This window comes from Ancylobacter sp., from assembly GCF_965249975.1.
Lineage (GTDB): Bacteria > Pseudomonadota > Alphaproteobacteria > Rhizobiales > Xanthobacteraceae > Ancylobacter.
The window spans coordinates 344,929-399,166 of sequence record NZ_CBDFNE010000020.1; the positions used below are offsets into that span (position 1 = coordinate 344,929).

General features: G+C 67.9%; 60 protein-coding genes, 1 tRNA gene, 1 pseudogene and 1 riboswitch (2 of these 63 running past the window's edge). Of the genes and pseudogenes, 45 read left to right on the forward strand and 17 right to left on the reverse strand.

All coding sequences use genetic code 11. The annotated features are described in order from the left end of the window. Positions 1–243, reverse strand: the 5' end (the start) of a protein-coding gene (gene putA, locus ACP2AH_RS19555; RefSeq protein ID WP_425107332.1) for a trifunctional transcriptional regulator/proline dehydrogenase/L-glutamate gamma-semialdehyde dehydrogenase. 3,597 nt of this gene lie to the left of the window's left edge; 243 of the gene's 3,840 nt are visible here — the first part of the coding sequence; its start codon is at positions 241–243; its stop codon lies beyond the left edge, outside the window. 210 nt (positions 244–453) lie between these two features. On the opposite strand from putA, the gene ACP2AH_RS19560 reads away from it, so the two are divergent. Then, on the forward strand, positions 454–1,482 hold the full coding sequence (locus ACP2AH_RS19560) for an LLM class flavin-dependent oxidoreductase (RefSeq protein ID WP_425107503.1): 1,029 nt from the start codon (positions 454–456) through the stop codon (positions 1,480–1,482). A gap of 113 nt (positions 1,483–1,595) precedes the next feature. Here the strand turns inward: ACP2AH_RS19560 and ACP2AH_RS19565 are convergent, their stop codons facing one another. The 3 genes from ACP2AH_RS19565 to ACP2AH_RS19575 form a co-directional block, all read right to left on the reverse strand. Then, complete coding sequence (locus ACP2AH_RS19565; RefSeq protein ID WP_425107333.1) at positions 1,596–2,543, reverse strand: DMT family transporter; 948 nt, start codon at positions 2,541–2,543, stop codon at positions 1,596–1,598. 109 nt (positions 2,544–2,652) lie between these two features. Continuing rightward, the gene (locus ACP2AH_RS19570) at positions 2,653–3,831 is read right to left on the reverse strand and encodes an FAD-dependent monooxygenase (RefSeq protein WP_425107334.1); all 1,179 of its coding nucleotides are present in this window, start codon (positions 3,829–3,831) and stop codon (positions 2,653–2,655) included. A gap of 9 nt (positions 3,832–3,840) precedes the next feature. Next, positions 3,841–4,089: a zinc-finger domain-containing protein gene (locus ACP2AH_RS19575; protein ID WP_307018313.1), complete on the reverse strand. Its 249-nt coding sequence runs from the start codon at positions 4,087–4,089 to the stop codon at positions 3,841–3,843. A gap of 115 nt (positions 4,090–4,204) precedes the next feature. Between ACP2AH_RS19575 and ACP2AH_RS19580 the strand changes: the two genes are divergently transcribed. From ACP2AH_RS19580 to ACP2AH_RS19635, 12 genes and pseudogenes are all read left to right on the forward strand, one after another. Further along, complete coding sequence (locus ACP2AH_RS19580) at positions 4,205–5,242, forward strand: hypothetical protein (protein ID WP_425107335.1); 1,038 nt, start codon at positions 4,205–4,207, stop codon at positions 5,240–5,242. 20 nt (positions 5,243–5,262) lie between these two features. Further along, positions 5,263–5,631: a DUF4087 domain-containing protein gene (locus tag ACP2AH_RS19585; protein WP_425107336.1), complete on the forward strand. Its 369-nt coding sequence runs from the start codon at positions 5,263–5,265 to the stop codon at positions 5,629–5,631. A gap of 206 nt (positions 5,632–5,837) precedes the next feature. Further along, a complete protein-coding gene (locus tag ACP2AH_RS19590) occupies positions 5,838–6,362 on the forward strand; it encodes a hypothetical protein (RefSeq protein ID WP_425107337.1) in 525 nt (174 codons plus the stop codon). A 36-nt stretch (positions 6,363–6,398) separates the two neighbouring features. Next, positions 6,399–6,521: pseudogene (locus tag ACP2AH_RS19595) on the forward strand (IS5/IS1182 family transposase); the annotation flags it as partial. A gap of 22 nt (positions 6,522–6,543) precedes the next feature. Then, positions 6,544–7,059 (forward strand): O-acetyl-ADP-ribose deacetylase, encoded by a 516-nt coding sequence (locus ACP2AH_RS19600; protein ID WP_425107338.1) that lies wholly within the window; start codon positions 6,544–6,546, stop codon positions 7,057–7,059. Positions 7,060–7,130: 71 nt separating this feature from the next. Next, positions 7,131–7,883 (forward strand): alpha/beta fold hydrolase, encoded by a 753-nt coding sequence (locus ACP2AH_RS19605; protein ID WP_425107339.1) that lies wholly within the window; start codon positions 7,131–7,133, stop codon positions 7,881–7,883. Between the two features lie 44 nt (positions 7,884–7,927). Beyond that, the gene (locus ACP2AH_RS19610) at positions 7,928–8,224 is read left to right on the forward strand and encodes a type II toxin-antitoxin system RelE/ParE family toxin (protein WP_425107340.1); all 297 of its coding nucleotides are present in this window, start codon (positions 7,928–7,930) and stop codon (positions 8,222–8,224) included. A gap of 3 nt (positions 8,225–8,227) precedes the next feature. After that, positions 8,228–8,521 (forward strand): addiction module antidote protein, encoded by a 294-nt coding sequence (locus tag ACP2AH_RS19615; RefSeq protein ID WP_425107341.1) that lies wholly within the window; start codon positions 8,228–8,230, stop codon positions 8,519–8,521. A gap of 427 nt (positions 8,522–8,948) precedes the next feature. Continuing rightward, positions 8,949–9,809, forward strand: coding sequence for a serine O-acetyltransferase (gene cysE, locus ACP2AH_RS19620; protein WP_425107342.1), 861 nt, complete (start codon positions 8,949–8,951; stop codon positions 9,807–9,809). 113 nt (positions 9,810–9,922) lie between these two features. Continuing rightward, positions 9,923–10,135 carry a DUF3126 family protein gene (locus ACP2AH_RS19625; RefSeq protein WP_018391302.1) on the forward strand — a complete coding sequence of 71 codons (213 nt, stop codon included), beginning with the start codon at positions 9,923–9,925 and terminating at the stop codon, positions 10,133–10,135. 4 nt (positions 10,136–10,139) lie between these two features. Further along, the gene (locus ACP2AH_RS19630) at positions 10,140–10,670 is read left to right on the forward strand and encodes a gamma carbonic anhydrase family protein (RefSeq protein ID WP_425107343.1); all 531 of its coding nucleotides are present in this window, start codon (positions 10,140–10,142) and stop codon (positions 10,668–10,670) included. Between the two features lie 27 nt (positions 10,671–10,697). Beyond that, complete coding sequence (locus tag ACP2AH_RS19635; RefSeq protein WP_425107344.1) at positions 10,698–11,234, forward strand: GNAT family N-acetyltransferase; 537 nt, start codon at positions 10,698–10,700, stop codon at positions 11,232–11,234. On the opposite strand, the gene ACP2AH_RS19640 is transcribed toward ACP2AH_RS19635, so the two are convergent. Continuing rightward, on the reverse strand, positions 11,231–11,887 hold the full coding sequence (locus tag ACP2AH_RS19640) for a transglutaminase-like cysteine peptidase (protein ID WP_425107345.1): 657 nt from the start codon (positions 11,885–11,887) through the stop codon (positions 11,231–11,233). The genes ACP2AH_RS19635 and ACP2AH_RS19640 overlap by 4 nt on opposite strands. Before the next feature lie 231 nt (positions 11,888–12,118). On the opposite strand from ACP2AH_RS19640, the gene ACP2AH_RS19645 reads away from it, so the two are divergent. Then, the gene (locus ACP2AH_RS19645) at positions 12,119–12,901 is read left to right on the forward strand and encodes a rhomboid family intramembrane serine protease (RefSeq protein WP_425107346.1); all 783 of its coding nucleotides are present in this window, start codon (positions 12,119–12,121) and stop codon (positions 12,899–12,901) included. A 154-nt stretch (positions 12,902–13,055) separates the two neighbouring features. Then, positions 13,056–13,487 (forward strand): CBS domain-containing protein, encoded by a 432-nt coding sequence (locus ACP2AH_RS19650; protein ID WP_425107347.1) that lies wholly within the window; start codon positions 13,056–13,058, stop codon positions 13,485–13,487. Positions 13,488–13,667: 180 nt separating this feature from the next. Here the strand turns inward: ACP2AH_RS19650 and hisI are convergent, their stop codons facing one another. Together hisI and folE are read right to left on the reverse strand one after the other, a co-directional pair. Further along, a complete protein-coding gene (gene hisI / locus ACP2AH_RS19655; protein ID WP_425107348.1) occupies positions 13,668–14,168 on the reverse strand; it encodes a phosphoribosyl-AMP cyclohydrolase in 501 nt (166 codons plus the stop codon). A gap of 25 nt (positions 14,169–14,193) precedes the next feature. After that, positions 14,194–14,832 carry a GTP cyclohydrolase I FolE gene (folE, locus tag ACP2AH_RS19660; RefSeq protein WP_421700560.1) on the reverse strand — a complete coding sequence of 213 codons (639 nt, stop codon included), beginning with the start codon at positions 14,830–14,832 and terminating at the stop codon, positions 14,194–14,196. 254 nt (positions 14,833–15,086) lie between these two features. Here folE and ACP2AH_RS19665 point away from each other — a divergent pair, with 254 nt between their 5' ends. Beyond that, entirely contained in the window at positions 15,087–15,533 is a 447-nt protein-coding gene (locus tag ACP2AH_RS19665; RefSeq protein WP_425107349.1) for an iron-sulfur cluster assembly scaffold protein, read from the forward strand. 7 nt (positions 15,534–15,540) lie between these two features. Here ACP2AH_RS19665 and ACP2AH_RS19670 read toward each other — a convergent pair whose 3' ends face one another. Next, on the reverse strand, positions 15,541–15,987 hold the full coding sequence (locus ACP2AH_RS19670) for a hypothetical protein (RefSeq protein WP_425107350.1): 447 nt from the start codon (positions 15,985–15,987) through the stop codon (positions 15,541–15,543). Between the two features lie 95 nt (positions 15,988–16,082). On the opposite strand from ACP2AH_RS19670, the gene yidD reads away from it, so the two are divergent. Together yidD and thrS are read left to right on the forward strand one after the other, a co-directional pair. Next, the gene (gene yidD / locus ACP2AH_RS19675) at positions 16,083–16,424 is read left to right on the forward strand and encodes a membrane protein insertion efficiency factor YidD (protein ID WP_425107351.1); all 342 of its coding nucleotides are present in this window, start codon (positions 16,083–16,085) and stop codon (positions 16,422–16,424) included. Positions 16,425–16,476: 52 nt separating this feature from the next. Next, positions 16,477–18,438 carry a threonine--tRNA ligase gene (gene thrS, locus ACP2AH_RS19680; protein WP_425107352.1) on the forward strand — a complete coding sequence of 654 codons (1,962 nt, stop codon included), beginning with the start codon at positions 16,477–16,479 and terminating at the stop codon, positions 18,436–18,438. A gap of 283 nt (positions 18,439–18,721) precedes the next feature. On the opposite strand, the gene ACP2AH_RS19685 is transcribed toward thrS, so the two are convergent. Then, positions 18,722–18,916 (reverse strand): hypothetical protein, encoded by a 195-nt coding sequence (locus ACP2AH_RS19685; protein ID WP_244376281.1) that lies wholly within the window; start codon positions 18,914–18,916, stop codon positions 18,722–18,724. Positions 18,917–19,266: 350 nt separating this feature from the next. On the opposite strand from ACP2AH_RS19685, the gene ACP2AH_RS19690 reads away from it, so the two are divergent. The 4 genes from ACP2AH_RS19690 (at position 19,267) to ACP2AH_RS19705 (ending at position 24,866) form a co-directional block, all read left to right on the forward strand. After that, the gene (locus tag ACP2AH_RS19690; RefSeq protein ID WP_425107353.1) at positions 19,267–20,445 is read left to right on the forward strand and encodes a PP2C family protein-serine/threonine phosphatase; all 1,179 of its coding nucleotides are present in this window, start codon (positions 19,267–19,269) and stop codon (positions 20,443–20,445) included. 17 nt (positions 20,446–20,462) lie between these two features. Next, the gene (locus tag ACP2AH_RS19695) at positions 20,463–22,754 is read left to right on the forward strand and encodes a response regulator (protein WP_425107354.1); all 2,292 of its coding nucleotides are present in this window, start codon (positions 20,463–20,465) and stop codon (positions 22,752–22,754) included. Between the two features lie 9 nt (positions 22,755–22,763). Then, entirely contained in the window at positions 22,764–23,135 is a 372-nt protein-coding gene (locus ACP2AH_RS19700; RefSeq protein WP_244376287.1) for a response regulator, read from the forward strand. Between the two features lie 138 nt (positions 23,136–23,273). Beyond that, the gene (locus ACP2AH_RS19705) at positions 23,274–24,866 is read left to right on the forward strand and encodes a Na+/Picotransporter (RefSeq protein WP_425107355.1); all 1,593 of its coding nucleotides are present in this window, start codon (positions 23,274–23,276) and stop codon (positions 24,864–24,866) included. A 78-nt stretch (positions 24,867–24,944) separates the two neighbouring features. On the opposite strand, the gene ACP2AH_RS19710 is transcribed toward ACP2AH_RS19705, so the two are convergent. From ACP2AH_RS19710 to ACP2AH_RS19720, 3 genes are all read right to left on the reverse strand, one after another. Next, the gene (locus ACP2AH_RS19710; protein ID WP_425107356.1) at positions 24,945–25,361 is read right to left on the reverse strand and encodes an ATP-binding protein; all 417 of its coding nucleotides are present in this window, start codon (positions 25,359–25,361) and stop codon (positions 24,945–24,947) included. Between the two features lie 32 nt (positions 25,362–25,393). Further along, on the reverse strand, positions 25,394–25,726 hold the full coding sequence (locus ACP2AH_RS19715) for an STAS domain-containing protein (RefSeq protein WP_425107357.1): 333 nt from the start codon (positions 25,724–25,726) through the stop codon (positions 25,394–25,396). Between the two features lie 145 nt (positions 25,727–25,871). Beyond that, the gene (locus tag ACP2AH_RS19720; RefSeq protein WP_425107358.1) at positions 25,872–27,578 is read right to left on the reverse strand and encodes a uracil-xanthine permease family protein; all 1,707 of its coding nucleotides are present in this window, start codon (positions 27,576–27,578) and stop codon (positions 25,872–25,874) included. Between the two features lie 352 nt (positions 27,579–27,930). Further along, positions 27,931–28,152, forward strand: a riboswitch (cobalamin riboswitch). Between the two features lie 107 nt (positions 28,153–28,259). Between ACP2AH_RS19720 and ACP2AH_RS19725 the strand changes: the two genes are divergently transcribed. The 23 genes from ACP2AH_RS19725 to ACP2AH_RS19835 all read left to right on the forward strand — a co-directional run bounded on the left by ACP2AH_RS19725 (position 28,260) and on the right by ACP2AH_RS19835 (position 51,144). Then, positions 28,260–29,306, forward strand: a complete 1,047-nt coding sequence (locus ACP2AH_RS19725; RefSeq protein ID WP_425107359.1) for an ABC transporter substrate-binding protein — start codon at positions 28,260–28,262, stop codon at positions 29,304–29,306. Next, complete coding sequence (locus tag ACP2AH_RS19730; RefSeq protein WP_425107360.1) at positions 29,303–30,340, forward strand: FecCD family ABC transporter permease; 1,038 nt, start codon at positions 29,303–29,305, stop codon at positions 30,338–30,340. The genes ACP2AH_RS19725 and ACP2AH_RS19730 overlap by 4 nt, the downstream gene beginning before the upstream one ends. Continuing rightward, positions 30,337–31,119, forward strand: a complete 783-nt coding sequence (locus tag ACP2AH_RS19735) for an ABC transporter ATP-binding protein (protein ID WP_425107361.1) — start codon at positions 30,337–30,339, stop codon at positions 31,117–31,119. Before ACP2AH_RS19730 ends, ACP2AH_RS19735 begins: the two co-directional genes overlap by 4 nt. A gap of 98 nt (positions 31,120–31,217) precedes the next feature. Next, entirely contained in the window at positions 31,218–32,591 is a 1,374-nt protein-coding gene (locus ACP2AH_RS19740; protein WP_425107362.1) for a sensor histidine kinase, read from the forward strand. Between the two features lie 4 nt (positions 32,592–32,595). Then, on the forward strand, positions 32,596–33,618 hold the full coding sequence (locus ACP2AH_RS19745; protein WP_425107363.1) for a HupU protein: 1,023 nt from the start codon (positions 32,596–32,598) through the stop codon (positions 33,616–33,618). Next, complete coding sequence (locus ACP2AH_RS19750) at positions 33,615–35,087, forward strand: nickel-dependent hydrogenase large subunit (protein ID WP_425107364.1); 1,473 nt, start codon at positions 33,615–33,617, stop codon at positions 35,085–35,087. Before ACP2AH_RS19745 ends, ACP2AH_RS19750 begins: the two co-directional genes overlap by 4 nt. Before the next feature lie 8 nt (positions 35,088–35,095). After that, on the forward strand, positions 35,096–37,393 hold the full coding sequence (gene hypF / locus ACP2AH_RS19755; protein ID WP_425107365.1) for a carbamoyltransferase HypF: 2,298 nt from the start codon (positions 35,096–35,098) through the stop codon (positions 37,391–37,393). A gap of 173 nt (positions 37,394–37,566) precedes the next feature. Then, positions 37,567–38,682 (forward strand): hydrogenase small subunit, encoded by a 1,116-nt coding sequence (locus tag ACP2AH_RS19760; protein ID WP_244376311.1) that lies wholly within the window; start codon positions 37,567–37,569, stop codon positions 38,680–38,682. Beyond that, on the forward strand, positions 38,679–40,496 hold the full coding sequence (locus tag ACP2AH_RS19765) for a nickel-dependent hydrogenase large subunit (RefSeq protein ID WP_421700630.1): 1,818 nt from the start codon (positions 38,679–38,681) through the stop codon (positions 40,494–40,496). Before ACP2AH_RS19760 ends, ACP2AH_RS19765 begins: the two co-directional genes overlap by 4 nt. Positions 40,497–40,508: 12 nt before the next feature. Next, on the forward strand, positions 40,509–41,255 hold the full coding sequence (gene cybH, locus ACP2AH_RS19770; protein WP_425107366.1) for a Ni/Fe-hydrogenase, b-type cytochrome subunit: 747 nt from the start codon (positions 40,509–40,511) through the stop codon (positions 41,253–41,255). A gap of 299 nt (positions 41,256–41,554) precedes the next feature. After that, a complete protein-coding gene (locus ACP2AH_RS19775) occupies positions 41,555–42,166 on the forward strand; it encodes a HyaD/HybD family hydrogenase maturation endopeptidase (RefSeq protein ID WP_425107367.1) in 612 nt (203 codons plus the stop codon). A gap of 10 nt (positions 42,167–42,176) precedes the next feature. Further along, the gene (locus ACP2AH_RS19780) at positions 42,177–42,506 is read left to right on the forward strand and encodes a HypC/HybG/HupF family hydrogenase formation chaperone (RefSeq protein ID WP_425107368.1); all 330 of its coding nucleotides are present in this window, start codon (positions 42,177–42,179) and stop codon (positions 42,504–42,506) included. Beyond that, positions 42,503–42,901, forward strand: a complete 399-nt coding sequence (locus tag ACP2AH_RS19785; RefSeq protein WP_425107369.1) for a hydrogenase — start codon at positions 42,503–42,505, stop codon at positions 42,899–42,901. The genes ACP2AH_RS19780 and ACP2AH_RS19785 overlap by 4 nt, the downstream gene beginning before the upstream one ends. An 8-nt stretch (positions 42,902–42,909) precedes the next feature. Continuing rightward, positions 42,910–43,782 (forward strand): hydrogenase expression/formation protein, encoded by an 873-nt coding sequence (locus ACP2AH_RS19790; protein ID WP_425107370.1) that lies wholly within the window; start codon positions 42,910–42,912, stop codon positions 43,780–43,782. Between the two features lie 10 nt (positions 43,783–43,792). Beyond that, positions 43,793–44,686, forward strand: a complete 894-nt coding sequence (gene hybE, locus ACP2AH_RS19795) for a [NiFe]-hydrogenase assembly chaperone HybE (RefSeq protein ID WP_425107371.1) — start codon at positions 43,793–43,795, stop codon at positions 44,684–44,686. Beyond that, the gene (locus ACP2AH_RS19800; protein WP_425107372.1) at positions 44,683–45,660 is read left to right on the forward strand and encodes a hypothetical protein; all 978 of its coding nucleotides are present in this window, start codon (positions 44,683–44,685) and stop codon (positions 45,658–45,660) included. Before hybE ends, ACP2AH_RS19800 begins: the two co-directional genes overlap by 4 nt. Then, a complete protein-coding gene (gene hypA / locus ACP2AH_RS19805; protein ID WP_425107373.1) occupies positions 45,653–45,994 on the forward strand; it encodes a hydrogenase maturation nickel metallochaperone HypA in 342 nt (113 codons plus the stop codon). Before ACP2AH_RS19800 ends, hypA begins: the two co-directional genes overlap by 8 nt. Then, the gene (gene hypB / locus ACP2AH_RS19810; protein WP_425107374.1) at positions 45,994–46,875 is read left to right on the forward strand and encodes a hydrogenase nickel incorporation protein HypB; all 882 of its coding nucleotides are present in this window, start codon (positions 45,994–45,996) and stop codon (positions 46,873–46,875) included. Before hypA ends, hypB begins: the two co-directional genes overlap by 1 nt. Then, positions 46,872–48,344 carry a sigma-54-dependent transcriptional regulator gene (locus ACP2AH_RS19815; RefSeq protein ID WP_425107375.1) on the forward strand — a complete coding sequence of 491 codons (1,473 nt, stop codon included), beginning with the start codon at positions 46,872–46,874 and terminating at the stop codon, positions 48,342–48,344. The genes hypB and ACP2AH_RS19815 overlap by 4 nt, the downstream gene beginning before the upstream one ends. A 12-nt stretch (positions 48,345–48,356) precedes the next feature. Then, on the forward strand, positions 48,357–48,671 hold the full coding sequence (hypC, locus tag ACP2AH_RS19820; protein WP_425107376.1) for a HypC/HybG/HupF family hydrogenase formation chaperone: 315 nt from the start codon (positions 48,357–48,359) through the stop codon (positions 48,669–48,671). Positions 48,672–48,684: 13 nt separating this feature from the next. Next, positions 48,685–49,821 (forward strand): hydrogenase formation protein HypD, encoded by a 1,137-nt coding sequence (hypD, locus tag ACP2AH_RS19825; protein WP_425107377.1) that lies wholly within the window; start codon positions 48,685–48,687, stop codon positions 49,819–49,821. Further along, a complete protein-coding gene (hypE, locus tag ACP2AH_RS19830) occupies positions 49,818–50,879 on the forward strand; it encodes a hydrogenase expression/formation protein HypE (protein ID WP_425107378.1) in 1,062 nt (353 codons plus the stop codon). Before hypD ends, hypE begins: the two co-directional genes overlap by 4 nt. 88 nt (positions 50,880–50,967) lie before the next feature. Next, a complete protein-coding gene (locus ACP2AH_RS19835; protein WP_425107379.1) occupies positions 50,968–51,144 on the forward strand; it encodes a hypothetical protein in 177 nt (58 codons plus the stop codon). A 105-nt stretch (positions 51,145–51,249) separates the two neighbouring features. Here ACP2AH_RS19835 and ACP2AH_RS19840 read toward each other — a convergent pair whose 3' ends face one another. The 5 genes from ACP2AH_RS19840 to ACP2AH_RS19860 form a co-directional block, all read right to left on the reverse strand. After that, positions 51,250–51,657 (reverse strand): hypothetical protein, encoded by a 408-nt coding sequence (locus ACP2AH_RS19840; RefSeq protein WP_425107380.1) that lies wholly within the window; start codon positions 51,655–51,657, stop codon positions 51,250–51,252. A 223-nt stretch (positions 51,658–51,880) separates the two neighbouring features. Further along, entirely contained in the window at positions 51,881–52,210 is a 330-nt protein-coding gene (locus ACP2AH_RS19845; protein ID WP_425107381.1) for a hypothetical protein, read from the reverse strand. A 54-nt stretch (positions 52,211–52,264) separates the two neighbouring features. Next, entirely contained in the window at positions 52,265–52,483 is a 219-nt protein-coding gene (locus tag ACP2AH_RS19850) for a hypothetical protein (protein ID WP_425107382.1), read from the reverse strand. A 265-nt stretch (positions 52,484–52,748) separates the two neighbouring features. After that, a tRNA-Asn gene (locus ACP2AH_RS19855) sits at positions 52,749–52,824 on the reverse strand. A 90-nt stretch (positions 52,825–52,914) separates the two neighbouring features. Beyond that, positions 52,915–54,238, reverse strand: partial view of an ABC transporter ATP-binding protein gene (locus ACP2AH_RS19860; protein WP_425107383.1) — the 3' portion only. The gene runs 476 nt beyond the window's last position; the window shows 1,324 of its 1,800 coding nt (coding positions 477–1,800); its start codon lies off the right edge, out of view; its stop codon occupies positions 52,915–52,917.

Sequence of the window (54,238 nt, forward strand, 5' to 3'; positions counted from 1 at the left end):
CCGGATACCACGGGCGAAGGGGAGAAAGGGGCTGTCCCCCGACACGCCACTGATGCTGGGCGCGGGCTCCGGCGTGGCATCCACCTGCGGAACCGCTTCCAGCCCACGCTCCGTGCGCTCGATGGCGGCGGTGAGCGCGCCCTTGACCAGCGCGTGCGGGGTGCAACCCTCCCGCTCGGCAGCGGCCCTCAGCCGGGCGCGCAGATCCTCGTCGATCTTGACGCCGATCGTCGTGGTGGACATCGCGGTTCCCCAAATCTATCCGGTAAGATGATGAGGTGTAACCAAAGGCAGAAAAAGGTGCAACTCAAAAGGCGCTGCCTCACGACCGGCCAACATGTCGCGGCGTGGGCGCCGTCCGCTCAGGGCGGGGGGCGCTGCATGGAAGGCTCCTTCGCGGTCACATCGAGGATACTCCTTGGCAGGCGGGCGACCGATCCCCACCTCATCGCCATGACCCGTCTCTCCCACACCCCCCTTTCCGTCCTCGACCTCTCCTTCGTCGCTTCCGGCTCCAGCGGGCCGGAGGCGCTGCGCGGCACGCTGGAACTGGCGCGCCATGTCGATGGCCTCGGCTTCACCCGCTTCTGGGTCGCCGAGCATCATAACCTCGCCTCCGTCGCGTCAGGCGCGCCCGATGTTATGGCGGGGCAGATCCTGGCGGCGACCGAGCGCATCCGCGTCGGCTCCGGCGGGGTGATGCTGCCCAATCACGCTCCGCTGATGGTGGCGGAGCGCTTCAAGGTACTGGAGGCGCTTTATCCCGGCCGGGTCGATCTCGGCCTCGGCCGGGCGCCCGGCACGGACCATCTCACCTCGCACGCGCTGCGGCGCCGGCAGGATGTCGATCCCGGCGACGATTTCCTTGACCGGCTGAAAGAGCTGATGCTGTGGGATACGGGCGCCTGGCCGGCGGACCATCCCTACCGCAACATCCAGGTGATGCCGGTGGATGTGAAATTGCCGCCGATCTGGCTGCTGGGCTCCTCCGGCTACAGCGCCCGGCTCTCGGCGCAGATCGGGGTGGGCTATGCCTATGCGCACCATTTCGCCCAGCATGATGTGCTGGACGCGATGCTGAGCTACCGCGCCGGCTTCCAACCCTCGGAGCGATTGGCGGCGCCGCATGCCATCCTCGCTCTGGCTGTCGTATGCGCCCCGACCGACGAGGAGGCGGAATATCTCGCCGGCAGCGTCGATCTCGCCCATCTGCGCCGCGCGCGCGGGCATTACGGCCCGATCCCGACCGCCGAGGAGGCGGCCGCCTATCCCTATAGCGAGGCGGATCTTGTCTTCATCCGCCGCAACCGCGACAAGGTGCTCGTCGGCGGGCCGGAGAAGGTGGCGGAGGGGCTGGAGCGCTTCCTCGCTACCACGCAGGCGGATGAGCTGATGATCACCACCGCCATTCCCGACATGGCGGCAAAGAAGCGTTCCTACACGCTGGTGAAGGCGCTGCAGGCCGTGTCGGCGGTGGCCTGACGCGGCATCCATGAAACAGCGTCATCCCGGACGGCCTGAGGCCGATCCGGGATCGCGTGCCACTGCTGGCTGACGATCCCGGCGCTTCGGCCGGGACGACATCCACGCGGGGCTCACCCCGCCACTTTTGCCGGCCGCGTCACCAGCCAGATGCCTAGCGCGATGGGGACGATGCCGAGGAAATCGAGCGGCGGCACGGCCTCCCCCAGCAGCAGCCAGCCGAAGAAGAGGCCGAGCGGCGGCATGAGAAAGTGCAGGCTGGAGGCCGCCGTCGCCGAGGCGCGGGTGAGCAGGTAGAACCACAGGCCATAGCCGCCGATGGAAACGCCGATCACCAGAAAGGCGAGGCCGCCGATGAGATTGGCGGTGAGGCGGATGTCGCCGGTGCTCTCGGTGGCGAGCGCGACCGGGATCAGCGCCAGCCCGCCGGCGAGACACTGCACGGCATTGCCGCTCCAGATGCCGCCGCGCGGCGCGAGATATTTGAACGCCAGCGTGCCGGCGGCCAGCGCAGTGACACCCCCGGCGATGAGCAGCGTGCCGGCCAGCGTTTCATGCGCGCCGGCAAGGCGCGAGCGCAGCACGATGACGACGCCGATCAGCCCCAGCGCGATGCCTGCCCATTTCGCCGGGCTCATCTTCTCGCCCAACAGCGGCCCGGCACCGAGCGCCACCAGGAGCGGCAGGCAACTCGTCAGCACGGCGGTGTAGGCGGAGGAGGTGAAGGTGAGGGCGGTCCAGTTGAGGCCGAGATAGACCGCATTATTGAGCACGCCGATGCCGATGAGCGCGACGATGTCCCGCCGACGGATCGGCGGCAGGCCCTTTCGGCGCGCCCCGCTGTCCCACAGCGGCGCGAGTGCCAGCATCAGCGAGCCCGCCAGCAGCAGACGCACCGCGAGCAGGATCAGCGGCGGGCAGTCCGCCAGCGCCATCTTGGCGCCGGCAAAGGCCGACGACCACAGCACGCAGAACAGCGCCACCAGAAGCGGCAGCGGCAAGAACGTCGCCGGTGCGGCCGGGACAGCGACGGACGGGTTCGCCTTCGAGGCGGAGGGCATGCGTCGTCTCCACATGGATCGCGGAGAAACTAGGCGTCGCGGCTTGGATCGGAAAACGAGATGTTCTCATGGGTGCCATGAGAAAAGACGATCAGACTGCCGTGCGGCGTCACGCCCGCCAGTCGTAAATCCAGCGGTAGCGTTCCAGCACCGCGCTTTCCGGCTGGACGCGCATGACCAGATCGCGGGCGAGGCGGGCGGGGCCCTTCAGATGATAGATGCGATCCATGCCGCGCGCGGCGCGCTGCACGCGGGCGGTGCGGGGCCGCCGCGCGGCCTCGTAGCGGCGCAGCGCGGCATGGATATCGTCCGCGCCGGCCAATTCGCGGGCGAGCACCGCCGCGTCCTCGATCGCCTGCGCCGCGCCCTGGGCGAGAAAGGGCGGCATGGCGTGGGCGGCGTCGCCCAGCAGAGTCACCGGGCCGTCGCCCCAGTTGGTGAGCGGGTCGAGATCGAACAGCGCCCAGCGCAGCCAGCGCTCCGGCGCGTCGAGCAAGGCGCGGGCTGGCGCGCACCAGCCGCGGTAATGCGCCAGAAGCTCGTCGCGCGCCGCAGCCTCGCTCCAGCCATGCACCTCGCGCTCGTCGGGCGTGACGGCGACCAGATTGATCGCCCGGCCGGCCTGCACGGGATAGGTGACGAGATGGGCACCGGGGCCGATCCATAGCCGCGTGACGGGATCGGTGAGGGTGGCGGGCAGTGCGTCGACCGGCACGGTGGCGCGCCAGGCGGCGCGGTGGCGGAAGGAGGGCGCCGCCTGCGGCTGGAGCGTCCGCCGGACGACGGAGCGCAGGCCGTCGGCGCCGATCAGCGCGTCGGCGCGCAGGGTCTCCGTGCCGCCGGCATGGCGCAGGCTCAAGGTGACGCCGGTAGCTTCGGGCGTGAAGCTTTCCAGCGCATGGCCGAGCTTGAGCGTGATGGACGGCACCTCGCGCACGGCGGCGAGCAGGGCGGCCTGCAAATCGGCGCGGTGGATGACGAGGAAGGGCCCGCCGAACCGGGCCTCGGCCGCCATGCCCATCGGCCCGCCGGCGAGCCGTGTGCCGGTCCGCCCGTCCAGCACGGCGAAGGCGGTGGGGAGCACGGCCTGCGCGGCCACGCGCTCATAGACGCCGAGCGCCTTCAGGCAGCGCGTGGCATTGGCGGCGAGCTGCACGCCAGCGCCGGCTTCCTCCAGAACCTCCGCCCGCTCAACCAACGTGACGGCACAGCCGGCCTGCGCCAGCGCAAGGGCGGCGGTGAGGCCGCCGATGCCGGCACCGACGATAGCGAGGGAGCGGGCGGGCAAGGGCCGCGCTCAGGCGGCGGCCGGAATCTCGAACAGCGCGCCCGGCGGGTTCGATTCGGTGCCGTGCAGGTGGGAATCGAAGGTGTAGAGGGTCGAGCAATAGGGACAGATGATCTCGCTGTCCGACCCCATGTCGAGAAACACATGTGGGTGGTCATAGGGCGGCAGCGCGCCCACGCACATGAATTCCTTGGCGCCAATGGCGATCTTCGCCACGCCGGCCGAATTGTGGAAATGGGGAACGACGTGGCCCGCCATGATGTCCGCCTGTCCGCGCTCGCGTTGAAATCGGCGCGACCATAGCCGCTGGCGCGCCCGGGTCCAAGGGGCCGGATGCCGCGCCTGTGCACGCCGCCCCCATCGCTTCGCCATAATGGCCGGGCAGAAACGTGGCATCGCGCCGCGCCCTCCCCATATCGCTGCCATGTATCGGTTCTTCACCGCTTTCGGCTTCCTGCTCGCCTTCGCGGGTGCCGCCCATTGGGTGGTGCCGGCGGGACGGCACGCCCTGGCGCTGGTGAGCGCGCAGGACGATGCGGCGCGGCTCGCCGATCTGCAGCTCACCGGCGTGCTCACCGAGGCGCGGGTGGCGCAGGAGATCGACGCCGCGCTGGCCGAAGGCGACGGCGAACTGGCGGCGAGCTTTGTCGAACTCGCGGACGAACGCGGGCTGACCGTGACGGCGGAGCGCCGGGCACGTGTCGCCCTCGCCACTGCGCCGGGCGCGCGCTTTGCGCGCGGGGCGGGAAGCTTCGGCCATGGCTTCCTCACCGGGCAGGGCGAGGACATGGCCGGGCTCGCGGGCGCCGCCGCCGGCGATCTCACCGTGTGGGGCGATGTGCGCGATCTCGGCCGCGAGGCGGCGCATTGGGCGCGCGGCGAGCCGGTGGACCATTTCATGGTCAACCTCGCCAGCATCGGCATCGTGGCGACCGGGGCGACCTATGCCGCCTTCGGCGCGCCGCTGACCTTCCGGGCCGGGCTCTCGGTGCTGAAGGGTGCGCGGCGCGCGGGCGTGGTCGGCGGGCGCTTCGCCGGGAATATCGCGGCGGCTGTGCGCGGCGGGTCGAAGGCGCAACTCGCCGCGCTGGTGGGCGATCTCGGCACGGCGGGCTCGAAGGCCGGCACACGCGCCACCTTCGCCGGGCTGCGCCATGTCGACGATGCCGCCGGTGCGGCGCGGCTGAGCGCGCTGGCGCAGGCCAAGGGCGGCAAGACGCTGGCGGTGGTGAAAACGCTTGGGCGCGGGGCGCTGTTCCTTACCGAGGCGATGGCCAAGCTTGCCTACTGGATCATTGCCGCCGCGCTGAACGTGCTCGGCTTCATCGCCTCGTTCAATTCCATGGTGGTGGCGATGCTTCGCCCGATGTGGAAGAAAAAGCGGCGCCGGCCGCTCCCCCTGCCGGCGTGAGGCTTGCCGAGGAGATACCGATGCGCCGTTTCCTGCTGACGCTGAGTTCGCTCGCCGCGCTCGCGCTCGTCACCTTGCCAGCCGGCGCGGCGGAAAACCGCTGCGGCTGGTATGTGAACCCGACGCCGGGCAATTGGTATCTCACCGACCGCGACGGCGACTGGTGGATGCGCTCGCAGGGCGGGCTGGAGGCGGAAGGCTTCGACAACGCCCCCGATTTCGATTCCAAGCAATATGTAAAACTGCAGCCGAACGGCTATGGCTATGGCTGCGCCTGTCTCAGCGTCGATACCGACAAGGCGGAGATGAATATCACCCGCATCTATTCCGGCACGATCCTGCCGCTGTCGCGCTGCCGCAACGACAAGGCCCTTAAGAAGCCGGGCTAAGCCGACCGTCCACGCGGCGCGAAGCTATAGGCCCCAAGACATCGCATGGGGCGGAGCCGGCCGCGACTGTGGCAACGCCGGCCCTCACGTAGAATGGTGCCTCAGCGAGCCGAGGAGCTGAAGCAACTCGCCGATCGGCTGAGGAAAGGTAAATAAATTGTAGAGGCCGATAAATGTAATATTTATATATAAAGCGGAATAAGTGGATGAGCGATCGAAGAGATAAAATATTACATGTAAGTGCGTTAGATTTTATTAAATGTGGATGCTTTGGACCAATACGTATTGGAAGTACGTTAGGCGAAGTGAGGGCGTTCTTTAAAAAACTGAGTGGACTTGAGGAAGAGTATTTAAATCTAGTCTCTAATGATAAGTCTTTAGAAGGTCTTTGTGTTTTTGTAACTGGCGCGATAAAAATATATTTGCATAAAAAATATAATGACGAATTTAAGGTTTCGTCGATATTTGTTGAGGCAGTGAAGAAAAATACGAGATTTATTGACGACGAGAGATACATTCATTTTGATTGCATTAATTTAAGGCGCGGAAATTCGATATCAACGATAAAACGTAAATTGGAAGAATTGGGGATCGAAATCAAAGAACAAAAGACGGTTGCCTATTCGGTCGAATTGCATACAAATCCGTACGGTGTTCTTGTATTCGAATTTTATCCTCCTGAGGGGGTTTTCGAAAGTACAGCTAAATTCGTACTTTTTATGGTTAAATAATTTCAGGGAGGGCGCATCTGCGCCGCCCTGACCGCAATCGAACGCATGTTCTGCCGCCCCAAGGATTTCAGGCGAATCGCCACCCGATACGACAAGCTCGCGAGGAACTATGTCGCCGGCCGCTGCCTAGCAGCTCTCGTCTCGTGTTGGCTGCGTTGAGTCTCGACCCCAGGAGCTTCCGATGATCGCGCTGCGTGCCATCAAGGCCAACATCACCACTCTTGCCGTCGACGCCATCGTCAATGCGGCCAATTCGTCGCTGCTCGGCGGTGGCGGCGTGGACGGCGCGATCCACCGCGCGGCGGGACCGGAGATGCTGCACGAATGCCGGCTGCTCGGCGGTTGCCGGACCGGCGAGGTCAAGATGACGCGCGGCTACAAGCTGCCGGCGCGCTTCGTCCTGCACACGGTCGGTCCGGTCTGGCGTGGGGGCGGGCATGGCGAAGATGCGTTGCTGGCGCAATGCTATGGCGGCAGCATCGAGCTCGCGCGCACGCATGGCCTCGGCAGCATCGCCTTTCCGGGCATCAGCACCGGGCGCTACGGCTATCCCATCGCGCGGGCGGCGGGCATCGCGGTGGCGACAGCGGCGGGATTGCGCGACCGGCCGGGCGTGCCGGCGGACATCATCTTCTGCTGTTTCTCCGATGCCGACCTCCTTGTCTATGAGGATCTCCTGGCCAAGCTGGAGACGTGACGCCCTCGCGCCAGCGCTTGGCAGGGCGGGGCGGGCTCATTAGCGTGCGCGCTCCCTGAACGGAGCACGCCATGCCGACCTTCTCCCATGACGGTATCGAATTCGCCTATCTCGACGAGGGGGAGGGCGCGCCGATCGTGCTGGTGCACGGCTTCGGCTCAACCAAGGAGATCAACTGGGTCGGGCCGGGCTGGGTCTCGACCCTCACCGGGGCGGGACGGCGGGTGGTCGCGCTCGACAATCGCGGCCATGGTGCCTCCGCCAAACTCTACCAGCCCGAGCTTTACGATCCCTGGCTGATGGCGCGCGATGTGCTGGCGCTGATCGACCATCTTGGCCTCCCCCAGGTCGATTTGATGGGCTACTCCATGGGCGGGCGCATCAGCGCCTGCGCCGCGCTGACCGCGCCGGAGCGGGTGCGCGCGCTGGTGCTGGGCGGCATCGGCATTCACCTCATCGCCGGCGCCGGCCTGCCCATCACCATCGCCGACGCGCTGCGCGCCCCCAGCCTCGACGACGTGACCGACCCGATGGGCCGCATGTTCCGCGCCTTCGCCGACCAGACCAGGAGCGACCGCGAGGCGCTCGCCGCCTGCATCGTCGGCTCGCGCCGCACGCTGAGCCGCGAAGAGGTGATGCGGATCGCCGTGCCGACGCTGATCGCGGTCGGCACCCGCGACGAGGTGTCCGGTGCCGCCGCTCCGCTCGCGGCGCTGATATCAGGCGCGCGCGCGGTCGACATTCCCGATCGCGACCACATGCGCGCCGTGGGCGACAAGGTGTTCAAGGAAGCGGTGCTGGCGTTCCTGAGCGAGCAGGCCTGAACGCGCGTTTACAGCGCGCGCCGTGTGAATTATAGTTCACGCTCATGGTCGAGGTGCGGCAGACGGCTGAGTTTGCGCGATGGTTTGCTCGGCTGCGGGATGGGGCCGCCGCAGCACGGATACGTGCCCGCATTCGACGCCTTTCCCTCGGCAATCCGGGCGATGCGAAGCCGGTCGGCGAGGGCGTCCGTGAGCTTCGCATCGATTACGGCCCCGGCTATCGGGTCTACTTCGTGCAACGGGGAAGCGTGCTGGCCATTTTGCTCTGCGGCGGCGATAAGCGCTCGCAGGACAAGGATATAGCCGCAGCCAAAGCGCTCGCCAGTGAATGGAAGGAGTGAGAGATGGCGCTCGAAATCATCCCGTGGGATGCGGCCGACGGCCTCGACACACCGGAGAGCATAGCTGCCTATCTCGAAGCGATCTTCGAGGATGGGGACCCTGCGCTGATCGCTGCCGGCCTAGGCGACATAGCCCGGTCCAAAGGCATGACCAAGATCGCCAGGGATGCCGGGGTGACGCGCGAGGCGCTGTACAAGGCGCTGAGCGCAGAAGGCGATCCGCGCCTGTCCACGCTGCTCGGTGTCGTACGGGCGCTTGGGCTCACCCTCACGGTGGCGCCGAAAAGCGCGGCGTGAGCGGCGTCGGCAGGCCAAAAACGAGAGTCGGATAAGCGGTTTGCCGGGAAGCGCTGACATTCCGATTCCGCCCCGGGCCAACGCCGTTGTGTCCTTCCCGGCGCAGGCGCCGGACCGTGCGGCCGGGCCTCTTTGCGCTACTCGTCGCATCCGTCCGTCGGGGGTGCCGCTCGCGGTCGCGTTAGACGCGGGCGCGAGGCCGCCCGTCAGGCGGAATAAGCGGAGTCGGCGGAATCGCTTGCGCGGGAAAGCTGACATTTCGATTCCGCGCCGTGTCAGCCTTGCTGTCGTGCCTCCCGGCACCGGAACGCGACAATGCAATCCTGCAATCCCGACGGCATAGGCCGGCACCGGGTGCTGTGCTAGGCTCAGACCAACTCGGGACATCTGGCCGACGCCGCAAAGGCGAACGGCGAGGGCAGAAAAAATGGCTGTGAACTCTCTTCAGCGCGTCGAGGCGCCGCGTGCGCTCGACAAGGTCGATCCGGTCTGGGCGCGCATCCGCACGGAAGCCGAGACCATCACCCAGCGCGAGCCGGCGCTGGCCAGCTTCGTCTATTCGACGGTGCTCTACCACACCTCGCTGGAGAAGGCGGTGGCGCACCGCATCGCCCAGCGGCTCGACCATGGCGACGTGCCGGCGGACATCATCCGCCAGGCCTTCGAAGAAGCGGCGGCGGACGATCCGGGGCTTGGCGTCGCCATCCGCGCTGACATCGTCGCCGTGCTCGACCGCGACCCGGCCACCGACCGGGCGATCCAGCCCTTGCTCTATTACAAGGGCTTCCACGCCATCCAGACCCACCGTCTGGCGCATTGGCTGTGGAAGAACGGGCGCACCGATTTCGCGCTCTATCTGCAGAGCCGTTCCTCGGCGGTGAATCAGGTGGACATCAATCCGGCGGCGCCCTTCGGCCGTGGCATTTTCTTCGACCATGCCACCGGCATCGTCGTGGGCGAGACGGCGGTGATCGAGGACAATGTCTCGGTGCTGCAGGGCGTGACGCTGGGCGGTACCGGCAAGGAGCATGGCGACCGGCACCCGAAGATCCGCCAGGGCGTGCTGCTGGGGGCGGGCGCGAAGGTGCTCGGCAATATCGAAGTGGGCCATTGCGCCCGCGTCGCCGCCGGCTCGGTGGTGCTGAAGCCCGTCCCGGCCCGCACCACCGTGGCGGGTGTGCCGGCGAAAGTGGTGGGGGAGGCCGGCTGTGCCGAGCCCTCACGCAGCATGGACCAGATGTTCGACCATTTCGCCGATATGCCGACTTTCTTCGGCGAGGCGATCTGAGACGCGAGCATTCCGGCGCGCCGGTGTGAACAGGCGATTGTGCCGGTGCGGTTGCGCCGGCCGTCGTGGCGTGGCAAGCCTGCCGCCCGATCAACCCCCTTGGGAGCACGGACTTGGAAAAGAAGGACCTGGAACGCGTCCAGACCTACATGCGGCGCCTGTTCACCAACACCCAGCTGCGCGTCGTCGCGCGGCCGAAGAAGAAGGATTCGGCCGAGGTCTATCTCGGCGACGAGTTCATCGGCGTCCTGTTCGAGGACAAGGAAGACGGCGAGCTTTCCTATAACTTCCAGATGGCCATTCTCGACACCGATCTCGAGGACTGAGGCGATGCCGGTCTACGCGCTCGACGGGGTGGCGCCGGAACTCCCGGCGTTCGGCCGCTACTGGATCGCCGCCACCGCCGAGCTGATCGGCAATATCGTGGTGGGCGACGAGGCGAGCGTGTGGTTCGGCTCGGTCATCCGCGGCGACAATGAGCGGATCACGCTCGGCGCCCGGGTGAATATCCAGGAACTGTGCGCGCTGCACACCGATCCCGGCTTCCCCATGAGCATCGGCGAGGACTGCACCATCGGCCACAAGGCGATGCTGCACGGTTGCACGATCGGCGCCAACAGCCTGATCGGCATGGGAGCGACGATCCTCAACGGTGCGAGGATCGGCCGCAACTGCCTGGTGGGCGCGGGCGCGCTCATCACCGAGGGCAAGGAATATCCCGACAATTGCCTGATCGTCGGGGCGCCGGGCAAGGTGATCCGCACCCTCGACGAGGCGATGGAGAAGCGCATCCACGGCACTGCCGCGCATTATGTGCGCAACTGGCGGCGCTTCGCCGAAGGGCTGAAGCGCATCGACTGAGAGCGCTTCGCGCCCGGAGACGCCCACATGGACGCGATCCGCACTGAACGGTTGGTGCTGCGGAATTTCCGCCCCGAGGATGCCCCCGACCTGCTGGCCTATCTGCGCGAACCGGGCGCCAACTGCTTTCACTCGCTCAAGCTGGACGATCTCGCGGCGGCGGAGGCCGAAGCGACGGAGCGCGCCGGCAGCGACGAGAACATCGCCGTCTGTCTGGCCGCGACCGGGCGGGTGATCGGCGACGTGTTCGCCATGCCGGAACCGCCCGACACCTATTCGGTCGGCTGGAACTTCAATGCGGCGTTCTCTGGGGCTGGCTTCGCCACGGAGGCGGCGCGGGCGCTGTTCGACTATCTGTTCACGGTGAAACAGGCGCGGCGGCTCTATGCCTATGTCGAGGAGGACAATGTCTCCTCACGGCACCTGTGCGAACGGCTCGGCATGCGGGTCGAGGGGCTGTTCCGGGAGTTCATCTCCTTCCGCGAGGATGAGCACGGCAAGCCCGTCTATGAGAACACGATGCAATACGCCCTGCTGCGCCGGGAGTGGGAGGCGGCCAGCTAGTTGCGGCCGACCGAGAGCGGCGCCAGCACGTCGCCGAGCGAGACCCAGCTGTCGGTGTTCTGCTGCGCCTGGCGCTTGACGAAGCGATAGCCTGTCTCGTGCCAGAGCAGGATCGCCGCTTCCTGATTGTCGAGCACGAGGTCGCCGCGGTCCGTCACCACGGTGAGGACCGCATGGCCGTCGCCCTTGTGGTCGCGCACCACGGTGACGAGCAGCGTGTCCGCCGGCCAGCCGAGTTCGACCAGCGTGCGGCGCTTGAGCAGAACATAATCCTCGCAATCGCCGAAGCCGTCGTCCGGATAGGTCCAGCGCTCGATCTCGCCGTAATGTTCGAGATCGGTCAGCGGCTGGATGCGGCCGTTGATCTCGTCATTGACCTTGCGCAGCTGGGCGAAATTGGCCTCCGTCAACGCCACCTTACCCCCGGTGCCGGCCGCCGAGCCGCAATCAGCGGGGTGCTCGGTGCAGAACTGGAAATAGCCCATCGGCACGCTGGTCTGCGCGCCGGGCGCCATGTTGGCGGCGAAGCTGGAGAGCATCGCCACCGTCTTCTCCGCCTGTGCGGGCTCGGCGGGTGTCAGCACCGCCGCAAAGGCAGCCGCAAGAACCGCCTGACCCGCCGCGAGAAGGGCCCGTTCGAGCCTCTTTTTCATCGCGTACCTCATCCCTGTCACTGGATGAGAGCTTAGCGCGAAGGATTTTATACGCGTCTAAGCGATGGCGACGATTCATCACTACGACGGATAGAGAACGTTAATAGGTTTTTTATTGGCGTTAACCAAAGCAATAGGCAAACTGTTCATCACGCCGCTTAAGCCGGCGGAAACGGGTTTCGGCCCGGTGCGGCGCGGTGCGACCTTGCCGCCTTGCGGCGGGACGCTTATGTGATCGGTGTGCTTGAACCGCCCCGCCTTGCCGCCCACAGACGCGAACCGCTTCTCAACGTGCCGCCGGTCATTACCGTGCTGGCGGCGGCGATGCTGCTCATCCAGCTGGTGCGTGACTGGGTGGATGTCGAGACGGGCATCGAGATTCTGGCGCTCTTCGCCTTCATTCCCGCCCGCTACGATCCGTCGATTCTCGCTGAGGGTGTGCTGCCCGGTGGCGCGGCGGCGGATGCGTGGACCTTCATTACCTATGCCTTCCTGCATGGCGGCTGGGCCCATGTCGGGCTGAACCTGTTGTGGATGCTTGTGTTCGGCACGCCGGTGGCGCAGCGTTTCGGCGTGCTGCGCTTCCTCTTGTTCTTCGCCTTCACCGCTGCGGCGGGAGCGGGACTGCATCTCGTCACCCATGAGGGCGAACTGGTGCCAATGATTGGCGCTTCTGCGACCGTATACGGCTTCATGGCCGCGGCGGCGCGCTTCATGTTCACCCGTGAAAGGCAGGGCGCGTGGCGTTCCGGCATGATGGACGGGGCTGCTCAGTTTCCGGCTATGCCGCTGACGGAGGTGCTGCGCAGCCGGCGCGTTATCACCTTCATCGGTGTCGTATTAGTCATCAATCTCGCCTTTGGCTTAGGCGTCCCCATGAGCCCCGTCGAGGGTACCTTGGCGTGGCAGGCGCATATGGGCGGCTTCCTCGCCGGCCTGCTGGCCTTTCCGCTGTTCGACCCCATCCGCCGCCGTCCCGGCAGCGACAGCTATTCCCGCACCTCCCGCTTCTAAGTCGCCGAACTGTTTGCTGCCGCGCCCCTTGCCTGCCGGAAGGTTAAGGCGGATCATTCCTCCGTGGCTCGCCCCGATGGGGGAAGAAGCCGAACAAGGCGGGCGGTGGATGGAGCGCGTTCCAGCCGTCCCGCATTCCGGGAAGGAGGCTTGCATGACGGTTCGGACGATTCTTGAGGAAAAGGGCTTCGATGTTCAGACGATCGCTCCCGAGGCGACGCTGCGCGAGGCGACGGAGCTTCTGGCGGCCAAGCGCATCGGCGCCATTGTGGTGACGGACCCCGAGCGGCGGGTGGTCGGCATTCTTTCGGAGCGCGACGTGGTGCGCGTGATCGGCCTCGACGGGCCCGGCCGGCTCGACGATACGGTCGGCTCAGTGATGACCTCGCGCGTCGTCACCTGCGATGGCAATGAGACGGTTCACCAGATCATGGAGCACATGACCGCCGGCCGCTTCCGCCACCTTCCGGTGGTGCAGGGCGGCAAGCTGGTCGGCATCATCTCCATCGGCGACGTGGTCAAGCACCGCCTGGCCGAAATGGAGCGCGAGAGCCACGCCATGCGGGAATACATTCTCTCGGCGTGAGCCGCCCCGCCAGAAGTCGTCATCCCGGACGGCCGGCAGGCCGATCCGGGATCGCGGTCCGTATGGCGGAGCGATGCCGGCTCGCGCTGTACACGTGGGACGGGACGGCGAACCCGGCTCTGCGGCTTCGCTCCGGCCGGGAGGACGGCTCAAGGGGCGGAGCCGGAGCGGGCGGCGCCGCTAAAAACGCGGCGTGTCGGTCTTCTTCGTCAGCCCGTAGACTTTGGCCGGATCGAACAGCGGGCCGTCATCATTGACGGCGAGCGCCAGTTCGGGCGTCGGCGCCGCGCCCAGCGGCACGGAACGGAAGAAGCAGGAGCGGTGCCCGGTGTGACAGGCCGCGCCGGGCACGCCTGGGCCGAGCGCGGGCATGCGCACGCGCAGAACCACCGCGTCCTGGTCGCAATCGACCCGCAGGTCCACCACCTGCTGGAGGTGGCCGCTTTCCTCGCCCTTCTTCCACAGCCGCCCGCGCGAGCGGCTGAAATAATGCGCCACGCCGGTCTCGATGGTCAGGGCGAGCGCCTGCGCGTTCATGTGCGCAACCATCAGCACGGTGCCGTCGTCGGCATCGACGGTCACGGCGGTGAGGAGGCCATCGGCGTCGAATTTCGGGGAGAGGCGTTCGCCCTCCTCGATCTCGGCCTTGCTGCCGCGGGGGGCGAAGGAAATCTCGGTCATCGAAGCCTGTGCGGAGGCGGCGTCCTTACGGCCGCAGGCCGCGCAGCAGGCTCATGAAGCGAACCTGCTCCTGCGGATCGTCGCGGAAAACGCCGGTGAACTGGGTGGTGACGGTGGACGCGCCCTGCTTGCGCACGCCGCGCATGGCCATGCACATATGCTCGGCCTCGACCAGCACGGCGACGCCACGCGGCTTCAGGATCTCGTCCATCGCGGTGATGATCTGCGAGGTCAGGTGCTCCTGCGTCTGCAGGCGACGCGCGTAGATATCGACGATGCGGGCGATCTTGGAGAGGCCCACCACACGCTCGACCGGGAAATAGGCGATGTGCGCCTTGCCGACGAACGGCACCATGTGGTGCTCGCAATGGGAATGGAACTCGATATCGCGCACCATCACCATGTCGTCGAAATTGCCGATCTCGCCGAAGGTACGGTCGAGAATGGTTTCCGGCCCGACACGGTAGCCGCTGTAGAGTTCCTCATAGGCGCGCACGACGCGCTTGGGGGTGTCCAGCAGACCCTCGCGAGTCGGGTCGTCGCCGGCCCAGGCGATGAGGGTGCGAACGGCGGCCTCGGCCTCTTCACGGGAGGGGCGGCGCTCGGTGGAGGCCTCCTTCTCGCTCTGGGCGCTGCGCATCAGTGTTTCAAGCACGGCATCCATGACGAACTCCGTTCGACGACGCATTATGATCCGCAGCCCGACTGCTTCGGTCAAATCCGTCCTACGTGCCAATACCCGCCACGGATCAGCATCATACCGACCATAGCCGCCCGGCGCGCCTGCCGAAAGACAGATCGCTTCCGCTGCTTTCGCAGGGGGGCGACCGCTCCTATATAAGCCACGCAGGGCTGGCCGCAATCGGGCGGACGCGGCCTGTGCGGGGATCACCGCCCGTCGTGCAGGGATCGAGCCTTATGCTGAACGACGTCTATAACCGCCGGATACTGGAACTCGCCGCCGATATACCACGCCTGGGCCGCCTCGCGGCTCCCGATGCGACGGCAACGGCGCATTCCAAGCTTTGCGGTTCCACCGTCACCATAGATCTCGCGCTGCGCGACGGCGTGGTGGCGGATTTCGCCCATGAGGTGCGCGCCTGCGCGCTCGGGCAGGCCTCGTCCTCCGTCATGGGGGCGCTGGTCGTCGGCTCCACCGCGGACGAGCTGCGCGCGGTGCGCGAGGCGATGCGGCGGATGCTGAAAGAGAACGGCGCGCCGCCGGAAGGCCGCTGGGCCGAACTGAAGGTGCTGGAGCCGGTGCGCGACTACAAGGCGCGCCACGCCTCGACGCTGCTCACCTTCGACGCGGTGGTCGACGCGCTCGACCAGATCGACGCACGGAAGGCCCAAGCGGCGGAGTAGGGCGCGCCTAGCGCTCGGTGAAGAAGGTGAACAATACCTCGTCATTCTCGCCGGTGAGGCAGAGGAAGCGGTTGGCGGTGTCGGAGCGGTCGCGTTGGATATAGGCCTCGCCCATGATCACGCCCTTGACGGACGTGTCGCCCAACTTGCTCGCGGCTTCCGCGATGGTGAGGCCGTCAATCTCAATATAGAGGTCTTCAATCGAGGGCGAACGCTGCTTCAGCTTGGCCAGCGCGTCGGCCTTGCAGGCCGCGACCCGCTGCATGTCCGGATCGACTTCGGGCGAAGTTGCGGCGGCCGGCTCGGGCTGCGTGCCGCCCGCCGCGCCGGGGGGCACGTGAGGGGTGGGCGGGGTCTCGGCAGGCGCGGGCGCCGCCGGCTCCTGGGCGAAGGCCGGGCCGGCCAGGACGAGGCCCGCCGCCAGCGCCGTCATTGTCCAGAATCGGGTGTTCATCGTCGTCTGCTCCCGGGCTGCCCTCCGGCCTGCGCGCCGGTGTCTCACAGGGGCAACGCGGCGGAGTCCCGCCGGTTCCCGGTTAGGGGCGGGCGATGACGGCGCCGAAGCCGCAGGCGAGTGTCGCAGCCCTGGCGGCACGGCTGCCGCGGCTGATGCTGCGGGCGCCGATCCTCGTCTATCGCTACAGCTTCTCCGCCTTCATGGGCCGGCAGTGCCGCTATCTCCCCACCTGCTCGGAATTCGCCGAGGAGGCGATCGACCGCCATGGCGCCTGGGCGGGCGGCTGGATGGCGGCGGGGCGCATCTGCCGCTGCCACCCCTGGGGCGGGTCGGGCTTCGAGCCGGTGCCGGCCGAATTGCCGCGTGCGGGCGCGTGGTATATGCCGTGGCGCTACGCGCGGACCCCGCAGCCGCCGGACGCGCGCGATACGTGACCTCAGATGAGCCTACCTGCGTGGTTCGCAGGAGTGGGCAGGAGCCGATACCATGTCCGAAATCCACCTCACCTTTCCCGATGGCGCCGTCCGAGCCTATGCCTCCGGCACCACCGGCACCGAGGTCGCCGCCTCCATCGCCAAGTCGCTGGCCAAGAAATCGCTGGCGATGAAGCTCGACGGGGTGCTGACCGACCTTTCCGACCCCATTTCGGCGGACGCCAAGTTCGAGCTCGTCACCCGCGAGAGCCCGGAAGCGCTGGAACTCATTCGCCACGACGCCGCCCATGTGCTGGCGGAAGCCGTGCAGGCGCTGTGGCCGGGCACGCAGGTGACCATCGGCCCGGTGATCGAGAACGGCTTCTATTACGACTTCTTCCGCAACGAGCCGTTCACCCCGGACGATTTCGCCGCCATCGAAAAGAAGATGCGCGAGATCATCGCCCGCGACGCGCCCTTCACCAAGGAAGTCTGGGACCGCGACACGACCAAGGCCGTGTTCAAGGAGAAGGGCGAGGCGTTCAAGGTCGAGCTGGTGGACGCCATCCCCGCCGACCAGACGATCAAGATCTACAAGCAGGGCGAGTGGTTCGACCTCTGCCGCGGCCCGCACATGCCGAGCGTCGGCAAGGTGGGCGACGCCTTCAAGCTGATGAAGGTGGCGGGTGCCTATTGGCGCGGCGACGCCAACAACCCGATGCTGACCCGCATCTACGGCACGGCGTGGCGGACCAAGGAAGAACTCGACGCCTATATCCTCCAGCTGGAAGAAGCCGAGAAGCGCGACCACCGCCGGCTCGGCCGGGAGATGGACCTGTTCCACTTCCAGGAGGAAGGGCCGGGCGTCGTTTTCTGGCACCCCAAAGGCTGGAACCTGTTCCAGAACCTCGTTTCCTATATGCGCCGCCGCCTCGCCGCCGACTATAGCGAGGTCAACGCGCCGCAGGTGCTCGACAAGTCGCTGTGGGAAACCTCCGGCCATTGGGGCTGGTACAAGGACAACATGTTCAAGGTGCAGCCGGCCGGCGACACCGATGACAATGACCGCGTCTACGCCCTCAAGCCGATGAATTGTCCCGGCCATGTGCAGATCTTCAAGCACGGGCTGAAGAGCTATCGCGACCTGCCCATGCGCCTCGCCGAGTTCGGCGCGGTGCATCGCTACGAGCCTTCGGGCGCGCTGCACGGGTTGATGCGCGTGCGCGGCTTTACCCAGGACGACGCCCACATCTTCTGCACCGAGGAGCAGATGGCGGCGGAGTGCCTGAAGATCAACGAACTGATCCTCTCCACCTATGCCGATTTCGGTTTCGAGGAGATCGTGGTCAAGCTCTCCACCCGGCCGGAGAAGCGCGTCGGCTCGGACGCGGTGTGGGATCACGCCGAGGATGTGATGGGCCGCGTGCTCACCCAGATCGAGGCGGAGTCCGGCGGCAAGATCAAGACCGGCATATTGCCGGGCGAGGGCGCTTTCTACGGCCCGAAATTCGAGTACACGCTGCGCGACGCGATTGGCCGCGAATGGCAGTGCGGCACGACGCAGGTCGATTTCAACCTGCCGGAGCGCTTCGGCGCGTTCTATGTCGATGCCGACGGCTCGAAGAAGACGCCGGTCATGATCCACCGCGCCATTTGCGGCTCGATGGAGCGCTTCACCGGCATCCTCATCGAGCACCATGCCGGCCATTTCCCGCTCTGGCTGGCGCCGGTGCAGGCGGTGGTGGCGACCATCACCTCCGAGGGCGACGACTATGCCCGCGAGATCGTGGCGGCGGCGAAGAAGATGGGGCTGCGGGTCGAACTCGACCTGCGCAACGAGAAGATCAACTACAAGGTGCGCGAGCACTCGCTGGCCAAGGTGCCGGCGCTTGTGGTTGTCGGGCGCAAGGAAGCGGCCGAGCGCACCGTGTCCATCCGCCGGCTCGGCTCACCTAACCAGACCACGCTCACGCTGGACGAGGCGCTGGCGAGCCTGGTGGCCGAGGCGAGCCCGCCGGACCTGCAGCGGGACTGAGCCACCCGCCGCAAAGTGTCATCCCGGACGGCCACAGGCCGATCCGGGAGCGCACGAGATTTGCCGGCACTCCCAGCTCTCCCCCGCTTGACCGAGATGATATCCTATCGGGATGACGGCGCATTTGGGGGGCGTCCGTCCGGTCCGTCATCCTCAGGTGCCCGGCGCAGCCGGGCCTCGAAGGACGCAGATGCGTGCCGCGTCACACCGCCTTGGGTGCTTCGAGGCCGGCCTTCCGGCGGCGCCTCAGCATGACGGAGGGCGGAAAGGAATCGCCGCCGCCCTACTTGTCCGGGGTTTCCGCCGGTCGCACCGGCGGTGGCAGCGGCGGGGGCGGGTAGGGCTCGGTGTCGCGCCGCAGGCTGGGATTGGCGGTGGCGCCGGGCACGTTGAGCCGGCGCTGCTGCGGCGTCCAATAGGACGGACCCTGCATGAGGTTCTGGCTGTTGGGCCGGACCGAATCGCGTCGCTGGGGCATGTAGGGGCTCGGCTGTGAGGTGACCTGGGCCAGAGTGGGACTGGCCGAGACCGCCAGTGCCGCTGTGAGAAGGCCCGCTCGGAATATCTTCATCGCTGTCTGTGGCGCCTCCCTCTATCCTATCTAGGGTGTGGAAGCGTCCCGCGCCACGGCTTCCTGTACGCCGTTCGCAGGCGCACCGCCTCGCTGCCATACCCCAATACGGATGCCGCTGCGTGAGGTCGGGAGCATGCAGCTTTTGTCGCTGTCCGGAAGCTTCGGCGGCGTTGCTAAGCCCTGTCATTGTGTGGATAGTCCGCGCGGGCCCGCATCCGGGCGCAGTCGAGAAGCACGTCGGTGGAAGCGGGATCATGACGGACCAGAACGCGGCGATTCTGGTGGTCGACGATGTCGCCGAGAACCGCGACCTGCTGCTGCGACGCCTGAAGCGGCTCGGCTTTTCCCATATCGACGAGGCCGCCAACGGCATCGAGGCGCTCGCCGCCATCGACCAGAAGCCCTATGACCTCGTTCTGCTCGACATCATGATGCCGGAGCTGGACGGTTTCGGCGTGCTCGACCGGCTGCGCGCTGACGGGCGGATCAACGATCTGCCGGTCATCGTCGTCTCCGCCCTCAACGAGATCGAGCCTGTGGTGCGCTGCATCGAGCTGGGCGCCGACGATTTCATCTTCAAGCCGTTCAATCCCACCCTGCTGCGCGCCCGCGTCCTCGCCACGCTGGAGAAGAAGGCGCTGCGCGACCGCACCCGCGACGAGCTGAAGCGCAAGCAGGCCGAACTCATTGAAGCGCGCACCCTGCAGCTGGCGCTGGTGCCGCCGCCCTTCGCCGGCGTCTTTGCCGGGCGGAGAGTGGCCATCGACGTGCTGCTGGAGCCGGCTAAGGAGGTGGGTGGGGATCTCGTCGACTATTTCCCCGTCGGCGAGAGCCGCCTGGTGGCGATCATCGGCGATGTCTCCGACAAGGGCGCCGGCGCGGCGCTGATGATGGCGCGCACCCATTCCATGTTCCGTTCGCTCGGCACACGGCCGGACGCGGCCGAACTGTTCGCCGATCCGGCGCGGGCGGCGGGGCTGGTGAACGATGCGCTGGCGCGGGGCAATGCCTCCTGCATGTTCGTCACCCTGCTGTTGGCGGTGGTCGACGTGCCGGCGGGCACGTTGACCTATGTGCGCGCCGGCCATGTGCCGCCTTATCTGCGTGCCCGCGACGGCACGGTGAGCCGGCTGACGGCCGCCGGCGGTCCGGCGCTCGGCGTGATGGAGGAGTTCCCCTTCAGCGCCGCCACCGTGCCACTCGGCGCGGGGGAGCGGCTGATGGTGGTGACGGACGGGCTGACCGAGGCGCATGACCATGCCGGCGACCTCTATGGCGAGGAGCGGGTGGGCGCTTTCCTCGCCGCGCTCGGCGAGGAGGCGGCACCGCTGCCGCGCCTGGCGGCGGCGGTGCGGGCCTTCGAGGCGGGCCTGCCGGCCTTTGACGACATGGCGGCGCTGCTGCTGACGCTGGATGCGCCGGCAGCTGAGTGAGGGGGGCAAGGGACGGGATGACCGAGGACGAGTGGGTGAGCGAAGCGACGCTCTTGCGCGCGACGCTGGAGAACATGGCGCAAGGTGTCGCCATGTACGACGCCAAGCACCGGCTGGTGACCTGGAACCAGCTGTTCGTCGATTATCTCAACATGCCGGACGAGTTCCTCGGCACCGAGCACACCTTCTCCGATTACATCCGCTATCTCGGCGCGCGCGGCGAGTTCGGGGATGTGGACATAGAGGTCGCGCTCGCCCAGCGCCTGGCCCAGCTGGAAACGCCGCACCGCTTCGAGCGCACCCGCCCCGACGGCACCATTCTGGAGGTGCGGCGCGATCCCGTGCCGGGGGGCGGCTTCATCGCCATCTACACCGACATCACCGAGCGCAAGCTGGCGGAGATGAAGCTGCGCGAGGATGAGGAGCAGCTGCGCGCCATCGACGCGGCGGCGCCGATCGGGCTCGTCATCATGGATGTGGCCGAGCGCGTGGTGCGCCATTGCAATGGCTGCCTCGGCCGGCTGATCGGCCGCGACGCCGACACGCTGGTCGGGCTCCCCCTGCGCGACCTGTTCGCCGATCCCGCGCGGGGGCAGGAGCTGGAAGATATTCTCGCCACGCCCACCAGCGAGCGGCAGGAATTCAACCTGCCGCATGCGGACGGTTCCACCATCTCCACCATGGTCTCGCATGAGCGGCTGGATTTCCGCGGCAAGCCGGCGGTGATCGCCACCTTCGTCGATATCAGCGACCGGGTGCGCATGGAGCACCAGCTGCGCGAGGCCAAGGAGGCGGCGGAATCCGCCAGTCAGGTCAAATCGGCGTTTCTGGCCAATATGAGCCACGAACTGCGCACGCCGCTCAACGCCATTATCGGCTACAGCGAAATCCTCTCCGAGGACGCCGCCGATGCCGGCGACAGTGCAATGGTCGCCGACCTCGACAAGATCCAGGCGGCCGGAAAACACCTGCTCGGGCTGATCAACGACATTCTCGACCTCTCCAAGATCGAGGCCGGGCGTATGGATGTCTATCTGGAACAGGTGTTCCTGACCCGCATGGTCGAGGAGGTGAAGACCATTGTCGGGCCGATGATGCAGAAGAACGCCAATCGCTTCGTCATCGACTGCCCCGTGGATATCGGCACGCTGCGCACCGATGTCACCAAGCTCAAGCAGAGCCTTATCAACCTGCTCAGCAACGCCGCCAAATTCACCAAGGAGGGCACGGTGACGCTGGCCATCGCCCGCGACCGCATGCCCGATGGCAGCGAGGCGGTGCGCTTCGATGTCAGCGACAGCGGCATCGGCATGAGCGAGGAGCAGATGGGCCGGCTGTTCCAGGCCTTTACCCAGGCGGATTCCTCCACCACGCGCAATTTCGGCGGCACCGGCCTCGGGCTCACCATCACCAAGCATTTTGCCGCCATGCTCGGCGGCACCATCGCGGTGGCGAGCGAGCCGGGCAAGGGCTCGACCTTCACCATCGAGCTGCCGGTCGAGGCGCATCTGGTGGGCGCGCTCGGCGATGAGGACGAAATCGTCGATCCCGGCGCGCCGACGACGCCGGGGGCGATCACCGTGCTGGTGGTCGATGACGACCCGGCGGTGCATGACGTGCTCACCGCCACCCTCGGCAAGGAAGGCTATGTGCTGCGCCACGCCCGCGACGGGGTGGAGGCGCTCAACATCATGCGCAAGGAGCCGCCGGATATCGTCACGCTCGACGTGATGATGCCGAAGATCGACGGCTGGTCGGTGCTCGGCATCATGAAATCGGAGCCGGCGCTGGCGCATATCCCTGTCATCATGCTCACCATCGTCGATGACCGAAATCTCGGCTATTCGCTCGGCGCCTCGGAATACATGACCAAGCCCATCGACCGGCAACGGCTGGTCGCGCTGGTGCATAAATTCGCGCCCGGCAATGAGGACGGCGTGGTGCTGGTGGTCGATGACGATGCCGAGGTGCGCGCGATCATGCGGACCACCATCGAGGGCGCCGGCCTGCCGGTGGCTGAGGCCGCCAATGGCGAAGAGGCGCTGGCCTGGCTCCGCGCGCACCCGCTTCCCGCGCTCGTGCTGCTCGACCTGATGATGCCCAAGATGGACGGCTTCGCCTTCCTCACCCATGTGCGGGCAGAGCCGGCCTATGGCGAGCTGCCCATTGTCGTGCTCACCGCCAAGGAACTCTCCGAGGATGAGCGCGAGTTCCTGGCCCGCAACACGCTGCTGATCCTGAACAAGGGCGCGCAGCCGATCGGCTCGCTCGGCGCGGCGCTCGGCACGATCGCCAGCCACGGCCATTGAGAGGGTGCGATGACGAAGATTCTCCTCGTCGAGGACAATGAGATGAACCGCGACATGCTCTCGCGGCGTCTCGCCCGCAACGGCTTTGAAGTGCTGATCGCCGTCAACGGCCAGGAGGGGGTGGACATCGCCCTCGCCGAGAAGCCGGCGCTGATCCTCATGGATATGAGCCTGCCGGTGCTCGACGGCTGGGAGGCGACGCGGCAGGTGAAGGCGCATCCTGAGACGGCCTCCATCCCGGTCATCGCGCTCACCGCCCACGCCATGGCCTCGGACCGCGAGCAGGCGATGGCGGCGGGTTGCGACGATTTCGACACCAAGCCGGTGGAACTGCCGCGGCTGCTGGAGAAGATCCGCAGCCGCCTCGGCCTGCCGGGTTGAGGGGCATCGGTTTCGTCACCCTTCTGTCATGCGAACCTTTCATAACGGCCTGCGCCTTGCATTCCTGCCGTCGCCAGGCGGCAAAGGAACCGCTCATCGTGCGCCCATCCAATAATCAACGGACGACAAGGTAGGCCCATGGCGACCATCGCGCTTCTGTTCAGCGGGCTGGGGCTGTTCTTCATCGGGGTGCGCGGGCTTTCCGCCAATCTGGTGCCGCTGGTCGGCCGGCGCACCCGCGCCGCCTTCGCACGCGCGCTGCGCGGCAATGTCAGCGCCGCGATCAGCGGCACGCTGGCGGGGATGATCACCCAGAGTTCCACCGCCGTGTCCTGGATCGTCGTTTCCTTCGTGCGCGGCGGCGTGCTCACCGACGGGCCGGCGCTGCTGGCGCCGAGCTGGGCCAATGTCGGCACCTCGTTGCTGCCGTTGATCGTCGCCGTCGATACCTCGACCGCCGCCGGCCTCGTCATCGGCGTGGTGGGCTTCATCACCTATTTCCGGCTGGTGCGCGGCGACCGCATGCGCAACGCCCTCGACGCCGCGCTCGGGGCGGGGCTGCTGCTGTTTGGCATGCATCTCGTCTCCGTCGCCGTCGGCCCGATGCGCGAGGCGCTGCTGGGGCATCCCTGGTGGGAAGCGGCGGTCGAAAATCCCTGGCTGTTGGCGGCGATCGGCGCCGGCTTCTCCATGGCGGCACAGTCCTCCTCGGTGGCGGCGGCGCTCGCCGTGGCGGCGGTCGGTGGCGGGCTGCTGGACTTCGGCACGGCGCTGCCGCTGATCGCCGGCGCCAATGCGGCGGGGATGATCAACAATGCCGTGCTGATCCCCGGCGAGACGCGGCCCGGCCGCGTCGTCTTCGCGCTGCAGGTGGTGCAGAAGGGCGCCGGATCGCTGCTGCTGGCCGCTCTGGCCGTCGTCGCGGCGCTGCGGCCTGATGCGGTAGCGGCGCTGCTTCCGGCCGAGGGCGATATTGGCGCCGTGCTGGCGCTGCTGTTCCTGGCGGCGCAGATTGGCGGGGCGATCGCCTCCGCGCTGCTCGAAGCGCCGACCCGCCGCATCCTGGCGCGGCTGCTGCCGATGAACGCGGTGGAAACGCTCTCCCAGCCCGCCTTCCTGCTGCGGGAGGCGCTGAGCGACACCGAGGCGGCACTGGACCTCGCCACGCGCGAGGTGGCGCGCCTGAGCGGCCGCCTGCCGCAGATGATCGAGCATGTGCGCGAGGAGGGTGACGCCTCCGTGCCGGCCGCCACGGTGCTGCGCACCGCTGGCGCCAGCCTCACCGAGGCGATCCGCGCCTATCTCGCCTCGCTGCTCGACGCGCAGCTGGCCCGCGACCAGGTGGCGGTGGCGCTGCTGCTCGACGATGCCGCCAACAACGCCGGTGCCCTGCATGAGGCGCTGGGCGATTACGCGCAGGAGGCCGCTGTCGTCCGCCATGTGCCGACCGCGCAGCGGCTGAACGAGGCGCTGCATCTTCTGCTTGGCGCGGTCGCCGACCATGCCGAGAGCCTCGGGGCGGAGGAGCCGGAAGTGGTGCTCGCCTTGCTCGGCCATCGCGACCGGCTGATGGAGGAGCTGCGCCAGCGCCTCTCCTCGCAAAGCGATCTGGCGGCCGCGGAGCAGAACGCGCTGTTCCGCATGACAGTGCTGTTCGAGCGTATCGTCTGGCTCGCGCGCCGGCTGGTCAACGGGATGACGCAGGTGCGCCGCGCCCGCAGCGTGGGCTAGAGCAGAGCGGTAAAAGGTTTTCGATCAATTGTTTAGAGCCTGATCCGATCAGGTCGATTCACCTGATCGGGTCAGGCTCTAAAGCGCGAAGCTGAGGCGCTTCACATTGCGGCCATTCTCGCGCGCATAGGCGAAGCTGTCGGCAAAGGTGCGCACCAGATGCACGCCAAGCCCGCCGACGCGCCGCTCTTCCAAAGTGCCGTCGAGATCGGGAGGCGGCGCGGCGAAGGGGTCGAACGGGTCGCCGTCATCGCTGAAGACGAGGTGGAGGCGGTCGCCGGTGCGGCTCACCTCGATGACGATCTCGCCCGCGCGGCCGTCGGGATAGCCGTAATCGACCGCGTTGTTGAAGAATTCGTCCACCGCCAGCTGCACTCGATAGGCCGGGGTCGACGGAACCCCGGCTTCTTCCATGAAGCCTTCGATCCGTGTGCTGAGCGCGTCGAGCTCGCCCAGGTTGTTGGGCAGGCGTAGATCGAGCCGCATGTCGGTCATCGCCCGCTCCGCCGCGCGTGCCGCTGGTGTGGTCAGCCGAGGGAGGCGAGCGCCGCCTCGCGGCTGGGATGGATCGGGATCAGCGAGGAGAAGCCACTCACGTCGAACACTTCGTGCACCTGAGGAATGAGGCCGCACACCGCAAGCGTGCCACCGGCGCCGCGCAGCAGCTTGGTCGCCTTGAGTACGACGCGCAGGCCCGCCGAGCTGATATAGGTGAGCTCGGCGAAGTCGAGCAGCACGGTCCCGCTCGGCGCGGCGTCGATGAGGAATTCCTCCAGCTTGGGCGAGGAACTGCTGTCCAGCCGTCCCTTGACGGCGGTGATGACGACGGCGCCCTCGACGATGCGGTCGATATGTATCAAGGCTCGGCTCCAGAATTTGGGAGGGCGGCGGCATCGGGGAGGCCGCGCGGTCCAGCGCCTGCCAGTCCGTCCGCGCGAGGATGCAAGAGGATTATCGACAAAGCCAAAACCGTGCAAGCGCCGGGCTTGGGGCCCGGCGATGCGGTCAGTGCTCGAAGCGCAGGGTCAGTTTCTGCCGGGCGCCGTCCGTGCCGAGCACGAGCCTGTCGGCCCGCTTGCTCAGCATGTAGCCGACGAAGCGGGCGACGGCGTGGGCGTCGCCCAGAAGGTCCTCGGGCGAGGGGCGATGGTCGGGAATGGTGATCGCCTCGCCCTCATAGAGCAGCGCCACGTCGAAATTCTCCTCGTCGAAATGCGCCCGCACCTCCAGCTTGCCCGGCGCGACGCCGGTGTCGAGCAGCATCTCCACCCCTTCCGCAACGACCGGGATGGCCATGGCGATGACATCGCGCCGCGCGCCCCACAGGTCGCCCTGATATTCGAGGAATTCGGTGGCGACGGTGAAGGGGTTGTCGGCCGTCGTCACCTCGCGCGAGGCTTCCTGGCGGATGCCGATGCGGAAGATCAGGTTCAGCACGATGGCGACGGCGGTGGAGATGGAGAGCGGCGATTCGAGGATCGGCTGCGCCCATTCCGGCGTGAGGCCGACAAGGCCGGGGAGAATGGCCACGGCGAGGCCGGTGAGGATGGCGAGGCCGACGGTGAAGATGCGCCGGTCGCTGAGGCGGCGGGACAGGATGAGTTCCATCCCCGCCACGGTGAGGAAGGCGGCGGCATAGATGAGGATGGCGCCGATGACCGGGGAGGGGATGATGGTGAGCACGCCGATGAGGCGGGGCGAGAAGGCCGCGAGGATGATGAGGATGCCGGAGACGGCGCCCACCCGCCACGCGGTCGTGCCGGTGGCGAAGGCGACGCCGACGGCGGCCGAGGAGGAGGCGCTGGCGAACCCGCCGGTGAGGGCCGTGCCGATATCGCCGAGGCAGTTGGCCTGAATGGCGCGGCCGGCCTGGTCGAGATCGGCGCGGCGCCAGTCGGCATCGTCCATGCGCTGCATCGACACCACGGTGCCGACCATGTCCACGGCGGACAGCACGCCGGTGATGATCGCCGCCGGGATCAGCGCCCAGGAGAAGAAGCTGACGCCCGGCCAGCCGACATGCGGCAGATCGATATAGGGGAGGGTGGCGAAGCTGGCATTCGGCTCCGGCGCGACGCCGAGATAGGCCGCCAGAATCCAGCCGATCGCGGCGCCGATCGCCACCGCGAACAGACGCAGCATGCCGCGCGAGAAGATGGCGAGGCCGACGATGATGACCAGCGTGACCGAGCTGACGAGGGCATAGCGCAGATCGAGATCGGGGGTGATCTCGCCGGAGATGCCGAACACCCGCCGCAGCGCCGGATCGGCGAGGGCGACGCCCAGCATGGTGACGGCGACGCCGCACACTTCCGGCGGGAACACGGCCCTGAGCGCGCGCATGAACCGCGACAGGGTGAGCTGCGAGATGGCGGCGACGAGGCTCATGCCGGCGTAGAGCGCCGGCCCGCCGGCGGCGAGAGACTGCACCGCCAGCGGCATGTGCGCCATGTTCGGAATCTGCACCAGCAGCATGCCCGCGCCGGGCTTGGGCAGGCATTCCAGCAGCGTGGCGATGCCCATGAAGATGATGCAGCTGGTGATGAAGAGCTGGGTATCGTCGAAAGACAGCCCCGCCTCGGCGGCGGCGACGAGCGGATAGACGATGAACAGCAGGGCAAGTGTGGCGTGCTGGACGCCGAGGATGAGCACCGTGCCGGCCGGCGGCTTCTCATTGGCCGAATAGATGATGTTTGTCGGCTTGCGCGGCATGGGCGGGCCCTTGGGAGAGACATGACGGGGCTGCCAGGCGGCGCCCGTTCTTCGGTGCGGGATCGAGGCTCCCGCCCGGCGCTGCCGACGGTAGGGGAATCTGCTGGTGCGACTATGATATTTCGCTCGAAGGCGGGCAAGATCGCCCGACGCCAACTTTCGGCTGCGCTCTGGCCGCGCCGGGCCGGACCCACCTTCGCCGGGTCCATCGCGTCTCGGCATGCGTCCGGGCTTGCCGGCATAAATGATATAATATATCACTTGCGATGACGTGGCCGGAGGGCCGGCGGCGGGCAGGCCGGTGCGGCTCTCGCCCCTTCCTTCGGGCCTTGACGGCGGGGGCGAAGCGTTTACGGTCGCGGTCGATCACGGTTCTTCGGGCGCCTCGCCCGAAGCTAAGAGGGAATTCGGTGAGGCGCTCCGCGCCAAAGCCGAGGCTGCCCCCGCAACTGTAAGCGGCGAGCCCTCTGCCCATCGTCCACTGGTGTCCCGGTTTTGGCCGGGCGCTGGGAAGGCCGGGCGGAGCCAGCGTCGACCCGCGAGCCAGGAGACCTGCCCTGATCGCACACAATCTTTCGGGCGGGGTGCTCCGAAGGTTGCCTTTCGTGCGGGAGTGCGAGTCGCTCCCGCCCGGGCGGTTTCCTTTACGCTTCCCGTCTTCCTGTTCAGGAAGCGGTGACAATGCTCAACACGACCTCTCATCTTCTCCGTCGCTCGGCCCAAGGCCTCGCCGTGGCGCTTGGCCTGCTCGCGGGTGCGGGCATGACGCAGGCCTTCGCCGGCACGACCTATCCGCTCACCCTGGAGAATTGCGGCTCCAAGGTGGTGATCGACCACGCGCCCAAGCGCGTGGTGAGCATCGGCCAGGCGCAGACGGAAATCCTCTATGCGCTCGGCCTCGGCGACCGGGTGGTCGCCAGCGCGCTGTGGTTCGGCCCGGTCGCCAAGCCCTATGAGGCGGTGAATGCCGGGGTGAAGCGGCTCGCCGACAATGATCCGAGCTTCGAGGCGGTGGTCGGGCAGGAGCCGGACCTCGTCGTCGCCATGTATGAATGGCACATCGGCCCCAATGGGATTGTCGGTACGCGCGGGCGCTTCGACGGGGTGAAGGTGCCTGTCTATGTTTCGCCCACCGACTGCGTCGGCAAGGACAATAGCGGCGCCGGCGACGGGGTGCGCACGCAGATGTATTCGACCGAACTGCTCTACCGGAACATCCGCGAATATGGCGCCATCTTCGACGTGTCGGACCGCGCCGAGGCGCTGGTCGCCCGGCTGAAGGCGCGCGAGGAAGCCGCCACGCGCACCGTCGCATCGCTGAAGGGCCGCGACATGTCCATGGCGCTGTGGTTCTCCAGCAAGGAGATCAAGGGCGACGCCTTTCTCGCCGGCAAGAACGGCGTGCCGGCCTATGTGATGGAACAGCTCGGCGCCCGCAACATCATCACCACGGAGGAGGAATGGCCGCTGGTCGGCTGGGAAACCATCGCCGCCAACGACCCTGACGTGCTGGTGCTGGTGAAGATGGACCGCCGCCGCTTTCCCGCCGACGACATCGACGCCAAGCTCGCCTTCCTCAAGACCGACCCGGTGGCCAGCCAGCTCTCTGCGGTGAAGAACGGGCGCATCGTCATCGTCGATGTCGCGGCCACAAGGCCGGGGCTCGACACGGTGGACGGCCTGGAGGCCATCGCCGCGGCGGTGCAGGGCTTCGGTCTGGTCCATTGAGCCACCTCGCCATTGGGCCGAACTGGCCGGCGCGGTTTGCCCTCGCCGGCCTCTCCCTCGCCGCGCTGGTCAGCGCCGTCGCGCTGGCGGTGACGGTGGGCGAAATGCCGATTCCGCTTGCCGTCGCCTTCCGCGCGCTCGGCAACGGGCTGTTCGATCTCGGCTATCCCGTCAGCGCCATCCAGCAGGGGGTGATCTTCGAGTACCGGCTGAGCCGGGCGCTGATGGCGGCCTTGTGCGGTGGCGCGCTGGCGCTTTCCGGCGCGATCCTGCAGGCGCTGCTGCGCAATCCGCTGGCGGAACCCTATATTCTCGGCGTCTCGGCCGGCGCCTCCACGGGGGCGGTGTGTGTGATGATCCTCGGCTTTGGCGGGGCTACGCTCGGCCTGTCCGGCGGGGCGTTTCTCGGCTCGGTGGCGGCGCTGGTGCTGGTCGGCCTGCTCGCCGCCGGGGCGGGTGGGGCCAGCGACCGGGTGATCCTGGCCGGCGTCGCCGGCTCGCAGCTGTTCAACGCGGCCACCGCCACCATTGTCACCACAATGGCGAGCGCCGAACAGGCGCGGGGCGTGATGTTCTGGCTGCTCGGCAATTTCGGCGGGGTGCGCTGGCCGGATCTGTTTGTGGCCGCGCCGGTGGCGCTGCTCGGCTTCCTCGTGTGCATGGTCCACGCCAAGGCGCTGGACGCCTTCGCCTTCGGCGCCGACGCGGCGGCCTCGCTCGGTATCCCTGTGGTCCGGGTGCGGCTGGTGCTGCTGGCGACCACCGCGCTGCTCACCGCCACCATGGTGGCGATCGTCGGCACGGTCGGCTTTGTCGGGCTGGTGATTCCGCATGCGGCGCGCTTTCTTGTCGGCCCCGGCCATGCCCGGCTGCTGCCGGCCTGCCTCGTCATCGGCGCGGTGTTCATGATCCTCGCTGATGTGCTCTCGCGCATATTGGTGCCGCAGCAGATCCTGCCCATCGGCATCGTCACCGCCCTGGTCGGCGCGCCGGCCTTCGCCCTTATCCTCTATCGCGCGAGGCGGCCGGCATGACGCTCGCCACCCATGATGTGCGCTGGGGCGCCGGCGGCAAGCTGATTGTCGACGGTGTGACGCTGGAGGTCGAGCCCAACCGTGTGCTCGGCCTGATCGGCCCCAATGGCTCGGGCAAGTCGAGCCTGCTGCGCCTGCTCTGCCGCCTGCGCAAGGTGGCGAGCGGGGTGGTGACGCTGGACGGGCAGGACATCGCCGGCGTCGGCCGGCGCGACCTCGCCCGGCGTCTCGCCTTTGTCGAACAGCAGGCAACGACCGAGATCGCGCTTTCCGTCTGCGACGTGGTGCGGCTGGGGCGAACGCCCCACCGCGCTGCCTTCGCCGCGTGGAGCGCGGAGGATGAGTGTGCCGTCGATGCGGCCCTCGAACGGGTCGGCCTTTCCGAGCGACACGACCAGCTTTGGCACACGCTATCGGGCGGCGAGCGCCAGCGCGTCCATATCGCCCGCGCGCTGGCGCAGGCGCCCCGCGAGCTCATTCTCGACGAGCCGACCAACCATCTCGATATCCAGCACCAGCTTTCCATTCTCGGGCTGGTGCGGCGGCTTGGCGTGACCTGCATCGTGGCGCTGCACGATCTCAACCTCGCCTCGCTGTTCTGCGACCGCATCGGCGTGCTCGCCGCCGGCCGGCTGGTCGCCGCCGGCGCGCCGGAGGACGTTCTCACCCCCGCCCTCATTCGCGACGTGTTCGGGGTGGAGGTCGCCATCCGCCCCGGCGCCAATGGTCGAAGGCAGATCGACTATCTCGTCGATCACGAGCCGGGCGCGTCTTTGTGAGGTGCCCGCGCTGAGCCGAACGGCGGCAGGGGTGAGGGTTTCATTGCCGGGCTCGCGGGCGCATTCTACTGTGCCGCGAAACCGACGCTGAAGGTGCCATGTCGCAATCGCCGAAAGGTTCGCCGAAGGATACGCAGGCACCTCTCCCGGGGGCGGACCTGCTCGCCCCGTTCGCCGGCCAGACCGACGATGCCTGGATCGCCGTCATCCGCAAGATGGACGAGACCTATGCCGAACTCGTCGCCCAGCAGGTCGCGCTCGAACAGAAGAACGCCGAGCTGGAGGAAGCGCAGACCTTCATCGCCGGGCTGATGTCGTCGATGACCGACGTGCTCATCGCCTGCGACCCCTCGGGCCGCATCGAGCAGGTGAACCTCGCCGCCGAGCGGGCGTTCCAGCGGCCGCCGGGCGATCTGGAGCGGCGGCATCTGCGCGAGCTGATCGCGGCGGACTCGCCGACCACCTTCGACGATCTGCGCGCCACCATCGAGCGGCGCGCGCGCCTGAGCGACCGCGAACTCCTCTTCGCGACACCGGCAGGGCCGCTGCCGGTGTCGGTGAATGGCGCGGTGCGTTTCGATTCGCGCGGGCGTGCGGTCGGCATGGTGCTGGTCGGCCGGCCCATCGGCGAGTTGCGCCAGGCCTATAGCGACCTTGCCGCCGCGCATGAGCGGCTGAAGCAGACGCAGAAGCAGCTGGTCCATTCGGAGAAAATGGCCTCGCTCGGCCGTCTCGTCGCCGGCGTGGCGCATGAGCTGAACAACCCGATCTCCTTCGTCTATGGCAATGCCCATACGCTGAAGCGCTACGGCGCCCGGCTCACCACCTATCTCGACGCCGTGCATCGCGGGGTGAGCGGGCCGGCTCTGGCGACGCTGCAGGCCGAGCTGAAGATCGACACGACGCTGGCCAATATCGCCGGCACGCTCGACGGCATGCTGGAAGGCGCCGAGCGGGTGCGCGACATCGTCGCCGATCTGCGCCATTTCTCCTCCGAGCGGCGCGAGGCCTGGGAGGCGTTCGACCTCGCCCCGCTGGTCCGCTCCGCGCTTGAATGGGTGGCGAAGGCGCAACGGCCGGCGATCGAGACGTGCTTCGACCTCGGCGACGGACTGGTGGTGGTCGGCCATCCCGGCCATATCCATCAGGTGCTCATGAATCTGGTGCAGAACGCGCTCGATGCCATGGAAGGCCAGCCCGTGCAGCGGCTGGACATCACCGGCCGGGCGGGTGAGGTGGTCACGCTCACCCTGCGCGACACCGGGCCGGGCATCGCCCCCGACATTGCCTCGCGCATCTTCGACCCGTTTTTCACCACCAAGGCGGTGGGCAAGGGCACTGGGCTCGGGCTTTCCATCAGCTATGGCATCGTGCAGGAGCATGGCGGCACGCTGGAAGCCGCCAACCATTCTGACGGCGGCGCCGTAATGACGCTGACGCTGCCGGCCGCCAGCGCGGCGAAGGGAGATTGAGCCGGTGCCCGTTCCCCCCGAACCCACGCCCTTCAACGTCCTGTGGATCCAGTCCGGCGGCTGCGGCGGCTGCACCATGTCGATGCTGTGCGCGGAGGCGCCAGACCTCGCCACCACGCTGGAGAGCGCCAATATCCGCTTCCTCTGGCACCCGACCCTTTCCGAGGAGACCGGGGCGGAGGCGGTGGCGCTGTTCGAACAGGTGCTCGACGGCACGCTCCGGCTCGACGCCCTGTGCGTGGAAGGCGCCATGTTGCGCGGCCCCAAGGATACCGGGCGCTTCCATATCCTCGCCGGCACGGGCGTTCCCACCATCGACTGGGTGCGGCGGCTGGCGGCGGTGGCAGAGAATGTGGTGGCGGTCGGCACCTGCGCCGCCTATGGCGGCGTCACCGCCGCCGGCGCCAACCCCACCGATGCCTGCGGCCTGCAATATGACGGGCGCCGCGAGGGCGGGGCGCTGGGCGCCGCCTTTCGCTCCCGCTCCGGCTTGCCGGTCATTAATGTCGCGGGCTGCCCGACGCACCCCAACTGGGTGACGGAAACACTGATGCTGCTCGCCGTTGGGCTGCTGGGGGCGGACGATCTCGATGTCTATCGCCGCCCGCGCTTCTATGCCGACCACCTCGTGCATCATGGCTGCCCGCGCAACGAATATTACGAGTACAAGGCCAGCGCGGAGAAGATGTCCGATCTCGGCTGCATGATGGAGCATCTCGGCTGCCTCGGCACGCAGGCGCATGCCGATTGCAACACCCGTCTGTGGAACGGGGAGGGCTCCTGCACGCGCGGCGGCTATGCCTGCATCAACTGCACCGCGCCGGAATTCGAGGAGCCGGGCCACGCCTTCGTCGAGACGCCGAAGATCGCCGGTTTCCCGGTCGGCCTGCCCACCGACATGCCGAAGGCGTGGTTCGTGGCGCTGTCCTCGCTCGCCAAGGCGGCGACGCCGGAGCGGCTGCGGCTGAACGCGACCAGCGACCATGTGGTGCGCCCGCCCGCCGTGCGGGACATCAAGCGCCGATGAGCGACAATGGTGCAGCGGAAGGCACGACGCGGCTCGTCGTCGGCCCGTTCAACCGGGTCGAGGGTGATCTCGAAGTGCGGCTGGAACTGGCGCAGGGGCGGGTGGAGGCGGCCTTCGTGTCGTCGCCGCTGTTCCGGGGCTTCGAGCGCATATTGGAGGGCCGCGACCCGCGCGACGCGCTGGTGATCGCGCCGCGCATCTGCGGCATCTGCTCGGTGTCGCAATCCCACGCCGCCGCTTTGGCGCTGGCCGGGGTGCAGGGGCTGGCGCCGACCGACAATGGAAGGGTGGCGACCAATCTCATCGTCGCCACCGAGAATGTGGCCGACCATCTCACCCACTTCCACGTCTTCTTCATGCCGGACTTCGCCCGCGCCCTTTATGCCGACCGGCCGTGGTTCCCGCGCGTCGAAGCGCGCTTCAAGGCGGCGCAGGGCAGCGCGGTGCGCAAGGCGCTGGAGACCCGGACCACGCTCTTGCACGTGCTCGGCCTGCTCGCCGGTCGCTGGCCGCACACGCTGGCGATCCAGCCCGGCGGGGTGACGCGAGGCGCCGACGCGCGCGACAAGGTGCGTCTGGCAGCCACGCTCGGCGCGGTGCGGCGGGCGCTGGAAGAGGGGCTGTTTGGAGCGAAGCTGGAGCGCGTCGCCGAGCTTTCCACCCGCGAGGAACTGGACCGCTGGCGCGCCAGCGGTCCGGAGGGTGATTTTCGCCTCTTCCTCGACATCGCCGCCGATCTCGACCTCGGCCGGCTCGGCCGCGCCTATGACCGTTATCTCAGCTATGGCGCCTATCCCGGCGCCGAGATGCCGCTTTACGCGCGCGGGATATTCACTCCGGACGGCGCGGGCGCGGTGGATATGAGCGCGATCGCGGAAGACCATACAAATGCGCGGATGGAGCATCGCTCCCGCCCGCACCATCCCTTCGACGGCTCGACCCTACCCGATGCCGAGGACGAGACCGGCTATAGCTGGTGCAAGGCCCCGCGCCTTAATGGCCTGCCGTTCGAGACCGGCGCCGTCGCCCGGCAGATGGTGGATGGTCAGCCGCTGATCCGCGACATCGTGCAGAGCGAGGGCGGCAGCGTGCTGGCCCGCGTCGTGGCGCGGCTGGTGGAAACCGCCCGTACGCTCATCGCCATGGAGCGCTGGGTGCATGAACTCACCCCCGGCGCGCCCTGGTGCGCGCAGGGCAGCCTCCCCAGCCATGGGCGGGCTGCAGGGCTGACCGAGGCGGCGCGGGGGGCGCTCGGGCACTGGCTGCGGGTGGAGAACGGGCGCATCGCCGGCTACCAGATCATCGCCCCGACCACCTGGAATTTCTCGCCGCGCGATGGCGCCGGCGTGCCGGGGCCGCTGGAGGCGGCGCTGGTGGGGGCGCCGGTGCGCCAGGGCGAGACGACACCGGTGGCGGTGCAGCACATCGTCCGCTCCTTCGACCCCTGCATGGTCTGCACGGTGCATTGAGCAGCGCCATGCCCAGCGAGGAGATCATCGTCCGCGGCATCGTGCAGGGCGTCGGCTTCCGGCCCTTCGTGTGGCGGCTGGCGCAGCGCCTCGGGCTCGACGGCGAGGTGAGCAATCGCGGCGACGCGGTGGTGATCGTCGCCTCGGGCGCACCGGCGGTGCTGGACGCTTTCGCCGCCGCGCTCGCCGCCGAGGCGCCGCCGCTGGCCCGGGTGGAGGCGGTCGAGCGGCGGACGGTGCCTCTCTTCGCCGGCAGCGGCTTCGCCATCGCCGCCAGCGCGCCCGGCACGGTGTCGGTCGGCATCGTCGCTGACATCGCGACCTGCCCGGCCTGCCGCGCCGAGATCGCCGACCCCGCCGCGCGCCGGCACCGCTACGCCTTCACCAACTGCACCGATTGCGGGCCGCGTTTTTCCATCGTCGAGGGCCTGCCCTATGACCGCTCCGCCACCACCATGCGCGGCTTCGCCCTATGTGCGGCCTGCCGGGCGGAATATGCCAACCCGGCCGACCGGCGCTTCCACGCCCAGCCCATCGCCTGCCCCAACTGCGGGCCGAGGCTGTGGCTGGAGGCGGGCGGGGAGGTCGTCGACGGCGACCCGGTGGAGAGCGCCGCCCTGCGGCTGTGCGGGGGAACAATCCTCGCCATCAAGGGGATCGGCGGTTTTCACATCGCCTGCGACGCGACCAGCGAGGCCACAGTCGCTGAACTGCGCGCCCGCAAGCACCGCCCGACGAAACCGCTGGCGGTGATGCTGCGCGATCCGGCCATGGTGCAGGCGCTCTGCGTTGCCGGGGACGCGGAGATTGCGGCGCTCGGCCACCCTTCCGCGCCCATCCTCCTGCTGCGGCTGCGCCCGGAGACCGTGCTCGCCGCCTCGGTGGCGCCGGGGCAGAACCGGCTCGGGGTGATGCTGCCCTATACGCCGCTTCACCACCGGCTGATGGAGGCGGTGGCCCGCCCGCTGGTGATGACCAGCGCCAACCGCTCCGGCGAACCTCAAATCTTTCGCGACGACGCGGCGCGGGTGGGGCTTGCCGAGATCGTTGACGGCTTCCTTACCCATGATCGCCCCATCGCCCGGCGGCTCGACGACAGCGTGGTGCAGTTCGCCGCCGGGCGGCCGCAGGTGATGCGGCGCGGGCGCGGCCTGGCCCCGGCGCCGCGCGCTTTGCCGGCGGGCTTCGAGGAGGCAGCCCCGGTGCTGGCGCTGGGTGGCGCGCTGAAAAGCGCGATCTGCCTCACCACCGGCGGCAAGGCACTGCTGTCGCATCATCTCGGCGATCTCGACGAGCCGGCGACACAGGACGCCTTCGAGCAGGCCTTCGCCGACTATTCCGCCCTGTTCGACCATCGCCCGGCGGCGATTGCCGTCGACACACACCCGGACTACCCGCCAAGCCGCTACGGCGCCGCACTGGCGCAAGCGCGCGGCCTGCCGCTGATCGCCGTGCAGCACCACCACGCCCACATCGCCGCCGTGATGGCGGAACGCGGCTGGCCTTTGGAGGGCGGGCCGGTGATCGGCATCGCGCTCGACGGGCTCGGCCATGGCGAGGACGGCACCATCTGGGGCGCGGAAATCCTCATCTGCGACTACCGGACCAGCCGCCGCCTGGGCCGTCTGCGGCCGATCCCGCTCGCGGGCGGCGATGCGGCCAATCGCGAACCCTGGCGGGTGCTGCTCGCTCATCTCGATGCCGCGCTGGGGCCGGCGGCGGTGCCGGGTGCGCCCTTCGCGGGGCTTCAGGTCGCGACCCTGCGCGCCATGATCGCGCGTGGGCTCAACGCGCCGCTGGCGAGTTCGGCCGGCCGCCTTTTCGACGCCATGGCCGCTCTGCTCGGCCTCGCGCCGTCCCGCCTCAGCTTCGAGGGCGAGGCGGCAATGGCGCTGCAGGCGGTGGCGGAGACGGCGGGAGTTGTGCCGTCCTATCCCTTCGGCCTCGCGCCGATGGGTGATCTCATGGAGATCGACCCCACCCCGATGTGGCAGGCAGCCTGTGCCGACCAGGCGGCGGGGCGCGCGCCGGGAATCATCGCCCGGCGGTTCCATGCGGGGGTGGCGGAAGCGTTTGCGAGCGTCGCCCTTTCCCTTGCCGCCCAGCACGGGGCGGGTGCTATCGCCCTGTCCGGCGGTGTCTGCCAGAACGCGCTGCTGCTGGAGATGCTGGTGGCGTGGCTGGAGTCTTCCGGGCGAACGCTGCTGCTCCCCGGCGAGGTGCCGGCCAATGATGGCGGCCTTGCCCTCGGGCAGGCGGCGGTCGCCGCCGCGCGGCTGGAAGATGCGCGGCGCGGCGGGCGGTAAGCCGCTTTCCGCTCCTCCCGCAAAGCGGTCTCGCCGCTTCCGGGGCAAAGTAGCGGCGATGTGATCTAAGCTTTTGAAATAGAATAATAAAGCTCGCTGGCACGCGGGTTGCTGTTGTCCTTCCATCGGTGCGCGCCGACGCGCCGGACAACAAGCACACCGGAGGGAGCCGCATGGCTGGGCTTGAGACGTTTTATGAGGTGATGCGACGGCAGGGCATCACCCGCCGATCCTTCCTCAAATATTGTTCGCTGACCGCCGCCGCGCTCGGTCTCGGTCCGGAATTCGTGCCGCAGATCGCCCATGCCATGGAGACCAAGCCGCGCACGCCGGTGCTGTGGCTGCACGGCTTGGAATGCACCTGCTGCTCGGAGAGTTTCATCCGCTCGGCGCATCCGCTCGCCAAGGATGTCGTGCTGTCGATGATCTCGCTCGACTATGACGACACGCTGATGGCCTCCGCCGGGCATCAGGCCGAGGCGATCCTTCAGGAGGTGATGGAGAAGTACAAGGGCAACTACATCCTCGCCGTGGAAGGCAACCCGCCGCTGAACGAGGATGGCATGTACTGCATCATCGGCGGCAAGCCCTTCCTCGACCAACTGCGCATGGTGGCGAAGGATGCCAAGGCGGTGATCTCCTGGGGCTCCTGCGCCTCGCATGGCTGCGTGCAGGCGGCGCGCCCGAACCCGACCCGCGCCACGCCGGTGCACGAGGTCATCACCGACAAGCCGATCATCAAGGTGCCGGGCTGCCCGCCCATCGCCGAGGTGATGACCGGGGTCATCACCTACATGCTCACCTTCGACCGCATGCCCGAACTCGACCGGCAGGGGCGGCCGAAGATGTTCTACTCCCAGCGCATTCACGACAAATGCTACCGCCGGCCGCATTTCGACGCCGGCCAGTTCGTCGAGTCCTTCGACGATGAGGGCGCGCGCAAGGGCTATTGCCTCTACAAGGTCGGCTGCAAGGGGCCGACCACCTACAATGCCTGCTCCACCGTGCGCTGGAACGAGGGCACCTCCTTCCCGATCCAGGCCGGCCATGGCTGCATCGGCTGCTCGGAAGACGGCTTCTGGGACAAGGGCTCCTGGTATGCGCGCCTCACCGACCTGCACGGCGTCGGCTTCGGCATCGAATCCACGGCTGACCGGGTCGGCCTCGGCGCGGCGGCGGCGGTGGGCGGCGCGGTGGCGCTGCATGCCGCGGTGAGCGCGCTCAAGCGCGCCCAGCACAAGCACGGCAATGGTTCGAACGGCTCCAGCCACACGGGAGACGCGGCATGACCATCCAGACGCCCAACGGCTTCAGCCTCGACACGTCAGGCAAGCGCATCGTCGTCGATCCCGTCACCCGCATCGAAGGCCATATGCGCTGCGAGGTGAATGTCGATTCCAACAATGTCATCCGCAACGCGGTCTCCACCGGCACCATGTGGCGCGGGCTGGAGGTGATCCTGAAAGGGCGCGACCCGCGCGACGCCTGGGCCTTCGTCGAGCGCATCTGCGGTGTGTGTACCGGCTGCCACGCGCTCACCTCGGTGCGCGCGGTCGAGGATGCGCTGGACATCCGCATCCCCAACAACGCCTTCCTGATCCGCGAGATCATGGCCAAGGTGCTGCAATGGCACGACCATGTCGTGCATTTCTATCACCTCCACGCACTCGACTGGGTCAACCCGGTCAACGCGCTGAAGGCCGACCCGAAGGCGACCTCTCAATTGCAGCAGATGGTCGGCCCCGACCATCCCAATTCCAGCCCCGGCTATTTCCGCGATGTGCAGAACCGGCTGAAGAAATTCGTCGAAAGCGGCCAACTCGGTATCTTCAAGAACGGCTATTGGGACAATCCGGCCTACAAGCTGCCGCCCGAGGCTGACCTGATGGCGGTTACCCATTACCTTGAGGCGCTCGATTTCCAGAAGGAGATCGTCAAGGTCCACACCATTTTCGGCGGCAAGAACCCGCATCCGAACTACATGGTGGGCGGCGTGCCCTGCGCCATCAACATGGACGGCAACATGGCCGCCGGCGCGCCGCTGAACATGGAGCGGCTGAACTTCGTCAAGCTGAAGCTGCAGGAAGCCTTCGCCTTCTCCAAGAATGTCTATGTCCCCGACGTGATCGCCATCGCCTCCTTCTACAAGGGCTGGCTCTATGGCGGCGGCCTCTCCGGCCTCAACGTCATGGACTATGGCGACTATGAAGCGGTGCAGGGCCGCAAGGAGACCGACCGCCTGCCGGGCGGCGTCATCCTCAACGGCAAGTGGGACGAGGTGCACCCCATCGACCCGCGCGACCCCGAGCAGGTGCAGGAGTTCGTCACCCATAGCTGGTACAGCTATGGCGACGGCAATGCCGACAAGGGCCTTCATCCCTGGGACGGCGTCACCTCGCCGAAATACGAGCTCGGCCCCAACGCCAAGGGCACCCGCACCGATATCCGCGAGATCGACGAAAGCGCGAAATATTCCTGGATCAAGGCGCCGCGGTGGAAGGGCAATGCGGTGGAGGTCGGGCCGCTCGCCCGCTACATCCTCGCCTATGCCCATGGCGTCGACTATGTGAAGGGGCAGGTCGACGACTCGCTCGGCCGCTTCAACGCGCTCGCCGGCACCAGCCTCACCCCGCAGCAGGCGCTGCCCACCACCATCGGCCGCACGCTGGCGCGGGCGCTGGAGGCGCATTACTGCGCGCAGATGATGCTGGACGATTTCGACCACCTCATCGCCAACATCAAGGCCGGCGACAGCTCCACCGCCAATGTGGAGAAATGGGACCCCGCCACCTGGCCGAAGGAGGCCAAGGGCGTCGGCACCGTGGCCGCGCCACGCGGCGGGCTCGGGCACTGGATCAAGATCAAGGACGGGCGGATCGAGAACTACCAGTGCGTGGTGCCGACCACCTGGAATGGCGGTCCGCGCGACCCCAAGGGCAATATCGGCGCCTTCGAGGCCTCGCTGATGAACACGCCGATGGAGCGGCCGGAGGAGCCGGTGGAGATTCTGCGCACGCTCCACTCCTTCGACCCGTGCCTCGCCTGCTCGACGCACGTCATCGCGCCCGACGGGGCGGAGATGGCGCGGGTCACGGTGCGCTGAGGGGAGGCGGCGATGACCAGCATCGACCCCGCTTCCCTCCACGCCACGTCTCCCGTGCCCGCCACCATCGACGGCGAGCCGGTCGGCCGGGTGAGCGCCGTCTATGTCTATGAGGCGCCGGTGCGCCTCTGGCACTGGACCAATGCGGCGGCGATCAGCGTGCTCGCGCTGACCGGCTATCTCATCGGCCAGCCGCTCCCGACGCTGTCGGGCGAGGCGAGCCAGCACTACGTGATGGGCACCATCCGCTTCCTGCACTTCTCCGCCGGCTACATCTTCGCCGTCGGCTTCCTGTTCCGCATCTATTGGGCCTTCGTCGGCAATCACCACGCGCGGCAGCTGTTCATTCTGCCGTTCTGGAGCCGGGCCTATTGGCGCGGCCTGTTCGAGGAGGCGCGGTGGTACTTCTTCCTCGAAGCCAAGCCGAAGAAATATGTCGGCCACAACCCGCTGGCGCAGTTCGCCATGTTCTGGGCCATCGGCGTGGGCTCGGTGTTCATGATCGTCACCGGCTTCGCCCTCTATTCCGAGGGGGCAGGGCCGGGCAGCTGGCAGGACCATGTGTTCGGCTGGGTCATCCCGCTGCTCGGCGGCAGCCTCGACGTGCACACCTGGCACCGTCTCGGCATGTGGGCGATCCTGCTGTTCATCATCATCCACGTCTATGCGGCGATCCGCGAGGACATCATGTCCCGCCAGTCCATCGTCTCCACGATGGTCTCGGGTGTGCGCACCTTCAAGGATGACGATCCCAACTGAGATTCCGGTCCTTCCCGGAATGCGGCCTGCGGGGACAGGCCGGCTTTGAGGGCGCGGCCTCGGCTGCGCCCTTCTTTTTGCCTGGATGCCAAATTTTCATTTCGGGCCAATACTGGAAACATTCCTTCCAGTCTTCACTCGTGTCGAATTGCACGTCCGCAGATTTCGATAAGATCGCCAACGACTTAATGGATGCGCCGCCGAGTGGCACGCGGTTTGAATTGAGACAGATTCAAAAGAGCGGCGATCAGACCGCTCGCGCCTTAGGGAATGGAACACCGCTCGAGGAGACGTCGCTTATGGCCGACGAACGCATTCTCATACTCGGCATCGGCAACATCTTGTGGGCGGATGAGGGCTTCGGCGTCCGCGTCATCGAGGAATTGCAGGCGCGCTACGAGCTGCCGGAGCACGTCACCGCGCTCGATGGCGGCACGCAGGGTCTTTACCTGCTGCCTTATCTGGAAGAGGCGGATGCGGTCATTATCGTCGACGCCATCGACTATGGCCTGCCGCCGGCGACGCTGAAGCAGCTGCGCGACGACGAGGTGCCGGCGGTGCTCGGGGCGCGCAAGGTGAGCCTGCATCAGACCGGCTTCCAGGAGGTGCTTGCACTGCTGCAGCTGCGTGGCTGCGCCCCGTCGCGACTGCGGCTGGTCGGCGTGCAGCCGGAACGGCTTGACGATTATGGCGGCGGGCTCACTCCCGCCATTGCCGCGCAGGTCGAGCCGGCGCTGACCGTGGTGCTGGGCCTCCTCGCCGACGAATTCGGCGTGACATTGCCGCCGCGCCGGTCCGTGGAGGGCTTCACCCCGCCCGCCATCAGCCGCGAGGCCTATGAGGCTGGCCGCCCGGCCGCCGAGGATGCCTGTCGCATCGGCGATGCGCGCGTCCTCGCCGGCTGGCGCTAGGAGCCGCTGCATGTGCCTCGGCATCCCCATGCAAATCCTCAGCGTCGACGGCCATGCGGCCCGGTGTCGGCGTGGCGAGGAGATTGAACTCATCGACGTGTCGCTGCTGCCGGAGGCGCGCCCGGGCGACCATGTGCTGACCTTTCTCGGCACCGGCCGCCGCCTGCTCGACGCCGAGGAGGCGCGCCTGATCGCGCAGGCGCTCGACGCCGTCGCGGCTGCCCTGAGCGGCGACGCGGCGGCCATCGACCACGCCTTTGCCGATCTCGTCGGCCGCGAACCGACCCTGCCGGCCCATCTCGCCCCGCCCGTCGCTTCCCGTCCGGAGCCGCATTCATGACCCCCGACACGCTCCACCCGCTCGTGGCCCGCCTGACCACCGCGCTCGGCTATCCCTATCTCGACAGCGAGGCGGAGGCCGCCGCCACGCTGCCGGCGGGCGACAGCCTGCTGTTCCTGCCAGCACACGGCAAGGCGCATATGGAGACGCCCGATATCGCCGTGGTGCTGCCGGAACTGGTCGGCGCGCTCGGTGCCTCCACTACCATGGGCGGAGCGGTGGCCGGGCCGGCCTATGAGAAGCAGCTGCGCGAGCAGCTCGGCGGCATCGCTTTGCCGGCTATCGTCGTGCTGCGCGGCGGGCGGCCGCTCGGCTCGCTCTCGCGCATGCGCGACTGGGACGAGTTCCTCGAACGCCTCTCCGCCGTCCTTGCCCGTTCCGCCGCCAGCCATTGAGGCCCGCCATGTCGTCCATTCCCTTCGCGACGGTTCCCCCCATCGGCTACGGCGCCGGCAGCCAGCCAGGCGAGGAGGCCGACGGCCTCGCCTATCTCGCCATGCCCTCCGGCATGCGCATCTATGAGGCGCATCTGCCCGAAGTCGAGGATCCCGCCCGCTTCGCCCCCGCGCTGGCGACGCTGGAGGCGATCCGCGCCGCGCTGGCGCAATGGACGCCGAACGGCTCCACCACCGTCGCTCTCGACGCGCTGGATGCGGAGAACCGGGCGCTGGTCGACGAGACGCTGGGCGAGGGCGAGGTCGCCATCGTGGTCGAGGTGCCGGGCGAGCGGATCGAGATACAGGAAGCCAGCTGCGCCGGCGTGTGGCGGCTGCGGGCGACCGTGACGACGCCCGGCGCGGCGCCGGTCACGCGCGAGCGTATCGACATTGCGGCCTTCCCGCGCGGGGCGCTGGTGCGGGCCTTTCCGCGCGAATGGCCGGTGGACCTCGATTATGTCGCGCGGCCGCGTCCCGGCGTGGTCAACGCCCCCGCCATTCTCACCGAAATCGTGCATAAGAGCCGCGAGCGTCGCCCCGGCGGCCTGCCGCATGTGATCAATCTCAGCCTGCTGCCGCACACGCCGGAAGACCTCGCTCTGATCGAGGTGGGGCTGGGGCGCGGCGGCATCACCATCCTCTCGCGCGGCTATGGCAATTGCCGCATCGACGCCACCGCCACAGCGGGCGTGTGGCGGGTGCGCTACTACAATTCCGCCGACACGCTGATCCTCGACACGATCGAGGTGACGGATGTGCCCGAGGTCGCCTGCGCCGCGCCGGAGGACATGGCCGACTCAGCCGAGCGGCTGGCCGACATCCTCGCCGCGATCCGCTAGGAGCCGTTCGATGCTCACCAAGCGCTTTGAAGGTTCCTTCCTCGGCGACGCTGCCCGGCTGGCGCCGAACGCCGTGCTGGAATGCAAGATATGCTGGCATGTCTATGATCCGGCCGTGGGCTGCGATTATTGGCAGGTGCCGGCCGGCACGCCCTTCGCGGCGCTGCCGGAGGAATGGCGTTGCCCGAAATGCGACGGCGCCCGCGACCAGTTCATGGTGATCGACACCGATGGGGAGGCACCCCTGCGCGCGCCGGCGACCGCGGCGCCGGGCGCCGATCCACGCCTCACCGCGCTGGCGGCCACCATTCCCGCGCGCTTGGAGGCAGCGTTCCGGGAAATCCATATCGGCCAGATGCGCGGCGTGCCGCTGCTTAACGAAACGCTGGAGGTGAAGGCCATCGGCTTTCGTCCGCACGGGCCCCGCGTGCTTGGCATGCTGGTCACGCCCTGGTTCATGAACCTCGTGCTGGTGCCGGGACCGGACGAGGATTGGTCGGGACTGGTGCCGGGAGCGAAGGAGATCATCGCCTTTCCCTCCGGCGAGTATGAATTCGTCGGCGCCAACCGCCCCGAGACCGGCCCTTACAAGGCGTGCTCGCTGTTTTCGCCCATGTTCGATTTCACCTCCATGCTGCAGGCCACCGAGACGGCGCGTGCCGCGCTCGCCGCCCTGTTCGACCCGGCCAATCGCGAGGAGGGCGACCGCTCCGACGAGATCCGCCGGGCGCGACAGGAAGCCGTCGATGCCGAGGCGGCGCGGGCCGCAGGCAGGAACGTGAGCGACGAGGAGGCGAGCCCCGCTGAGGCCGCGAAAGTGCCCGCCGTGCCGACCCGCCGGGCGCTGATCTTCGGCGCGGGCCTCGCCTCCGCCCCCACTGCCGGCGAGGGAACCGGCGCATGATCGGCGCGCTCGCCATAGCGCTCGACAGCGCAGCGGGCGCGCCGCGCTGGCGCCTGACGCCGACGGGCGGGGGGCCCGGCACCGGCTGGGCCATCGGCCGCCGCGCGGAAGAAGTCGCGGCGCTGATGCCGCGCGTGTTCAACCTCTGCGCCGGCGCCCATGCGCAGGCGGCGCGGGCGGCGCTCGGCCTGCCGGTGGACGCCTCCGCCGCGCGCGCCGCCCGGCGGGAGCGGGCGCGCGACCATGCGGTCGCCCTGCTGTGCGACTGGCCGTCATTGTTGGGCTATGCTCCCGACCGCGCGGCGCTGGCCGGGCTGGCGACCGGCTCGGAGGACGCGATGCGCCGGCTGCGCGATGCCCTGCTGGGCGGCGATATCGACCTTGCCGGCGGTTCGATAAAGGCGATGGAACACTGGCTGGCGGCCGGCCGCAGCCCTGCCTCCCGCCTGCTGGCCGAGGTCCGCGCCACGCTCGACCCCGCCTGGGGACGGGCGGAACTCGCCATGCCCGATGCGGCCGACATCGCCGCCGCGCTGGATGCCGGGGAACCGGGTAGTCTGCGCGAGACCACCGCCGCCGACCCCTGGCGCGCCGCGCCGCTGTTGCGCGATCTGCACGCGCGCGAAGGGGCGAGCCTGTTCCTGCGCCTGCTGGCCCGGCTGCTGGATCTCCTCTCCTGTCTCGACGGAGCGCCGGACGCTCCGGTCCTCGGGCCTCCCGGCATCGGCCTCGCCCGTGCCGCGCGCGGCCTGCTGGCGCATCGCGCGCGTGTCGTCGGCGGTCTTGTCGCGGATTATCGCGTGCTGTCCCCCAGCGCGTGGAATCTCGCGCCCGGCGGATTGCTGTCGCGCATGCTCGCGGCCTTGCCGATGAGCGGGCAGACGCCGATGCTGGCCCGTCTGGTGGTCTCCTGCGTCAATCCCTGTGTGCCGGTGACGCTGCGGATGGAGCCGAGGGAGGTCGCCCATGCATGAGATGGCGCTGTGTGAAAGCCTCTTGGACTCGCTGAAGGACGCCGCCCGCACCCATGGCTTCGCCAAGGTGACGAAGGTGCGGCTGGTGGTCGGTCCCTTTGCCGGGGTCGAGGTCGAGGCGCTGCGCTTCGGCTTCGATGTGGTGATGCGCGGCTCGCTGGCGGAAGCGGCCCAACTCGACATTCTCGACGAGCCCGGCACCGCCTGGTGCTTCGACTGCTCCGATACGGTGGCGCTCGCCGACCGGCTTTCCCCATGCCCCCAATGTGGCGGCGAGAAGCTGCGGCCCAATGGTGGCACCGAGATGCGTATCAAGGACCTGGAGGTGGTGTGATGTGCGTGACTTGCGGCTGCGGATCGGACGACGTCACCATTTCAGGCGCCCATGGCGAGGCGCGCGGGCATGGGCATGACCACCATCACGGTCACGGGCACGGGCATGACCACCATCACGACCACGACCACGACCATCGCCACGCCGCCCCAGCGGAAAACCGGCTGGTAGAGATCGAGCGCGGCATCCTCGCCAAGAACGACGCTTTCGCGGCGGGAAACCGCGCGCGGCTGAAGGCCGGCGGCATCGTCTCGCTCAATCTTCTCGCCGGTCCCGGCGCCGGCAAGACCACGCTGCTGGTCGAGACGCTGCGGGCTTTGGGCGCACGGGTGCCCGCGGCGGTGATCGAGGGCGACCAGCAGACCGCCAACGACGCCGAGCGCATCCGCGCCACCGGCACCCCCGCCGTGCAGATCAACACCGGCAAGGGCTGTCATCTCGACGCGCATATGGTCGGCCATGCGCTGGAGGAACTGCCGCTGCCGCCGGGCGGGCTGCTGTTCATCGAGAATGTCGGCAATCTCGTCTGCCCCGCCGCCTTCGATCTCGGCGAGGACAAGCGCGTGACGCTGCTCTCGGTGACGGAAGGCGAGGACAAGCCGCTGAAATACCCGGATATCTTCCAGACCGCCGATCTCGTCCTGCTCACCAAGACCGACCTGTTGCCCCATCTCGATGTCGATGTGGACGCCATCGAGCGTAACATCCAGCGCATCAATCCGGTCGCGTCGATCCTGCATGTGAATGCCAAGTCGCCCGGTGGCCTCGCGGCGTGGCTCGGCTGGCTGGGTGAGCTCCGGCGCCAGCGTCTGGCCGAACTGGCAGCGGAAGCGGAGGGCAGGGCGCGGGCGCTGCGCACGGCGGCGGAGGCACTGCCGTGAGCCAGACCCGACCCGGCATCCTCATCGTCGATGACGAGCCACGTTCGGTCGAGGTGATCGCCCGCGTGCTCGGCGAGGAATTCGAGGTGTTCACGGCGCTGGACGCCACGCGAGCGCTCGAGGTTCTGGAGAATGAGTGGGTGCAGGTCGTGTTCTGCGACCAGCGCATGCCCGGGCGTTCGGGCGTCGACCTTCTCACCGAGGTGCGCCGGCGCTGGCCGGATGTGGTGCGCATCATCGTCACCGGCTACACCGACCCGCAGGACATGATCGGCGCCATCAACGAGGCCGGCATCTATCAGTTCATCACCAAGCCCTGGCACCCGGACCAGCTTCTGCTGGCCGCGCAGGGGGCGGCGCGGCTCTACCATCTCCAGCGCGAACACGACCGGCTGTCGCTCGAACTTAAACTCGCCGCGCCCGCCGCCGAGGTGCGCTTTGCCGAGCAGCATGAGCGGGTGCTGCGCAATTTCCATTTCGATGCGCTGGTGCGCACCCCCGCCAGCCCGCTGAATGAGGTCTGCCGGCGCGCGGCGCAGGTCGCCGCCTTCGACATACCGGTGCTGGTGCTGGGCGAGACCGGCACGGGCAAGGAATTGCTCGCCCGCGCCATCCACTATGCCAGCCTGCGTTCCGAGCGCCCGTTCTTCGCCGTCAATTGCGGGGCGATCCCGGACGAGTTGCTGGAATCCGAATTGTTCGGCCACAAGAAGGGCTCCTTCACCGGGGCCTACACAACGCGCATCGGCCTGCTCGACCAGGCCGATGGCGGCACCATCCTGCTGGATGAGATCGGCGACGTGTCGCCGGCCTTCCAGGTCAAGCTGCTGCGCTTCCTGCAGGAAGGCGAAATCCGCCCCGTCGGCTCCAACGAGACGCGGCGGGTGGATGTGCGCATCCTCGCCGCCACCCATCGCGACCTTGCCGGCGAGGTGAAGGCCGGCCGCTTTCGTGAGGACCTCTATTACCGCCTCGCCGCCATGGTGCTGACCCTGCCGCCGCTGCGCGAGCGCCGGGGCGATCTGCGCGTGCTGGCGCCGCGCATCCTCGACAGCCTGTCCAGCGCCCATGGCAAGCGCACCCAGGGCTTCACCGAGGAAGCGCTGGCCTGCATCGAGGCCTATGACTGGCCGGGCAATGTGCGGGAATTGCAGAACGAACTCACCCGCATGCTGGTGCTGGCCGGAGGCGGCCCGCTGGGGGCGGACCTGCTGTCGCCGCATGTGCTGCGCGGGGCCGCCGCCTCCAGCGCCAACGCGACGGCGGCTGATCTCGCGGTCAAGGATACCGGCCCGCTCAAGGACCGCATCGAGCGCATGGAAGCGCTGATCCTGATGGAAACGCTGCTGCGCTGCCGCTGGAACAAGAGCCGCGCGGCGGAGGAACTCGGCCTGTCCCGCGTCGGCCTGCGGGCCAAGCTCGACCGCTACGGAATCGCCCGCGACGGCACGTTCGGCCGCAGCCATTGAGGAGAAAACGCCATGTGTCTCGGCATTCCCGGCCGCATCGTCGCCCTTGTCGATGAAGAGGCCATGCTCGCCAGCGTCGATGTGTCCGGCGTGCGCCGCACCGTCGATGTCGTCTGCGTCGCCGAACCCGGCCGTCCGCTGGCTGAACTGATCGGCGCCTGGGTGCTGGTGCATGTCGGTTTCGCCATGAGCGTGATCGACGAGGAAGAGGCCGCCGCCACGCTGAAGGTGCTGACCGAGATCGGCGAGGCGGAAGGGGAGATCGAGGCGATGCGTACCGGCAGCGTCGAGCCTTTCCACCCATCCCCCGCGCCCTTGGCCTCGTGAGCGGAGTTGCGTGATGCGCTATGTCGATGAATTTCGCGATCCCGCTCTGGCGCGCGGCCTGATCCGCGAGATCGAAACGCTGGCGGCGCGGCTGGAACGCGGGCGCGACCGGCCCTTCGCCATCATGGAAGTGTGCGGCGGGCACACCCACGCCATCTTCCGCTACGGGCTGGAAGGGCTGCTGCCCGACATCATCGAGTTCGTCCACGGCCCCGGATGCCCGGTCTGCGTTCTGCCCATGGGGCGGGTCGATGATTGTGTGGCCATCGCCGAACGGCCGGAAGTGATCTTCGCCACCTTCGGCGACGCCATGCGCGTGCCGGGCTCGCGCAAGAGCCTGCTCGCCGCCAAGGCGGACGGCGCCGATGTGCGCATGGTTTATTCGCCGCTGGACGCTCTGGCGCTGGCCCGGCGCAACCCGGAGCGCGAGGTGGTGTTCTTCGGGCTCGGCTTCGAGACCACCATGCCGTCCACCGCGCTCACCGTGCTGCGGGCGGCGCGCGAGGGCATCGCCAATTTCTCGCTCTTCTGCAACCACATCACCATCATCCCGACGCTGCGGGCGCTGCTGGAGATGCCCGATCTCGGCATAGACGGCTTCATCGGGCCGGGGCACGTCTCGATGGTCATCGGCACCGAGCCCTATCGCTTCATCGCCGAGGAGTTCGCCAAGCCCATGGTGGTCGCCGGCTTCGAGCCGATCGACCTGCTGCAGTCCCTGCTGATGGTGCTGCGCCAGCTGGAGGAGGGGCGCGCCGCGATCGAGAACCAATATGCCCGCGTCGTGCCGGATGCCGGCAATCCGCGCGCCATGGGGGCGGTGGAAGAGGTGTATGAGCTGCGGCCGACCTTCGAGTGGCGTGGCCTCGGCTCCATCGCCCATTCCGGCGTGCGGCTGCGCGAGGCCTATGCCGGCTTCGACGCCGAACGGCGGTTTGCCGTGAAGGAGGTGCAGGTGCCCGATCCCGCCGCCTGCCGCTGCGGCGAGGTGCTGACCGGGCAGATGAAGCCCTGGGCCTGCCCGGTGTTCGGCACCGGCTGCACGCCGGAAATGCCGCTGGGAGCGCTCATGGTGTCGTCCGAGGGGGCCTGCGCGGCCTATTATCAATATGGCGGGCTGCGTCCGTCTCGGCTGGAGGGCGCGGCATGAACCCGCCCATTCCCGTCCTCGCGCCCCCCCGGCGCCAATTGCCGAAGGCGATCACCCTCGCCCATGGCGGTGGCGGCAGCGCCATGCGCGACCTCATCGACGAGGTGTTCATCGACACGTTCAAGGGCACGAAAGGCGCTCCGGAGGATCAGGCCCGCTTCGATCTCGCCGCGTTGATGGCGCAGGGCGACCGGCTCGCCTTCACCACCGACGGCTTCGTCGTCGACCCGCTGTTCTTTCCCGGCGGGGATATCGGCAAGCTCGCAGTCTGCGGCACGATCAACGATCTCGCGGTCGGCGGGGCGCGGCCGGTGGCGCTGTCCTGCGCCGTCATCATCGAGGAGGGTTTGGCGCTCGACACGCTGCGTGCGGTGGCGCGCTCCATGGCCGAGACCGCCGGGGCGGCGGGCGTGCCGATCGTCACCGGCGACACCAAGGTCGTGGCCCGCGGTGCCTGCGACAAGCTGTTCATCACCACGACAGGCATCGGCGTGGTCCGCACCGGGGTCGAGGTCGGCATTTCGCGCGCCCGGCCGGGCGATGTCGTGCTGGTAAACGGCCAGCTGGGCGACCATGGCGCGGCGATCCTGAATGCGCGCGGCGATCTGGCGCTTGAGACCGACATCGCCAGCGACTGCGCCGCGCTGCATGAGCTGATCGATCGGCTCATCGACGCCGCACCCGGCGTGCGGATGATGCGCGACGCCACGCGGGGCGGGGTCGCCGCCGTGCTCAACGAACTGGCGGCGGCGAGCGGTGTCGGCGTGCGGCTGCGCGAGCGCGACACGCCGATCCGCGCAGATGTGCAGGGCTTCTGCGAGATCCTCGGGCTCGATCCGCTCTATCTCGCCAATGAGGGCAAGATCGTCGCCGTGGTGCCGCCCGAACAGGCGGAAGCCGCCTTGCAGGCGCTGCGGGCGCATCCGCTCGGGAGTGGTGCCGTCGCCATCGGGCGTATCACCGATACGCGGCCCGGCCGGGTGGTGATGGAGACCCGCTTTGGCGGCGAGCGCATCGTCGACATGCTGGTCGGCGACCAACTGCCGCGCATCTGTTGATGCCGCGTCGAGCTGGCGCGGAACCCGCGTGCCGATTCGTCCGTTGGCCCTGCAGAGCGGCGCGTGCCGCCTCGCAGGGAGATGTGAGATGACGAAGCGCGAACTGATCGATACCGGGACCGACAAGCGTTATGTCCGCCGCGACGAAGCGGGGCGGTTCAAGGAATCCGTCGATGTCGGCCGCTCGCTGAGCCAGGATCAGCGCAAGCAGGCCGAGAACGACGCCAAGCCCGGCGAGGGCGATCGCGGCGACCGCAAGCGCTGACGCAGTTTCCGCAAAGTGCGTAGCGGCTTTGCGATAGGAATTGCGTCTCGTCGGACAGTGAAAGCCGTTTCGTGAACCAAGGTCACGGAACGGCTCTGGATGGCCTTAGCCGTGCGGCGCCGGCGCGGGGCTCGGCGAGGCGGTGGAATCATCTGTGGCGCCATGCGGGGCATGGGAGACGTTCAGCCGGCGGATGGACGATTGATCGACGTCGGGCCATGCACTGCCATCGACGCTGACGCGCTTGGGCTGACCATTCTCGAATTCGCAGACGGCATAGCGCAGGACACCCGCACGGAAAAAGGCGCCCTGGACCTTGCCATTCGTGGCGTCGCCATGGACCCGCATCGAGGCGACCTCGTCGTCGCTCAAATCGTGGGTCGTCGTCGCTTCGATATGGCGCTCGCAGGTCAATTGCGCTTTCATCGCCGTATCCTCGCCGCGCAAAAGCAGCCCGCCGCCGATGAGGATTGCGGCGGCGGTCGCTGCCTTGAGTTTCCAGTTAAGCGTCATGCGGCACCCCGGCGTCTGTGAGGCCCAGGGCGGAGCCTGAGGCCTGCGGCGCTCCTCTATTGGAAGCGTGCGAACATGTGCCGGGGGAGGCTTGTGGCAGGCTTGCGCGCTGCGGTGGGTCAGGCGACGGACCCTGCGGGAGGTTCAGCGCGGGACGCTTGGCCGGCGCCGGTAGGGGCCGCCCGTGTGGCTGCCGAGGCCGCCACACGGATATCCCAGCGCCTCAGCGGCGGCCGGAGATCAGATAGGCGACAAAGCCGATGGTGAGCAGACCGGCAAAGGCGATGGCGGGATGACGGCGCACCTGCGCGGCGACCTCGTCAGCGGCGTGGCGCGCCCGCTCGCTGGCCTCTTCAAGCAAATCCGCGCTGCCATCGGCGGCATAGTCGAGCGCGGCTCCCGCCCGCGAGGCACCCCGGCGGGCATATTCGCGGGCATAGCGGCTCACGCTGGCGCCACCCTGGCTGGCCAGCGAGCCGGCGAGTTTCGCGACATCGCGGCGCAGCGTTTCAAGGTCCTTGGAGAGGGCGGCAAGTTCGGTGGACGTGGCCATGATTCACTCCTGATGGGAGATGGATAAACGCGCGGCGGCGGAGCGGGTTCCGCTTCAGGCCATGTGCCGCAGCGGAGCGGGCCGTGCATCGAGCTCAAGGTTGACCACAAGCCGGCGGACATCGGGGCACCCGGCCATCACGCCCCAGCCATGGGCGAGGGCGGCGGCTTCGTCATAGGCGGGAATCAGCGGGCGCAGGGTCATCGCGAGATGACCGCGCTGCCGGTCGAAGGCGATGCTGGACGAATCCACGTCGAATTTGCGCGCGAGCATGGGGCAGTCTCCCGTTGCAACATTCGTTAACAATTGGTGAACGGGAAAGTTCCGCAGGCCCGGGAAATACAGGCCACCCGTCGGCAGGCAAGCACCGGCGTCGCGTCGTCGGCGTCGTGCCATTCCAAGGAGCGGTACGTGGCCGGGGGCGGGGCTGACCGGCGCACGAGCCCTGGTGGTCACGCTCGCATTGGAAGCCGAGTTCGGGAAGAACACCAAGCTGCAAGAGCGCAACGGCTTCGGGCAGAGGCTTGGAGAAAAGAGATGGCTCCCTGAGCAGGACTCGAACCTGCGACCATTCGATTAACAGTCGAACGCTCTACCAACTGAGCTATCAGGGACCGGGGACGCCGTGGCGTCTCGGAGGCCGGCGATATAGCAATGCGGGATGGGTTTGTGAACCCCTCCCATCCCGCAGCATGTGGATATCCTCAGGCGCTGAGGCGTTCCTGCTGCCCGGCGAACTGCAGCTGATGGAAGGTGAAGTAGCGTCCACGCTTGGTCACGAGCTCGTCATGGCGCCCGCTTTCGACCACGCGGCCCTTCTCGATCACGCAAATCTTGTCGGCGTTGATCACCGTCTGCAGGCGGTGGGCGATGACCAGAGTGGTGCGGTTGCGCTGCAATTCGTTGAGCGCCTTCTGCACTTCGGCCTCGGATTCGCTGTCGAGCGCGGCGGTGGCCTCGTCGAGCAGCAGAATTGGCGCGTCCTTGAGGAAGGCGCGGGCGATGGCGATGCGCTGGCGCTGGCCACCCGAGAGCTGCGTGCCGCGCTCGCCGACGCGGCTGTCATAGCCGCCCTCGAATCCCATGATGAAGTCATGCGCGTGCGCCGAGCGGGCGGCGGCGATGATCTCTTCGTCGGTGGCGCCAGGGCGGCCAGCCGCGATGTTCTCGCGCACCGTGCCCGTGAACAGGAACACGTCCTGGCTTACGAAGCCGATGGATTTGCGCAACGAGTGGCGCGTCACGCTGTCGATGTTCTGGCCGTCAATGGTGATGACGCCGGATTCGACCTCGTAAAAGCGCTCTATGAGGTTCATCACCGTGCTCTTGCCGCCACCCGAGGGGCCGACCAGCGCGGTGGTCTGGCCGGGTTCGGCAACGAAGCTGAGCCCGCGCAGCACCGGCTCGCCCTCGCGATAGCTGAACACCACCTCGTCGAACACGACGCCGCCGCCCTTGATCGCGAGCTCCGGCGTGCCCGGCGCGTCGGCTTCCGTCGCCGGCCGGTCGAGGATGGCGAACAGCATCCGCGCGCCCATGAGATGGGTGGTGAGATCGATGTTGAGGCGGGCAAGACGCTTGGCCGGCTCGTAGCAAAGCAGCAGCGCGGTGATGACGGAGAAGAACTCGCCCGGCGTGCGCCCGCCATGCAGAACGCCCCAGCCGGCATACATGACGACGAGGCCAATGGCGACGCCGCCGAGCGCTTCCATCAGCGGGCCGGACTGCGACTGCGCCCGCATCATGCGGTTCGAGGCCTTCTCCATCTTGTCGATGCGCTCGAAGATCCGCTCGCGCTGCACGCCCTCAAGCGTGAAGGACTTGATGGTGCGGATGCCCTGGAAGGCGTCGATCGACTCCGTCATGATCTGGATCGCGCTGTGGAATTCGCGACTGAAGATCTTCTGCACCTTGCGGATCAGCGACCGCACGCCACCGATCGCGATCGGCATCACCACGAAGCCGATCATCGCCATGAACGGATCCTGGAGGATCATCACCAATGTGAGGCCGATGACCGAGAGCAGG

Excerpts from the sequence above, each read along its gene's own strand:
- ACP2AH_RS19560 (WP_425107503.1), top strand. The coding sequence starts at position 454 with ATGACCCGTCTCTCCCACACCCCCCTTTCCGTCCTCGACCTCTCCTTC.
- ACP2AH_RS19565 (WP_425107333.1), bottom strand. The coding sequence starts at position 2,543 with ATGCCCTCCGCCTCGAAGGCGAACCCGTCCGTCGCTGTCCCGGCCGCA.
- ACP2AH_RS19575 (WP_307018313.1), bottom strand. The coding sequence starts at position 4,089 with ATGGCGGGCCACGTCGTTCCCCATTTCCACAATTCGGCCGGCGTGGCG.
- ACP2AH_RS19580 (WP_425107335.1), top strand. The coding sequence starts at position 4,205 with ATGGCCGGGCAGAAACGTGGCATCGCGCCGCGCCCTCCCCATATCGCT.
- ACP2AH_RS19585 (WP_425107336.1), top strand. The coding sequence starts at position 5,263 with ATGCGCCGTTTCCTGCTGACGCTGAGTTCGCTCGCCGCGCTCGCGCTC.
- ACP2AH_RS19590 (WP_425107337.1), top strand. The coding sequence starts at position 5,838 with ATGAGCGATCGAAGAGATAAAATATTACATGTAAGTGCGTTAGATTTT.
- ACP2AH_RS19600 (WP_425107338.1), top strand. The coding sequence starts at position 6,544 with ATGATCGCGCTGCGTGCCATCAAGGCCAACATCACCACTCTTGCCGTC.
- ACP2AH_RS19605 (WP_425107339.1), top strand. The coding sequence starts at position 7,131 with ATGCCGACCTTCTCCCATGACGGTATCGAATTCGCCTATCTCGACGAG.
- ACP2AH_RS19610 (WP_425107340.1), top strand. The coding sequence starts at position 7,928 with ATGGTCGAGGTGCGGCAGACGGCTGAGTTTGCGCGATGGTTTGCTCGG.
- ACP2AH_RS19615 (WP_425107341.1), top strand. The coding sequence starts at position 8,228 with ATGGCGCTCGAAATCATCCCGTGGGATGCGGCCGACGGCCTCGACACA.
- cysE (WP_425107342.1), top strand. The coding sequence starts at position 8,949 with ATGGCTGTGAACTCTCTTCAGCGCGTCGAGGCGCCGCGTGCGCTCGAC.
- ACP2AH_RS19630 (WP_425107343.1), top strand. The coding sequence starts at position 10,140 with ATGCCGGTCTACGCGCTCGACGGGGTGGCGCCGGAACTCCCGGCGTTC.
- ACP2AH_RS19635 (WP_425107344.1), top strand. The coding sequence starts at position 10,698 with ATGGACGCGATCCGCACTGAACGGTTGGTGCTGCGGAATTTCCGCCCC.
- ACP2AH_RS19640 (WP_425107345.1), bottom strand. The coding sequence starts at position 11,887 with ATGAAAAAGAGGCTCGAACGGGCCCTTCTCGCGGCGGGTCAGGCGGTT.
- ACP2AH_RS19650 (WP_425107347.1), top strand. The coding sequence starts at position 13,056 with ATGACGGTTCGGACGATTCTTGAGGAAAAGGGCTTCGATGTTCAGACG.
- hisI (WP_425107348.1), bottom strand. The coding sequence starts at position 14,168 with ATGACCGAGATTTCCTTCGCCCCCCGCGGCAGCAAGGCCGAGATCGAG.
- folE (WP_421700560.1), bottom strand. The coding sequence starts at position 14,832 with ATGGATGCCGTGCTTGAAACACTGATGCGCAGCGCCCAGAGCGAGAAG.
- ACP2AH_RS19665 (WP_425107349.1), top strand. The coding sequence starts at position 15,087 with ATGCTGAACGACGTCTATAACCGCCGGATACTGGAACTCGCCGCCGAT.
- ACP2AH_RS19670 (WP_425107350.1), bottom strand. The coding sequence starts at position 15,987 with ATGAACACCCGATTCTGGACAATGACGGCGCTGGCGGCGGGCCTCGTC.
- yidD (WP_425107351.1), top strand. The coding sequence starts at position 16,083 with ATGACGGCGCCGAAGCCGCAGGCGAGTGTCGCAGCCCTGGCGGCACGG.
- thrS (WP_425107352.1), top strand. The coding sequence starts at position 16,477 with ATGTCCGAAATCCACCTCACCTTTCCCGATGGCGCCGTCCGAGCCTAT.
- ACP2AH_RS19685 (WP_244376281.1), bottom strand. The coding sequence starts at position 18,916 with ATGCCCCAGCGACGCGATTCGGTCCGGCCCAACAGCCAGAACCTCATG.
- ACP2AH_RS19690 (WP_425107353.1), top strand. The coding sequence starts at position 19,267 with ATGACGGACCAGAACGCGGCGATTCTGGTGGTCGACGATGTCGCCGAG.
- ACP2AH_RS19695 (WP_425107354.1), top strand. The coding sequence starts at position 20,463 with ATGACCGAGGACGAGTGGGTGAGCGAAGCGACGCTCTTGCGCGCGACG.
- ACP2AH_RS19700 (WP_244376287.1), top strand. The coding sequence starts at position 22,764 with ATGACGAAGATTCTCCTCGTCGAGGACAATGAGATGAACCGCGACATG.
- ACP2AH_RS19705 (WP_425107355.1), top strand. The coding sequence starts at position 23,274 with ATGGCGACCATCGCGCTTCTGTTCAGCGGGCTGGGGCTGTTCTTCATC.
- ACP2AH_RS19710 (WP_425107356.1), bottom strand. The coding sequence starts at position 25,361 with ATGACCGACATGCGGCTCGATCTACGCCTGCCCAACAACCTGGGCGAG.
- ACP2AH_RS19720 (WP_425107358.1), bottom strand. The coding sequence starts at position 27,578 with ATGCCGCGCAAGCCGACAAACATCATCTATTCGGCCAATGAGAAGCCG.
- ACP2AH_RS19725 (WP_425107359.1), top strand. The coding sequence starts at position 28,260 with ATGCTCAACACGACCTCTCATCTTCTCCGTCGCTCGGCCCAAGGCCTC.
- ACP2AH_RS19735 (WP_425107361.1), top strand. The coding sequence starts at position 30,337 with ATGACGCTCGCCACCCATGATGTGCGCTGGGGCGCCGGCGGCAAGCTG.
- ACP2AH_RS19740 (WP_425107362.1), top strand. The coding sequence starts at position 31,218 with ATGTCGCAATCGCCGAAAGGTTCGCCGAAGGATACGCAGGCACCTCTC.
- ACP2AH_RS19750 (WP_425107364.1), top strand. The coding sequence starts at position 33,615 with ATGAGCGACAATGGTGCAGCGGAAGGCACGACGCGGCTCGTCGTCGGC.
- hypF (WP_425107365.1), top strand. The coding sequence starts at position 35,096 with ATGCCCAGCGAGGAGATCATCGTCCGCGGCATCGTGCAGGGCGTCGGC.
- ACP2AH_RS19760 (WP_244376311.1), top strand. The coding sequence starts at position 37,567 with ATGGCTGGGCTTGAGACGTTTTATGAGGTGATGCGACGGCAGGGCATC.
- ACP2AH_RS19765 (WP_421700630.1), top strand. The coding sequence starts at position 38,679 with ATGACCATCCAGACGCCCAACGGCTTCAGCCTCGACACGTCAGGCAAG.
- cybH (WP_425107366.1), top strand. The coding sequence starts at position 40,509 with ATGACCAGCATCGACCCCGCTTCCCTCCACGCCACGTCTCCCGTGCCC.
- ACP2AH_RS19775 (WP_425107367.1), top strand. The coding sequence starts at position 41,555 with ATGGCCGACGAACGCATTCTCATACTCGGCATCGGCAACATCTTGTGG.
- ACP2AH_RS19780 (WP_425107368.1), top strand. The coding sequence starts at position 42,177 with ATGTGCCTCGGCATCCCCATGCAAATCCTCAGCGTCGACGGCCATGCG.
- ACP2AH_RS19785 (WP_425107369.1), top strand. The coding sequence starts at position 42,503 with ATGACCCCCGACACGCTCCACCCGCTCGTGGCCCGCCTGACCACCGCG.
- ACP2AH_RS19790 (WP_425107370.1), top strand. The coding sequence starts at position 42,910 with ATGTCGTCCATTCCCTTCGCGACGGTTCCCCCCATCGGCTACGGCGCC.
- hybE (WP_425107371.1), top strand. The coding sequence starts at position 43,793 with ATGCTCACCAAGCGCTTTGAAGGTTCCTTCCTCGGCGACGCTGCCCGG.
- ACP2AH_RS19800 (WP_425107372.1), top strand. The coding sequence starts at position 44,683 with ATGATCGGCGCGCTCGCCATAGCGCTCGACAGCGCAGCGGGCGCGCCG.
- hypA (WP_425107373.1), top strand. The coding sequence starts at position 45,653 with ATGCATGAGATGGCGCTGTGTGAAAGCCTCTTGGACTCGCTGAAGGAC.
- hypB (WP_425107374.1), top strand. The coding sequence starts at position 45,994 with ATGTGCGTGACTTGCGGCTGCGGATCGGACGACGTCACCATTTCAGGC.
- hypC (WP_425107376.1), top strand. The coding sequence starts at position 48,357 with ATGTGTCTCGGCATTCCCGGCCGCATCGTCGCCCTTGTCGATGAAGAG.
- hypD (WP_425107377.1), top strand. The coding sequence starts at position 48,685 with ATGCGCTATGTCGATGAATTTCGCGATCCCGCTCTGGCGCGCGGCCTG.
- hypE (WP_425107378.1), top strand. The coding sequence starts at position 49,818 with ATGAACCCGCCCATTCCCGTCCTCGCGCCCCCCCGGCGCCAATTGCCG.
- ACP2AH_RS19835 (WP_425107379.1), top strand. The coding sequence starts at position 50,968 with ATGACGAAGCGCGAACTGATCGATACCGGGACCGACAAGCGTTATGTC.
- ACP2AH_RS19840 (WP_425107380.1), bottom strand. The coding sequence starts at position 51,657 with ATGACGCTTAACTGGAAACTCAAGGCAGCGACCGCCGCCGCAATCCTC.
- ACP2AH_RS19845 (WP_425107381.1), bottom strand. The coding sequence starts at position 52,210 with ATGGCCACGTCCACCGAACTTGCCGCCCTCTCCAAGGACCTTGAAACG.
- ACP2AH_RS19850 (WP_425107382.1), bottom strand. The coding sequence starts at position 52,483 with ATGCTCGCGCGCAAATTCGACGTGGATTCGTCCAGCATCGCCTTCGAC.